Here is a 57,671-nt window from a genome sequence, read left to right as displayed (position 1 = left end):
AGAGCAAGTAGCTCAAATGTTTGATAATATTTCTGAGGATTATGACGGTTTAAATCGTGTTATTTCCTTAGGTATTGATGTTAGTTGGAGAAAAAAAGTTGTTAAATTAATTGGAGAAAACAACCCTAAACAAATACTAGACATTGCTACTGGAACTGGTGACCTTGCTATAATGATGGCAAAATTAAATCCTGAAAGAATTGTTGGACTAGATATTTCTCAAGGAATGTTAAATGTAGGAAAACAAAAAATAGAGAAAGTTAGCTTATCTGATAAAATAAAAATGGTAGTTGGTGATAGTGAAAACATTCCATTTGATGATAATACTTTTGATGCTATAACAGTTTCTTTCGGTGTTCGTAACTTTGAAAACTTAGACAAAGGCTTAAAAGAAATACTTCGTGTTTTAAAACCAGGAGGAAAATTTGTTGTTTTAGAAACTTCAAATCCAACTAAATTCCCGTTTAAACAAGGTTATAAGTTTTACACTAACTTTATATTACCAGTAATTGGTAAACTTTTCTCTAAAGACAAAGTTGCTTACTCTTATTTATCTGAAAGTGCAAATTCTTTTCCTTTTGGAGAAGCTTTCAACAATATTTTACAAAAAAATGGGTTTAAGAATGCAAAGAATTTACCTGTAACTTTTGGGGTTGCATCAATTTATACAGCTTTAAAATAATATGTTTAAAAATATTTTATTATTCGTTTTACTATTAACAACATCATTAACAGCTTTTAGTCAGGCAGAAAAAATACTAAACCTCCCTAGTTTTGACAAACCATTATTTCATTATGGTTTTTATTTAGGTCTAAACAACAACAGTTATAAGGTTTCTTATAAGCCAAGCGCTATAAGTTCTCCAAACATAGAAGTTAGCTCATCTGTTGGTTTTAACGTTGGTTTAATAGCAGATTTAAGATTACATAATAATATCAATCTTCGTTTTGAACCAGGATTAATGTCAAATACAAAAACTTTAGTTTTTAATCACATTGGTGGCACAAACGAAAATATAAAAACAAGAGAAGTTGGAGCAACATTTCTTCATTTACCAGTAATTTTAAAGCTAAGTACAAATAGACTTAATAATATTAGACCATATGTACTAGGTGGTTTATCCTTTGATTATAACTTTTCAAGTAATGAAAGTAGTGATGATGATAATTTTGCAGGAAAGTTTAGAACTACTACAGGAAACTTCATGTATGAAATAGGAATAGGAGTTGACTTATATTTAAATTACTTTAAATTCTCTCCTTCTATACGTGGTGTATTTGCTATAAATAATGAAATTAAATACGACAACACATCTCCTAGTCAATGGACAGATCCAATTGACTTTCTTGGTACTAGAGGTATCTTTTTACATTTATCTTTCGAATAACTCGCATTACAATAAAAAACAAATGGCTTCCAAAACTGGAAGCCATTTTTTTTAAAAGAAAATTCTTCTCTTTTAACCTTATTAGATAGAAGTCCCCCGAAATCTATCAATTATATAATAAGACACCTTTATAATTAAAAAGGTCACATATTTTTTCAAAAAAAAATAAAGACTATCAAATTTGATAGTCTTTATAGCGTAAAGTTTTTACTTTACTATTAGATAGAAGTCCCCCGAAATCTATCATTAATATTATCTATAACAATAGTTTATACTGTACAAATATATGGATATTTTTTAACATCTCATCACTTCACAAAAACTATTTTACTGTTAACCACATCTTTAATTGGTAATACAACATTACCATTTGAAGTATTAATAGTCATACAAATGTTATCAATTGCAGTAACTACTCCTTCTACATCACCAACAATTACTCTTTGACCAATACCTATATTTTTTCTAGAATAATAGCCAAACAACAATCTTGTTACCACATCCTTTGCTCCTAGTCCGAAAGCTATTGTAAACGCTAATAACACAGAGCCAATAACCAATGTTAAATTACTTTTTATTACTGAAGTATCAACACCTGCCTGATCTAGAGCTGTTATAGACAAGAATACTACGATTAAATAAAAAGCAATGTTACCTACTAAATTACCTCCTGAAATTTCAAACGATTTAAACATTGACTGGATGGCCTTTTTTACCATAGTTCCTAAATATGCTCCTGCTACAAAAATTCCAAGTGCTGTTAATAATTTTGGTAAGTAAGCAAAGAAACTTTTAATTCCTTCAGAAACTGCTACAATGCCAAAAATACTTGACCCTGCCATTACAAAAATTAAGATTAAAAACCATTTAAGTACTCCTAAAATTATTTTAGTTAAAACAATATTTATTGTAGAGTTTCCAAAAATTTCAGTTTTATTTAATTTTTTAGACCATTCATCTATTTTAGTTTTTGCTAAAGCTTTTCGTACGATATACAAAAACACTTTTATAAATAGCCAAGCTATTATTATAAAACTAATGAACCCTAAAACGGTAGGTATAGAATCATTTAGGTCATTCAATATTTTTTTAAAAGGATTGAGAATATTCATTTGTAAAAAAATCATAGTAGTATTAGTTTAATTATAACAGTTATTCAGTTTCTTTATTATCAGTTTTTTCTTGAGTTCCACCACCGTTTAATAAGTCAGCTACAACATTAGGGTATTTTACCACAAATAAATCAGCTACATCTATAGAAAGCTTAATCATTGCCACATCATTAAGTACTTTTTCCTTAAGCACCTCTGGCAATTCTTCGTTATGTAATATTTTCTTAAATGGATTATCCATAATAATTACAACTCATTATACGTTTTTACGACTTTCTCTTTAGCTCGCTTCAAACGCATTTTAACAGCGCTTTCGCCTAATTCTAACACTCCTGATATTTCTTTAATACTCATATCATCTTGATATTTCATTAATAAAATCATTTTTTCAGAAGGTGGTATCATTTCGAGTACTTTAGCCAACTTTTCTGACTTTAACTCAAATAATGTGGTATCATCAATCTCATCAAACCCACTATCTTCCTCTTTAATTTGGTCAGTTACTACTGTAACTTTTTCTTTTTTCTTTGCGCTGTTCCTTTGAACATAATTCACGCAAAAATTATATGTAAATGAATATAACCAAGTAGAAAATTTAGATTTCCCTTTAAAAGTACGCAATTTTACAAATAAACGAATAAAAAGATCGTGCGTTAAATCCTGTGCTTCCTCTTTACTTTTAGAGAAACCATAGCATTTATTATACACAACGCCAGCATATCGGTCATATAAAATAGCGAATAAATGAGTATCATTTTTCTCTACTATTTTTTTAACCAGCTCTTCGTCACTTAATTTTGTAACATCAATACTTTTCAAAGGCTAAGTTTGATTATTGTTTGTTTAGACTTGTAGTAAAATAAGACACATTCTTTTTTAACAAGTCACTTTCTTATTTTTAACTCAATCAAAATTAACAATTCTTTAACGGTTATGGAATTAAATTTAAAAAAAATAATAACTTTTGTAACATTTTTTAATAATGCTACGTATAAGTATATGTAGAGTGATTGATAATTATAAAAAAATAGTTTTTTTTACATGAGACAACTTAAGATTACAAAGCAGGTTACCAATAGAGAAACTGCCTCATTAGATAAATATTTACAAGAAATAGGAAAAGTAGATTTAATTACTGCTGATGAAGAAGTAGAATTAGCTCAACGTATAAAAGCTGGAGATCAAAGAGCTTTAGAAAAGCTAACAAAAGCAAACTTACGTTTTGTGGTATCTGTAGCTAAACAATATCAAAATCAAGGTTTAACTCTTCCTGATTTAATTAATGAAGGGAATTTAGGTTTAATTAAAGCGGCAAAGCGTTTTGATGAGACTAGAGGATTTAAATTTATCTCATATGCAGTTTGGTGGATTCGTCAATCTATCTTACAAGCACTAGCTGAGCAATCTCGTATTGTTCGTTTACCTTTAAATAAAATTGGTTCCATTAACAAAATCAATAAAATGTATGCTTTCTTAGAGCAAGAAAATGAGCGCCCTCCAAGTGCTGAAGAAATTGCTAAGAAATTAGACATGACAGTTAATGACGTTAAAGAATCAATGAAAAATTCTGGTCGTCATGTATCAATGGATGCTCCTTTAATTGAAGGTGAAGATTCTAATTTATATGATGTATTAAATTCTGGTGAATCTCCTAACCCAGATAGAACATTATTACATGAATCATTACGTATTGAAATTAACCGTGCTTTAGAAACTTTAACTCCTCGTGAAGCTGATGTTGTTAAATTGTATTTCGGTTTAGGTGAACACCAACCAATGACATTAGAAGAAATTGGTGAGACTTTCGATTTAACTCGTGAGCGTGTTCGTCAAATTAAAGAAAAAGCAATTAGAAGATTAAAGCATACATCTCGTAGTAAAATCTTAATGACTTACTTAGGATAATAACACATACAATAGCAAATAGTTATTATAACTATTCGTTTTGGAATTAATAAAAAAGAAAACTCTTGAATCATCAAGAGTTTTCTTTTTTAGTTATTGCCCTTATTAGTTTTAACTATATTTGCATCACAACACAACAAACAAATACATTTAATGGAAAAACTTATTGCTCCTTCAGTTTTAGCCGCTGACTTTGGAAATTTACAGCGTGATATAGAAATGGTTAACGATAGTAAAGCTGACTGGTTTCACATAGATATTATGGACGGAGTTTTCGTTCCGAATATTTCTTTTGGAATGCCTGTGCTAAAATCAATAGTACAACATGCTAAAAAAACAGTTGATGTACATTTAATGATTGTAGACCCTGATAGATATATTGAAACTTTTGCTGATTTAGGAGCAAATATACTAACAGTACATTATGAAGCGTGTACACATTTACACAGAACTATACAAGCAATAAAAGCTGCTGGTATGAAAGCTGGAGTTGCTTTAAACCCACACACGCCTATAGCAGTTTTAGAAGATATAATTCATGATTTAGATTTAGTTTGTATTATGAGTGTTAATCCTGGGTTTGGTGGGCAGTCATTTATTGAAAACACTTATAAAAAAGTACAGCAACTAAAAAACCTTATTGAATTTAACAACGCTTCAACTTTAATTGAAATTGATGGAGGGGTAACTGATCAAAATGCCAATAAATTAGTTGAAGTTGGTGCAGATGTTCTTGTTGCTGGTAGTTTTGTATTTAAAAGTGAAACTCCTATAGAAACTATTGAAAATTTAAAAACAATTGTTAATTAAATTTTTAATTGATATAAAAAAGGTGGTAAAAAATTAATTTTTTACCGCCTTTTTTATTAGTTATATTGTTCTAATAAATAGTAAATTAAATCTGTAGTAGTAACTATACCTTTTAATTCACCTTCTTCAATTACTGGTAATGCATGAAACTCTTTTTTAGATAAAATTTCTGCCACCTCCTTTATTGTATTTGAAGGACTCACTGTTACTAAATTCTTTGCCATAACCTGTTCTATTGTAAACATATTATATACTACAGTATCTACATCACTTTCATCTTCATCAATAGCATCAGCAAAGCTAATTCTCAATAAATCAGTATAACTTAACATCCCTACTATACTCTTACCACTTACAACAGGGATATGTCGTATATCATTTTCTTTAAATAGTTTTTCAGCCATCATTAAGTCATCTGATAAATTTAGTGTGATAACATTTTTAGTCATTATTGTTTGTACTGGTGTTCTTTTTTTCATCTTAAATATGGTTTTATTATTTCTATTTCTATATCAAATTTCAGAAAATATCTCGATAGAAAAACTGATTTTTATCAGTAAAACAATAATTATATATTCGTAACTTATTAAATGCTTTTTATTTTAAAAAGTAGTATTTTTACAAAAAAGCCAACAAGTTTTGATAGAAGAATTAAAAAACAATTACGGTTATTTATTTGAAGAAGCTTTATTAGAAGAAATAAATGATGTAGCCATTTTAAAGGAATTTAAAGCTGATGTTACCATTATTGAAACTGAAAGTTATATTGTTTCGATCCCTTTATTACTAAGTGGAGCTATTAAAATTTTAAGAGAAGATGAAAATGGCGATGAACTCGTTTTATATTATTTAGAAAGAGGAGACACTTGTGCAACTACATTATCATGTTGCATGGGGCAAACAAAAAGTAAAATAAGAGCTGTCTCTGAAACTGATGTTGCTTTATTAATGATTCCTAAGCAAAAAATGTCAGAATGGTTAAGTAAATATAAAAGTTGGCAAGAATATATTTTACAAAGTTACCATAATAGATTACAAGAATTTATAGAAGCAGTTGACACTATTGCTTTTTTAAACATGGATCAACGTTTACTGAAGTATTTACGAGACAAAGCCTTAGTAAATCATAACGATATAATAAGTGTAACTCATCAACAAATTGCTAATGATCTTCACACATCAAGAGTTGTTATATCAAGACTTTTAAAATCTTTAGAAAAACAATCAAAAATAGAACTACAGCGTAATCAAATAAAAGTTTTAGAACTTTAAACACTTGATTTATATATTATAAATCATTCTTTATTTAAATAACCCTTAGGCTCTAAACGACATACACCCCTGAATATCAATTTAAAACAAAATATTATTCAATAATATTTACAATCACTCCTGCAAAAAAGAATTTTTTTCATTTTTCTAATAAAAAAGAAACTTCATTAAATATTTATTTCTCTTTTTACATAGATTTACCATGTTATCAACCTTAATTTCAACCATTTGAAAAACACAAGATAACAGTTCGATTGATCAACGAAAAAACACAAATAAAATGAATTCTATTATTTGATAGTATTAACAATAAATATTAATCGTAATGAAAAAAAACGTAATTAAATCTTCAATTGCGTTTGCAACAATAATATTGGCAATTTATTCTTGTCAAGATTATGATAACGCAAACCCTTCTAATATTGAAAATCAAAATCTAATTTCAATAGAACACCTAAAAGATGAAAACCTATTAGGAACTGCTGCAGCTACTCCATTTAATACTGGGTATTATGGCGCATACAAAACATATAAAATGGCAAGTGGCCAAAGTTACATAGAATGGGCAGTACCAAATTTAAAATGGTTTTTTGGTGTGAACCCAACAGTATATAATTGGAGAGGAACAAATACTAATAATATGTTAGCTTACTCAAACCCAAATCGTGTTTTTATTGGAGAAACTTGGTGGAATAGCATGCTATTAAACTATGATGCTTATGCAGCAAAATCTATTATTGCTCACGAATTTGGTCATATCTTACAATATAACAATAATTGGTACTGGGCTTCAGGGAAAAATCAAGAAATAGGAGCAGATTTCTTTGCTGGTTACTGGTTAGCTAGTAATGTTGGTCAGAATATTTCTTGGCAAGAAGCCTCAAACTCTTTTAAAAACTTTGCAGCTATTGGTAACGGAGTTTCTCATGGTTCTTCTACCGAAAGGCAAGCAGCTGCTAAATTAGGGTATTACACGGGCTATTATGCTAATACTAAAGGTTTTTTAGGTTGGGATAAAGTATATAAACTACTTGTTCGTTTTTGGGGATACATAGGTCAAGGTACTTATTGGTACGATAGTACTGATTATTATAGAACTAGCAAAAAAGCTAAGAGTAAAAAAATGTATGAGGGGCTTTCAAATAAAGAAGCTGATTTTTTTGAATTTATGATGCTTAATTATAATGAAATCTTAGATATCAAAAAAGGAAACGTTTCAAAAGAAGAATTTAGTAAGTTTAAACTAAAAAAAACTAAATAGACTTAAAGCCATTTCTAATGAAATGGCTTTTTATATCCGTTATGTAACAAATGTTACATTAAAAACCAATAAAAAATACTAAATTTATAATATAATAATCGGAAAATCAGATATTTATAATTTAACCTCGGATTCTATTATTACGTTTAGTCCCTCCCCTGTAAAAGCATCTTTTTTTAATGAAAAAGATGCTTTTATATTAAAACTGTAACATTGGTTACTGATTACCTTTTTTTTCAGAAGTAAATTTGCCTGCAACAAAATGTGTAAATATGAAAATAAAGCTTTTCAACTTTTTAATAGTTAGTTTTTTTCTTTCCAATACTATTAGTGCTCAAAATAATGTACTTATCTCTAAAAAAGAAGTCCTTAATAAAGTTACAGAAAACAATTCTTCTCTTAAAATAAGTAAACAAAATTATTTGCAAGCTCAAGCAAACTATAAACAAACAAGTGCTATTTTTTTACCTAACATAACCGCTTCTCATACTGGTTTTATTACGACTAATCCTTTGATGGCATTCGGAAGCAAATTAAATCAAGGAATTTTAATTCAAGCAGATTTCAATCCTCTTTTGTTAAACAATCCTAAACGCACTCAAAATTTTGCTACAAAAATAGAAATTCAACAACCGATATTAAATATTGATGGACTTTATAAACGTAAAGCTGCAAAAACCAAAATGGTGGCAACTAGTTTACAAATTCAACGTACTAAAGATTTTTTATTGTTTGAAGCTGAAAAATTATACATGCAATTACAATTGTCATATAAAAATGTATATGTTTTAGAAAAATCATTAGAAGCGGCAAAAGCAAACTTACAAGTGGCTGAAAATAGTCTTGAGCAAGGTTATTTACAACGTGCAGATATTTTAGCTATAGAAGTACAAGTTACGGAGGTCAAAAATCAATTATATACTGCTAATAATACCATAGAGAACATTTCTAACCACTTATCCTTTTTAGTCAGTGAAACACAAAACAATATTTATCAACCTGCTGATAGCTTAGAAGTAAAACCTTTTAACACATTATCAAATAAAACGCTATCTGATAACCGCTCAGATTTAAAAGCAATGCAATTAACTTCAGAAACTTATAAAAAAATGCACACTGCAAATAAAATGAGTTTTCTACCTACATTAAACGCTTTTGGTAGTTATGAATTATATGACAATAAAATTTTTAGTGCTAATAGTAATGGCTATTTAATAGGTGCTCAATTAAGTTGGAATATTTTTAAAGGTGCTGAACGCTATGGAAAAATTCAAGGAAGTAAAGCTGCTTATGAAAAATCAAAACTTGAATACCATCAGTATAAAGCTAAAAGTGAGTTAGAACTAAACAAAACTAAACGCATTCTAGCATATACTGAAAAACAATTAAATTTAACAAAACTAGCGTTAAAGCAATCTTCAGAAGCATTACGAATTCGAAAAAACCGTTTTAAAGAAGGGTTAGAAAAAACCTCAGATTTACTAATAGCAGAAACTCAGTATGCTCAAAAACAATTACTGTACTATCAAACAGTATATCAATATAACTATACCAAAGCATATTTAATTTTTTTAACAAAAGAATAATTACACAAATGAAAATCATTTATAAAATCACACTTGTTTCGATATTCTTATTACTTTTTAGTTGTGGTAAAAAGGAGACAAAAACACACATAAATAACAATCCGAAAACTGCTGTAAAAGTAAGTAAAGTTATTACTAACAATAATAGTCTTTTTATAACAACAAGTGGTAAAATACAAGCAGTAAACAATGCTGATTTAAGCACACGCATAATGGGGTTTGTAAACAAAACTCATGTTAATATAGGTGACAAAGTAAAAAAGGGACAATTATTAATCTCAATAAACAATGCTGATTTACAAGCAAAAAATGCTCAAGTAAATGCAGGTGTTACTGAAGCTAAGGTTGCTTTTAACAATGCTAAAAAAGACTATACTCGTTTCAAAAATTTACTCACTAAAAATAGTGCCTCACAAAAAGAAATGGATGATATGACAGCACGTTTTAAAATGGCTAAGGCTCGTTTAGAATCTGCTAATCAAATGAAAAATGAAGTGAGCTCTCAATTTAAATACACAAATTTAACAGCTCCCTTTAATGGTGTGATAACAGCAAAGAATATAAAGCCTGGAGATATGGCAACTCCAGGAAAACCTTTAATATCTATAGAAAATCACGATATCTTTGAAGTTATAACAATGATTCCTGAAAATGAAATTTCAAAAATTCAAAAAAACATTGAGGTCAATGTTCTTATAAAGTCAATCAATAAAACTATTAAAGGAAAAGTAACAGAAATAAGTCATTCTGCAAAAAATACAGGAGGTCAATATATAGTCAAGATAAGACTAAATAAGACTAACACAAATGTTTTATCTGGAATGTACACAGCTGTTCAATTCCCTATAACTAAAAAAACAACAACGTCTGACATTATTTTAATCCCTAAAAAAGCAATTATCACTCGTGGTCAATTGTCGGGTATCTATACAGTAAGTCAAAGTAAAACAGCAATATTACGTTGGTTACGATTAGGAAGAACTTTTGGAGAAAACATTGAGGTATTATCAGGTTTATCAGCTAACGAGTCTTACATAGTTTCTTCAGAAGGCAAACTATATAATGGCGTAAGTGTTTTAATTAAATAATTATAAAAATCGAAAATATGAAAGAAGGTTTAGCAGGAAAAATAGCGAAAGTCTTTATAGACTCTAAGCTAACTGTACTTCTAATGATCGTGTTTATGGTTATTGGAGTTTACAGTTCTTTTTTAATTCCTCGTGAGGAAGAACCTCAAATAGATGTGCCTATAGCAGATATTTTTGTTGGATACCCAGGAGCAAGTCCCAAAGAAATTGAATCAAAAGTAATAAAACCATTAGAAAAACTAATTTCAAATATTAAAGGAGTTGAGTACGTATATTCAACTTCAATGAAAGAACAAGGAATGGTTATTGTTCAGTTTTATGTTGGTGAAGATATTGAACGTTCATTTGTAAAACTCTATAACGAAATTAATAAGCACATGGATCAAATGCCAGAAGGTGTTACTATGCCGCTTGTTAAAACTAGAGCTATTGATGATGTGCCCATGTTAGGATTAACTTTATGGAGTGAAAATTATGATGACTACCAATTAAGTCAAATAGCTCAAGAATTAGATAGTGAAATTAAAAAAGTAAACGATGTTGCAATCACTCATAAAGTTGGAGGAAGAAACAGGCAATTACGAGTAGTTTTAGACAAAGATAAACTTGCTTCTAGTGGATTAGATTTTTTAACTGTTTCTGAAATGATTAAAAAAAACAATTCTCAATTAAGCTCAGGAAGTTTTTCTAAAGGTGATACAGAATTCTTAGTAAATACTGGTAGATTTTTAGAATCAGTATCAGATGTTGAAAATTTAGTCGTTGGAGTACAACAAAATCAACCTATTTATTTAAAACAAATTGCTACAATTATTGATGGTCCAGAAATACCAAAAAATTATGTTTCATTAGGTTTTGGACAAGCTAGCCCTAAGAAAAACAACTATAAATCTGAATACCCAGCAGTTACCATTTCAGTAGCAAAACGAAAAGGTGCTGATGCCATGAAAATTGCTGAAGTTATTATTGATAAAGTTTCTCATTTAAGAAAAACTCTTATCCCTGATGATGTGCATGTAGAAATTAGTAGAAATTATGGAGAAACAGCTTCACACAAAGTCTCTGAACTTCTACTCCATCTTATTGGCTCTATTATAGCTGTAACATTAGTAGTTATGCTTGCAATGGGATGGCGTGGTGGCTTAGTTGTTTTTTTATCAGTTCCAATTACGTTTGCCTTAACGTTGTTAAGTTACTACATGTTAGATTATACTTTAAATAGAATTACACTATTTGCATTAGTATTTGTAACGGGTATTGTAGTTGATGACTCTATTATTATAGCTGAAAACATGCACAGGCATTTTAAAATGAAACGCCTAGCTTTTAAAGAAGCCGCACTATACGCTATTAACGAGGTTGGTAACCCAACTATTTTGGCCACTTTTACAGTAATAGCATCAGTATTGCCAATGGCTTTTGTTTCTGGCTTAATGGGGCCTTATATGGCACCAATGCCAATTGGAGCTTCAATAGCAATGATTTTATCACTCTTTGTTGCTTTAACAATTACACCATATTTAGGTTGTATTTTTTTAAGAGAAAAAGAAAATAAAGGCATTAAATCAAAACCTGAAAAAACAGTAGAAGAAACATTTATTTATAAAATTTATGATAAACTTGAAAGACCTTTATTAGAAAATAAAGTAAAACGTTGGTTCTTTTTAGGAGGTACTTTTTTAGTACTAATAGGAACTATGTTTTTATTTTTCACTAAATCTGTAGCTGTTAAAATGCTACCCTTTGATAATAAAAATGAGTTTCAAGTAGTTATTGATATGCCTGAAGGTACGACCCTAGAAAGAACTGGAGTTGTAGCACAAGAGATTTCACAGTATTTATCTACCCGTCCAGAAGTATTAAATTATCAAAATTATATTGGAACATCAGCTCCAATAACTTTTAATGGTTTAGTTCGTCATTATGATTTACGAGGTGGAAGCAATATGGCTGATATTCAAGTTAATCTAATTGACAAAGGTCAACGTAATATACAAAGTCATGGCATTGCAAAATCAATGCGTTCTGATATTCAAAAAATAGCTTCAAAATATAATGCTAATGTAAAACTGGTTGAAGTTCCACCAGGACCTCCTGTTTTATCAACAATTGTTGCTGAAGTTTATGGCCCAGACTACAAGGAGCAAATTAAAATTGCAAATAGCATTCAAAACATTTTAAAAAACACGGATGATGTTGTAGATATTGACTGGATGGTTGAAAGTGATCAAATAGAATATCAATTTAAAATCAATAAAGAAAAAGCGATGCTTTATGGTGTTACACCTCAACAGATAGCATATATAATGAACATGGCTTTGTCAAATCGTCCTATTACAAATTTATACGATGAAAATGCATCAAATCAAATTGGTATAATACTAGCTTTAGATGAAAGTGAAAAATCTACTATTAGTGATATCTCTCAACTTAAAGTTACATCTCAACAGGGAAATATGATTCCTATTGGTGATTTAGTAGATATCCAACAAACCACAAGTGAAAAAAGTATTTTCCGAAAAAATCAAAAACGTGTTGTTTATGTCATGGCTGACATGGCAGGAAAACTAGAAAGCCCTGCTTATGCAATTTTAGGTATGGAGGAAAAATTAAAACAAATAAAAATTCCTGAAGGTTATAAATTAAATGAAATGTATCTCGGGCAGCCAGATTATGAAGATGATTATACTGTAAAATGGGATGGTGAATGGCAAATTACATTAGAAGTTTTTAGAGATTTAGGAATTGCTTTCCTTGGAGCTATTCTATTAATTTACATTTTAATTGTTGGTTGGTTTCAAAACTTTAAAGCACCAATCGTTATGATGGTAGCAATACCTTTGTCTTTAATAGGAATTATTTTAGGACATTGGATGATGGGAGCTTTTTTTACAGCTACTTCGTTTATAGGAATGATTGCTTTAGCTGGTATTATGGTTCGGAATTCTGTTTTACTGATTGACTTTATCAATTTAAGATTAGCAGATGGCATTCCTTTAAAACAAGCAGCTATTGAAGCAGGAGCCGTTCGTACAACTCCTATTTTATTAACAGCTGGAACCGTTGTAATTGGAGCTTTTGTAATTCTCTTTGATCCTATTTTTCAAGGATTAGCTATATCATTAATGGGAGGTACTATTGTTTCAACAGTACTTACTTTATTAGTTGTACCATTAGTATACTATATGATAGAGAAGAAAAATCATAAATAACAAATTCCGCAACCTTAAAAGTAATAACAATGTTAAATAAATATTTCAGAACAATAGTAGGCACATTTATTTTATTAAGTATTGTACTAACAGTATATATAAATCATAATTGGATTTGGTTTACAGTATTTATTGGTCTAAACCTAATTCAATCAGCATTTACTAAATGGTGCTTACTAGAAACAATTTTAATCAAAGTATTTAAAATAAAACATTAACCCTTTATTCTTTTTAAACACCAAGAGGCTATCATGAATGATAGCCTCTTTTTAATTATGAATAATAAGTATTCATAATCAAACAACTGTAAAACTTATAAAATATTCAAACTTGCAATCATTTTTACTTTATTAGCCATTGTAGCATAATTAGGTGAGAATTTTATAACCTCATCTGCTGCTGCTTTATATTGAATTTCATTCCCATTTCCTTTTACAGTAAATGCATATTCAATAGTATCAAAACCAACAGGAGAAGTTTCATTAACACCCAAAAAACCTTGAAGATCTAGCCCAGATTTTATCTCTAAACTTACTGATTCTAATTCTATTCCTTTAAGTGAACACATTGCTACAAAAGTAACCATCATACATCCTGAAAGCCCACCCAACATATAATCTTGTGGTGTCGGAGCTGAATGTGCTCCTAATAATTGTTCAGGTTCATCAATAGTAAATGAAAAATCGTGAGAAATAGTATCATTTCCTAAAGTAAGATCATTGGTGGTAACACCTACTTTAGTACCTCCCATCCATGTTGCTTTAATACCTCCATTATACATCCCATTTGTAGCATTTTTCTCAACTGTTGCTTTGTAAGTTCCTAACGCTTCTAAATTTAATCCGTTAATCATCATTATATTTATTTGTTTTTCTAGTTTAAATAACCGTTTTCTATTAATTGTTTTTGAACTTCTATATATGTTTCTTCATATAATTTATCTATATCATTTATAGGCATAAACGCATCAGAAAATCCAGGTTTTTCAGGATCAATCATTAATTTAATTGACTGAATAAAGTGTTTAATTAATTCCTTTGGGTTTTCATTTCCTACAGATATTCTCATCGTAGTCTTATAAATTCCTGCTTTCAATAATGCATCTTGATCTAGTTCTGAATGCGAAGTAAATGCTGGACATAATAATGTTGTATTAATTTGACCTAAACTCACTTGAAAACCAAATGCAGGTGCTAAAGTGTCGAAGAATTTTTTAAATGCTGAGTCACTTACTCCAGCTTTTTCAAAATCAATAGTAAACAATGGAGCTGCTAACTTATACTTACTAACTTTTTTCATAATGGCATTATTCTCATTATTTTCAATGGCATTACATATTACTGACATTTCTGGATTTGAGTTGAAGAATTTAGCAAGCACTAATGTATTTACACATTTTTGAGTCATCCTTAAATTCAACGTTTTCATTCCAGATAAAATTTCAAAAGCAGCATCAGCATTTAAAAAAGCACCTTTAATATAATATACATTCCAAAAGAGCGACTCATCCCAATTTATTCCATCTACTTTTTCTCCTTTTGGCACAAACATTAAACTGTTTTTTCCAATTATTCCACCCGCAATTGCATTACCTGAGCCAGTAATATCTTTTGTGTAACTATGAAATAAGAAATCTGGTCGACATTCTTCATCTTCTTCTTGTAAAGGTTTAATTAAAAACGGAGTTGCCACAGTTCCATCTAACATCACCATATAACCATTTTGTTTTGAGTATTTACATATTGCAGGAACATCTAACATATAACCATGTGGATTACATGGTGACTCTATATATATATGTATTTTTTTTCCATTTTTTATTTCATCTTTATATGTTTCTTTTGCATTATCCATTACTGGTTTAAAATCTTCTAATGTATATCCATCAAACCAAACAACCTGAATATCCATTTTGTTCTTTTTTGCAAAAAAATCTTCTATCAATTGATAAGCTCCTCCATAAATATTTCTAGATACAATTAGAATATCTTGATAACTCAATACATTAGATAATAACGCATCTATTGCTGCCATACCACTATTAAAATTCCAAGCAGTATATTCATTTGCATATTTACCTGCTTCTAAATGAACCATATGCGTACCTAAAGCCATTGATGTTGGATTTAGTGATCTTGAATAAATATGATGAATAGATTCTTTACCATTAAAAGCATCATCTATCCACTCTGTACATGAATAATCATAAGTAGATGTTCTAGCAATTACTGGAGTTGCTGAAAACAAAGCTGCAATATTATTAAATAAAGGCATTGGGCCTTTTGCATTTAAAGTAGCATCCGATTGCTCTAATGACTGGTATGTTTGTTTCAATGGTCCTTGCAAAGTTTCCAAAACTTTAGCTATTTGAAAAGACATAAAGCGCTTTGCATTAAAATACGCTACTTTTTCACTTGCATCTAATTTGCCTACAGTGTCATTTGTAATCTCCTGAAGTTTTGATATATCAGATTGTGCGGTGTAAATATCTATAGCTGCTTTTTTTAATGTCTCTCCATAAGCGCTATTAGGATTAATTTGAAAATATGCTAACTGCTCAATTGCTAACTCTTCGATACTAGAGCAAGTTGTAGAATTTCTTTTTGGTGATAAAACCTTTGTGTTGTTTAAAGTACTCATTTTTGTAATTATTTAAGATTGAAGCAAATTATTTTAGTTGAACTCATTTCTCGTATTGCAGATCTAACACCTTCGCGTCCAATCCCACTCTTTTTTACACCTCCAAAAGGCATCATGTCAATACGATAATCTGAAGAATCATTAATCATTACCCCTCCACACTGTAATTCATTACTAGCTTTAAAGGCATGTTCTATATTATTTGTAAAAATTCCTGCATGTAATCCGTAAGGAGAATCATTACTTGCTATAATCCCTTCTTCCAATGAATTCACTCTTGAAATTGTTGCTACTGGACCGAAAATTTCTTCTTTTCCGTTTAACTTATTATCAAAGTCTCCTTCAATAATAGTTGGCTCTATCCCGTTTCCAACTCGTTTCCCTCCACATAACACTTTATATCCTCCTTTTACTAAATTTTCAATTGACCTTTCAATTTCACTAATAGCTTCTTGATTAATTATAGGCCCCATATCAGTACTATCATCTTCGGGGTTTCCTAATTTGACAGCTTTAGAAAGATTTATGATTTTTTCTTTAAAAGAATCGTAAATAGTATCATGCACATACATTCGCTTTACTCCTACACAATTTTGACCAGCTGCCCAAACCATGCCTCCTATACAATTTTTTGCAACGGCTTCTACATCTACATCATTCATTACAATTACTGGAGAACTAGAACCTAACTCCATTCCTATTTTCTTAACTCCAGCTGCTTTTGCTATAACTTCACCTGATTTAGAACCTCCTGTAAAACTTACCATATCTATTCTTGAATCTGTAACAAGAATATCTCCGAAATTATCTATAGGTCCAGTTATAATATTAAGAATATGATAAGGTAAACCAGCCTCTAGAAATAACTCTCCTAATTTTATTCCTGAAATTGGAGTGAAATCCGATGGCTTTAATATAACTGCATTACCAGCAGCTATAGCTGGTCCTAGTTTATGAGCCACTAAATTTAACGGGTCATTAAAAGGCGTAATTGCAGTAATAATACCAATAGGATCATATACATAGTGTCCTTTTTTTGAAGATCCTCCTTCAAAAGCCGCAAAAGGAACAGTTTCTCCTATTACTCTTTTTGCTTCCTCTCCACAAAGTGTAAGTGTATTAATACATCGATCTACTTCTTTACCTGCTTCTCGTTTTGTTTTTACTCCTTCGTTTACAATAACCTTAGTAAACTCCTCTTTTCTTTCTTTTAAAAGATTAACTACTTTGTTAATGATCTCACTTCTGTCAAGAGGAGATAAATTTTTCGAAATTATTTTTCCTTTTTCAGCAGATTCTAATGCTTTATATACATGCTCTTCTTCTGCACAAGAAATAGAATACACATGATTTCCTGAAAAAGGGTTAAAAACTGGTAATTGCATAGGAGTATCAACCCAACTCTCTCCAATAAGCATTCCTTTTGTATTCACTTTTTTATCTAATAAATCTATTATCATAATTTCTCTTTTTTTAAAATTGATAACACATCTGAAAACACTGAGTATCCTGTTTCTAACTTACCTGCACCTGGGCCAGTTATCATTAATTTCCCCAAATATTTAGTGGTAATTTCAATAGCGTTTGTTACTCCATCAATATTAGATAATGCGTCAGTTGTTGATAATGGTTCTGGTGCTACTTTTCCTTCTAAAAAATCTCCTTTTTTTTCTAAACTTCCAACCAAGCGAATATTTTTACCAGCTTTTTTTGCAGCATTTACCTCTTCTATAGAAATAGAGTCAATTCCTTTTGTCAAAATTGAATCTAGTCCTAAATCAACACCAAAAACTTTATGCGACAGAATTGCAATCTTTCCTCTTGCGTCATATCCTTTTACATCATTGGTTGGATCAGCCTCAGCATATCCTTTATCTTGCGCTGTACGTAAGGCACTATCAAAAGAATCTCCTTCTGACATTTTTGAAAGAATATAATTACTCGTGCCATTAAGTATACCCCTAATTTTAAGTATTTCATCACCCGCTAAACATTCTTCTATTAAAGAAAATGTAGGTGTTCCACTTAATACAGTTCCTTCATATTGAAGAAATACATTACTTTCTTTAGCTAGTTTATTTAATTCGTTAAAATGTAGTGCTATTGGACCTTTATTAGTTGTTACTACATGTTTACCCTTTGAAAGAGCTTTTTTTATAAAAGTATAAGCAGGATCTCCAGTAGTATAATCACTATATGTTGCCTCTACAATTAAATCAACTTCTTCTACAGAGCTTACATCAGTATCTTCAGATATACTAGCATCAGTTATAAGTTCTTTGTTATTTAATTTCTCTAATAACTTCTTTAAGTCTATTCCATTAGGGTTGTACATATTCCCTTTCTGAATATCTTTTACAACTACTACTTTAATCTTTTGTTCATACTTTTCTTGTAACCAAATATTCTTTTCTTGTAAAATTTCAATGAATCCTTGTGTTACTGTCCCAAGCCCTATAATACCAATATTCATATTTAAATTATTTAATTATATTTGTACAAAATTCAATAAAATAGAATTATTACTGAATTTAATACAATAAAAAAAACATAAATATGAAATTTATTCTATAAAAATATTTAAAATGAAGTTAGATCAAAAAGATATTCAAATTTTGAGCTTATTACAGAAAAATGCTCGGTTATCAAATAAAGAAATAGCAGCAGAATTAGAAATAGCAGCTTCTACGTGCCATGAACGCTTAAAAAGATTAACTAGAGATGGTTTTTTTAAATCTTTTAACGCTAACCTTAACTTAAATAAGTTAGAGTTTAATATTGAAGTAATGATTTCTATACAACTTAACAAACACGAGCGAGAAGTTATTAATTCATTTATAAAAAATGTTAGAAAAATTAATGGAGTAATTAAATTATACCACATGGCAGGCAAAACTGATTTTATGCTTCATGTTGCAGTATGTAACTCAAATGAGTTACGTTCATTAATTTTAGATGAACTAACTAAATTCAACTATATAGGTCATATAGAAAGTTCAATGATATATTTTCATGATGATATAAACCAACTACTCATAAAACCACAATAAAAAAGTATTTTCTTTAACAAGAAATTAACTATTCTAGCACGTACTTATGTAACAAATGTTACAAACAACTATTTAGTAGTTATATAATTTCGCCGTCTTTAAATCCCTAATATTATATTTCCCCTTAAACAAGAAAAGCAACAGAAATTATTCTGTTGCTTTTTATTTGTGACCCAGGAAGGACTCGAACCCTCATCGTCAGAGCCGAAATCTGATGTTCTATCCAATTGAACTACAAGGTCAAAAAATTATGAAAGTTTTGCTTTTACAATTCCTGATATAATTTTACCATCTGCTTGTCCCGCTAACTTTTGTGATACAATCCCCATTACTTTACCCATATCTTTCATTCCTTCAGCTCCAACTTGACTTATAGTAGTTACTACTACTTTTTCAATTTCATCTTCACTTAAAGCTTCTGGTAAAAATTGTTCTAACACTTTAGCTTCTGCTAATTCAGGTTCTGCCAAATCTAATCTATCTTGATCAGTAAAAACTTTCGCGCTGTCTTTACGTTGTTTAACTTGTTTTTGAATTATTTTCATTTCTTCTTCTGAAGATAATTCATTTGCACCTCCTTCTGTATTTGCAAGCATAAAAGCTGACTTTAATGCTCTTAATGCAGTTAAAGCTACTGTATCTTTCGATTTCATAGCTTCTTTCATTTTATTCATTACCTCTTGCTGTACACCCATTTTTTTAGTTTTTTAAGTAAAAAATTCCTGATTACTCAGGAATTTAAAAATATTTAAAATTGTATTATTAATCTACATTATCATGTAAGAATGAGTTATTAGATTGTAACAAATCATTATTATCGGTATTCAATGCTGTATCAGATTTACTAATATCTTTATTAGTTTCAATATCTACTCCTAACCTTTTGTAAGCTGGTTGACGTTCAATTTCATCTATATTTTTACTAACTTGATCAGCAAACTTATAATTAAATCCTTTCATTTTTTCACGTCTTTCTTGAGCTTTTCTTTGTAGCTCAGAAATCGTTAAACTTAAAGGTGTTACCTCTTCATTTGAAGTATCAGTTGTAACTTTCTCTTCAGTTTTAGTTTTCACTTCAAAACGTAAAGCTTCTTCAACTTCATTTTTAATTGTTGGCGTAGAACTTTTTCCTATAGTTGGTTCAACATTAAAATCATCTAAAACATAACGCTTTTGAGTTTCTTTTACTAAAGGTTTTACTTCTTCAGCTTTCACCTCAATACTTTTAATATCTTCAGTTGTTTCTACAAGTGCTGGGTTTGGTTTTATTTCTTCATAAGAGTTTAATGGTAAATCAAACAATAAATCTTGTTGAATATACTGTTGTTTTTCTTCTTTAATCTCTTCTTTTACTTCTGAAATATTTGTAATGATAAAATCTTCTTCAGAAATATTCTCTATAGCAATCTCATCGTATACAACCTCTATATTTTTAATAACATCAGTAGTAGCTATTAAATCTATCTTTGGTTTTATTACTTCTTTTTCTTCTTCTAAAACATGAACTATTTTTTGTTCAGTCTTAGGAGTTAATGGTTGATTTATTGTTGCAGCTTTTTCTATTTTTTGCTCGTCAAAAGTATACGTTGCTTTTTGTTCATCTTCTAAGGTGTGAACAATTTTTTTAACTTCAGTATTAGTTATATTACCTTGTTGATCAGCAGCAAAACCGGTTGCAACAATAGTTAAAGATAGTCCATCTTCCAATGACTCATCTTCTCCTATTCCCATGATAATGTTAGCATCAAATCCAGCTTCTTCTTGAATATGATCGTTAATTTCTCCTATTTCATCTAAGGTAACCTCATTCGCTCCAGAAACTATTAATAGCAATACATTTTTAGCTCCAGTAATTTTATTATCATTCAATAAAGGAGAATCTAATGCTTTTACAATAGCATTTTTAGCTCTATTAGCACCTGTTTCTTTTGCTGACCCCATAATTGCAGTACCACTGTTAGATAACACAGTTTTTGCATCATGTAAATCAATATTTTGTTTATAGTGATGTGTAATTACCTCTGCTATACCTTTAGCTGCAGTTGCCAATACTTCATCAGCTTTAGAGAATCCAGCCTTAAAACCTAAATTCCCATAAACTTCACGTAATTTATTATTGTTTATAACAATTAAAGAATCTACATTTTTACGTAACTCATCAATACCTGTTTGAGCCTGTTTTGAGCGCATTCTTCCTTCAAATTGAAATGGCATAGTAACGATTCCTACCGTTAATATATCCATATCTTTTGCAATTTTAGCAATAATTGGAGCCGCTCCAGTACCAGTACCACCTCCCATACCAGCAGTGATAAACACCATTTTAGTATGAGTACTCAACATTTGTTGAATTTCTTGAATACTTTCTGCAGCTGCTTGCGCTCCAACCTCAGGGTTGGCTCCAGCTCCTAAACCTGATGTTAAGTGTGCTCCTAACTGAATTTTATTAGGTATTGGGCTGTTTTCTAACGCTTGAGAATCTGTATTACAAATTACGAAATCTACTCCGTGAATTTGTTTGCTATACATGTGATTTACTGCGTTACTTCCTCCCCCACCAACACCAATTACTTTAATGGCATTCGATTGTGTTTTAGGCATGTCGAATGAAATGTTATCAAATTCTGCGCTCATAATAACTTTTCTTTTATTAAATTTTTGTTTACTAAACTCCTCTTTAGGGGAATAAATAGGAGTAATTCTTATATAATTAATTATTCTGCATTATCTAAAAACTCTTTGAATCGTTCTGTAAACTTTTCAAAAAAAGATTTAGATTTATGTGTCTTACTTTTATTCTCTACAACAGGTTTTTCCTGCTCTTCTATTTCGTCTTTTATTATCTCTCTTTCAAAAACTGGTTCTTCAATGATTTCTTCCTCAACATTTTCTTCTTCCTCTTTTCTTTGTTTTTCTAAACCTTCCATTAATAAACCTACAGCAGTTGCATAAGCAGGACTAGATAAAACATCATCAGAATCTCCTGCTAAATGTTCGTTAGGATACCCTATTCGTACATCCATTCCTGTAATGTACTCAACTAATTGACGTAAATGCTTTAACTGTGATCCTCCTCCAGTAAGAACAATACCTGCTATTAGTTTTCCTTTTTGAGTTTCATGACCATAATTTTTTATCTCTAAATATACATGCTCTATAATTTCTTGAACACGAGCATGAATAATCTTTGATAAATTCTTTAATGTAATTTCTTTAGGTTCTCTTCCTCTTAAACCTGGAATAGAAACAATTTCTGTTTCTTTATTTTCTCCTGGCCATGCTGAACCAAATTTAGTTTTTAATAACTCTGCTTGCTTTTCTATAATTGAGCAACCTTCTTTAATATCTTCAGTAATTACATTTCCACCGAAAGGTACTACAGCAGTATGCCTAATTATACCATCTTTAAAAATAGCTAAATCAGTTGTTCCTCCACCTATATCAATTAGAGCAACTCCTGCTTCTTTTTCTTCCTGACTCAAAACAGCTGAGGCTGATGCTAATGGTTCAAGTGTAATGTCTGAAAGACTTAATCCAGCACTTTTCACACATCGCCCTATGTTTCTTATAGAAGATACTTGACCAACCACTACATGAAAGTTGGCTTCTAGCCTTCCTCCATACATTCCTATAGGCTCTTTGATGTCTGACTGACTATCTACTTTATATTCTTGAGGCAATACATGAATAATTTCTTCACCTGGTAACATTACCAACTTATGTACTTGCTCTACTAAATTCTCAATATCTAACTCATCTATTACTTCATCTGACTTTTCTCTTGTTATATAGTCACTATGATGTAAACTTCTTATATGTTGACCAGCTATTCCAACTACAACCTCTTCTATTTGTTGCCCCGAAACACTTTGTGCTTCATCAACAGCTTGTTGAATAGATTGTATTGTTTGTGTTATATTATTTACCACACCTCGTTTAACACCTAAACTTTTCGCTTTACCAATACCTAAAACTTCAAGTTTTCCATATTCGTTTTTACGACCAATCATGGCAACAATTTTGGTAGTACCAATATCTAACCCAACTGCTATTTTATTGTTTTCCATCTTGATTTTGTTTTGTGCACACAACTTGATTGTGATATTTTACATTTATTTTTTTATACTTTTTTATAGTACCATCTATTAACGCTTTATTATAAAATGCTTTAAGTTTTTTAAACTTAACTTTTACGTTTTTAAGCTTTCCAAAAATTATTTTATAGCTTCCTGTACGAACTGTAAAAACATATTCGTTTTGAGCATTTTTTTCAATTGCAATGATCTCTTTTGTAAAAAAGTCATCTTTTGAAATTGTCGTTATTAACTGAATCAATTCTTTTATTTCTTCAGTACTTTTCACACCAGAAGCTAAAGGTACACGAGCCGAAAAATTTGCTGATAAAGGCATCTTAACACCATACTTATCAACATAATAGGACTCACTTTTATCAACAACTCGAACTATTGGTTTTCGTTGTTTTATGATAGTTTTCAACATACCATCTATAGTTAAAAAAACAGTTGCTTTTTCTACATATGGGTTCGCTGAAACATTAGTTTCTAGAAAGTGTAAATCTACTATTCTTTTTGGTTGGTTTTTAACAAATTCTCGACTTTGTATTAACAATTTATCAACCGCTTTGTGCGTCAAGAAGTTATTATCTCCTGCTTCAAATTCAACAATAGTATTTTTTACTTTTTTCGCATTATTTCTAGTAGACGTAAACCCGTACAAAAAGAGTAAAGCCACTACTAAAACCACTAATGATATGTATGGTACTATTTTTTTCACTTTTAAACCTTATACTTTTCTTCTAATTTAACTTTCACGTCATTTACTAACAAACCTATATCTCCTGCACCAATCATTACTATGATTTTAGCTTCAGATTTTAAAACGTCTTGAACTATTTTTTGTTTTGTTGTTAGCTTTTTATTCTCAAGAGACATTTTATCTAATAACCATGATGAAGTAACTCCTTTTATTGGCAACTCTCTAGCAGGGTATATATCTAACATTAAAACTTCATCAAACTTAGAAAGAGCCCTAGAAAAATCATCTGAAAAATCTTGTGTTCTACTAAATAAATGTGGTTGAAAAACCGCTAATACTTTTTCATTAGGATACATTTCTCTCACAGAGTTTTCTATTGCATTTATTTCTGTAGGGTGATGTGCGTAATCATCAATCAACACAACGCTGTTCGTTTTTATCTTATATGAAAACCTTCTCTGAACACCTTTAAATGTTTTTAATTGCTCTTTTATCACCTCTAAAGAAACACCATATACATCCGCCATAGCAAATGCTGCTAAAGCATTCATTAAGTTATGCCTCCCTGGCAAATAAAACTCTATATTTTTTATTAATTTAGTTGGTGTTTTTACACTAAACACATAAGCTCCATCATTTATTTCAATATCGAAAGCCATGTAGTCAGCTTCATCATTTATAGCATATGTTAATCCCTCAATAGGTAATCCTTTTGCTATAATTAGTGTATCTGTAACTTTATTAGCAAACTCTCTAAATGATTGTTCTAAAGCATCAGCCTCTCCATAAATATCTAAATGATCAGCATCCATAGAAGTAATACAAGCTATATTTGGAGATAGCTTTAAAAACGATCTATCAAATTCATCTGCTTCTACAACTGAAACCTCTTCTCCACCTAAAATCAAATTCGAATTATAGTTCTCAGCTATTCCTCCTAAGAAAGATGTAGCCTTTACTGGTGCCATTATATGACCCAAAATCGAAGAAGTTGTTGTTTTTCCATGGGTTCCTGCAACACCTAAGCAAAAAGAATTTTTTGTAATCTCTCCTAATATTTCAGCCCGCTTTAAAACAGTATAATTATTAGCTTTGAAATACGTGAGTTCCTGATGTTCATCAGACACGGCAGGTGTATAAACCACCACTGTTGATTCCTTATCTAAAAACGACAACGGAATATTTTTAACAGCATCATCAAAATGAATTTCTATACCTACACTTTTTAATGAATTAGTAATTGGTGTCTCTACCTTATCATAACCTGCTACTATTTTTCCATTCACAGAAAAATAACGAGCAATAGCACTCATTCCAATACCTCCAACTCCTATAAAATAAACATTATGTATCTTATTTAAATTCATCTATTCCTTAAAATGGATTATTTTTTCTATTTCGTTTACAATATCATTTGTTGCATTAGGTAATGCTAAAGTTTTAATATTTTCACTTAAACTTTCTTGCTTTCCTTTATCTTTCAACAACGTTTCCAGTACAATTGGAAATGTATCTAATTCACTTTCTTTCACCAAAATTGCTCCATGTTTATCCACAATAGCTTTAGCATTTTTAGTTTGATGATCTTCTGCCACATTGGGAGACGGGATAAAAACCGTAGGCTTCCCTACAATACATAATTCAGAAACCGAACTTGCACCTGCTCGAGAAACAATAAAATCAGAAGCAGCATATGCCAAGTCCATTCTATTCAAAAACTGATGTACTTGAACATTTTCATTTAGATTATACTTTTTATACTCATCATAATACAACTTACCACATTGCCATATAACCTGCATATTATTCTCTTTGAAAAAACCTAACTGAGACTCTATCAATTGATTTACTCTTCTTGCACCCAAACTACCTCCTAAAACCAATACTGTTTTCTTATTTGCTATTATTTTAAAAAACTTCTTACCCTCTTCAGTTTTAGAATGAATAAACAACAAATCTTGCCTAACAGGATTCCCTGTTTTTATAATTTTATCAGAAGGAAAAAAGCGTTCTAAATTATCATATGCTACACAAATTTTTTCTGCTTTTTTACTTAACAATTTATTTGTTATTCCAGGGTATGAATTTTGTTCTTGGATTAACGTAGGAATTCCTTTATTAGCAGCAACTATTAAAGTAGGTCCACTTGCAAATCCTCCCGTACCTATTGCCACATCAGGTTTAAATTTCCTTATAATACTATTTGCCCTCCATAAACTACTTAATAACTTAAAAGGAAACATTAAATTTTTTAATGTTAACTTACGTTGGATTCCAGAAATCCACAACCCTTTTATATCATAACCGGCTTGAGGTACTTTTTCCATCTCCATTTTATCTTTAGCTCCCACAAATAAAATACTAGCATTAGGGTACCTTAGCTTAATTTCATTTGCAATAGCAATAGCAGGATAAATATGGCCTCCTGTTCCTCCTCCACTTATTATAACCTTAATCGATTGTTTCATGTAAAATATCTAAAGGGTTATCATCTAAAATCGTTTCCTCAGTTTCATTCTTTGAAGCACTTACACTCAATATCATTCCTAAAGCAAAGCAAGTCATCCATATTGAGGTACCTCCACTACTTATTAAAGGTAATGTTTGACCTGTAACTGGTAAAATATTTACAGCTACAGCCATATTAATCATAGCTTGAAAAACAATGGGAATACCTACTCCTACCACCATTAATGTTGCAAAAATTGTTGTCGCCTTTTTTGCTGTTATCAATATTCTAAACAACAATAAGAAATAAATAAAAACTACTAAAAGCGCACCCAACAATCCATATTCTTCAACAATTATTGCATAAATAAAATCTGATGATGATTGCGGTAGAAAATTTTTCTGCACACTCTTCCCAGGACCTTTTCCTATTGGCCCTCCAGTTGCTATTGCTATTTTAGCTTTCTCAACTTGATAACTCTCAGCTCCTTCTGACTTAGAAAAACTCTCTAACCTACTTTGCCAAGTATTAACACGGTTAGGCATAGCGTCTGGAAACGCTTTTGCTACTAGTATAAAAAACAACAATGAAAACAAACCAATACCTAATATATAACCTATATACCTTAAAGGGTATCCACCTATGAATACCAACAATAAAATCATAGTGAAAAAGATGGCTGTAGTTGAAAAATTTGCTGGTAATACTAATATCAATACCAGTCCAACTGGCAACCATAATTGCAACAAACTATCTTTAAACTGTATTTGTTTTTCTTTATTTCTTGCTAAATATCTTGCCACATATACCATTAACACTAAGCCTGCCAATGTAGATGTTTGAAACCCTATCCCAACAAAAGGTATATGAATCCACCTACTAGCATTTGCCCCTTCAATTACAGTACCTTGTGCCATTGTAAAAATTAACAACAACACTACTATTGGAAGCATCAATACAGATCCTCCACTAAAATACCTATAAGGAACTTTATGCACTCCATAAATCACAGCAAAACCAGTAATTAATAAAACAACATGCTTTATTAAATGTCCTATAGTTGAACCATTACCAACAACATACACTAAATTTGTACTAGCACTATACACTGGCATAAATGAAAATATTGCCAACACAGTAACAATAGCCCAAATTGCTCTATCTCCTTTAATATGTTGAAAAATGGATTTCATTTACTATTTAACTCTTTTTTTAATCTATAAATTCTTTACCGCTTCTTTAAATTTCAATCCCCTATCTTCATAGCTATCAAATAAATCAAAACTAGCACAAGCTGGCGATAATAAAACAGTATCACCTTTCTGAGCAATCTTATGCGCTACCTTAACAGCTTCTTCAGCTCCAGCCGTCTGTACCAAAACATCAACCACATTTCCAAAAGTTTCAATTATCTTTTGGTTATCTAAACCTAAACAAACAATACCTTTTACTTTTTCTCTTACCAATGGCAATAAATCTGCATAATCATTTCCCTTATCTACACCACCTACAATCCAAACAGTAGCACTATCCATACACTCCAAGGCATAATATGTTGCATTCACATTGGTTGCTTTACTATCATTTATATATTGAACACCATTGATTTTTTGCACATTCTCTAAACGATGCTCAACACCTTCAAAGTCTGATAAACTTTCTGCAATAGTTTCTTTTCTCACTTTCAACAATCTTGCCGCCATAGCAGAAGCCATTGCATTTTTTGTATTATGCTTACCTTGTAATTTCAAATCTGAAACATTCATTAGAACCTCTTCTGTATTTAATTTCATTATTATTTTATCTTTTCTTACAAAAACACCATAAACCAATTCTTTCTCTAATGAAAAAGGAACTAATATTGCTTTTGTTATATTATTTTCCAACCAGTCAGTGATTACCTTATCATCAGCATCATATATTAAAAAATCTTTTTCTGTTTGATTTTTTGTTATTCTAAATTTTGACGCTATATACTTATCAAAATTGTTATCATATCTATCTAGGTGATCAGGAGTTATATTTGTTATTATAGCTATGTGAGGACTAAAATTATTAATTCCATCTAACTGAAAACTACTCAATTCCAACACATACTCATCATAACTCTGTTCTACTAATTGCTTTGCAAAACTATCACCAATATTACCCGCTACACCAACATTCAATCCAGCATTTTTTAATAAATAATGCGTAATCAAAGTGGTAGTTGTTTTACCATTTGCTCCTGTTATCCCTACTAACGTTGCCTGAGTAAACTCATTTGCAAATTCTATTTCAGAAATAACTAAAATTCCTTTTTGTTTTAATTCTTGAACCAATGGAACACTATCAGGAATCCCTGGACTTTTCATTACCACATCAGCAGAAAACACTTCAGACTCTGTATGCCTACCTTCTTCAAATTCAATAACATTATTTAAAAGAACTTTTTTATATTTTTCTGCTATCATTCCTTTATCGGTAACAAAAACCTCAAAACCTTTTTGTTTCCCTAAAAGAGCTGTACCTACTCCGCTTTCTCCACCTCCTAAAACAACCAATCGCTTCATTTATCTCAACTTTAGGGTTACCATAGCAAATACTGCCAATAAAATACCTACAATCCAAAATCTGGTAACAATCTTACTTTCGTGAAACCCGCTTTTTTGATAATGATGATGGATAGGTGACATTTTAAAAATTCGTCTACCTTCACCAAATTTCTTCTTTGTGTATTTAAAATAAGACACTTGTAAAATCACTGATAAATTCTCAATTACAAAAACCCCAGCCAAAATAGGCAACAATAATTCTTTTCGAATAGCAATAGCAATTACAGCTATGATACCTCCAATAGTTAAACTACCTGTATCTCCCATAAAAACCTGAGCTGGAAAGGTATTATACCATAAAAAACCTATCAAAGCTCCTGCAAAAGCAAATATAAAAACAGTCATTTCTCCTGACTTTGGTATGTACATTACATCTAAATAATCTGCAAAAATTATATTTCCAGATACCCATGCAAAAATTGCCAACGCAATAACCATTATTGCCGACGTACCTGCCGCTAACCCATCTATGCCGTCTGTTAAATTAGCTCCATTAGATATTCCTGTTACAATAAAAACTACAACAAAAATGAACACTACCCAACCATATTTCCTATAACCGTCTCCTAAAAAACTTAATGCTTTTGCATAATCCAATTCATTATCTTTCAAAAAAGGAACTGTTGTTTTTGTAGATTTATGCGCATCTCCAAAAACTTTCTTTTTTCCATTTTCCTGAATAGTTTGTTCTGCTAAAGGCAATTGTTCTTTTATTGTTACATCTGGATGAAAATAAAGCATAGCTCCTACAATTACACCCAAACCTACTTGACCTAAAACTTTAAACTTACCTTTTAATCCTCCTTTATCTTTTTTGAATACTTTTATATAATCATCAGTAAAACCAATAACCCCCATCCATAATGTGGTTATCAATAATATTATGATATAAATATTTTCAAGCTTTGCTAACAACAATACTGGTATTAAAGTTGCCAAAATAATGATGATTCCTCCCATAGTTGGAGTACCAGATTTTTGAGCTTGCCCATCTAACCCTAAATCACGAACAGTTTCTCCTACTTGTTGTCTCCTTAAAAAGTTTATGATTTTTTTTCCAAAAATCATAGATATCAATAACGACAAAATAAATGCAGATGCTGCACGAAATGTTATAAACTGAAACACACTTGCTCCAGTTAAATTAAATTCATTTTCTAAATATTGAAAAATATAATACAGCATTCGTTATGATTTTTTTAATTGATTAAAAGAATTTATCACTTCTTCTAAATCATCAAAATGACTTCTTTCACCATTTATCTCTTGATAATTTTCATGCCCTTTTCCTGCTATTAAAATTATATCACCAGGCTTAGACAACTTACATGCCGTTTTTATAGCCTGCCTTCGATCTAAAACCGACAATGTTTTTTTGTAATTTTCAGCAGCCACTCCTACTTCCATCTCATCAATTATTACTTGCGGATCTTCAGTTCTTGGATTATCTGAAGTAAATACTACCTGAGTACTTAATTGAGATGCTATATGAGCCATTTTTGGTCTTTTAGTTTTATCTCTATCTCCACCACAACCAACAACAGTTATTACTTGTTCATTCCCTGTTCTTATATCATTTACCGTCTGTAAAACATTTCTTAAAGCATCTGGCGTGTGTGCATAATCAACAATCCCAGTTACTCTATCATCTGATACAGTGTACTGAAAACGACCACTAACACTCTCCAAATCACTCAACAATCTTAATATTTCAATTTTCTCCAAGCCTAATAAATTTGCCACACCATATATTGCCAACAAATTATACGCATTGAAAACACCTATTAACTTTGTCCAAACTTCTACTCCATTTACAGTTAACAAACTTCCTGAAAAACTTTTCTCTAAAACCTTAGCTTTAAAATCAGCTAATGTTTTTAAAGCATATGTTTGCTTATTAGCTTTACAGTTTTGTAGCATTATCTGTCCGTTTTTATCATCAATATTTACCAAAGCAAATGACGTCTTAGGTAATGAATCAAAAAACTCTTTTTTAACATCCCTATACTCAGCAAACGTTTCATGATAGTCTAAATGATCGTGAGATAGATTTGTAAACACCCCACCAACAAACTCTAACCCTTCTGTTCTTTTTTGATGAATTCCATGCGAACTCACTTCCATAAAACAATACTCAACACCTTCCTCCACCATTTCAGCTAAATACCTATTAATCATAACCGAATCTGGAGTGGTATGTGTTGCTTTATACTCTTTAGCATTAACTACAACTTTTACGGTAGATAATAAACCTACTTTAAATTCAGTCTTCTTAAATAACTGACACAAAAGTGTAGCAATAGTTGTTTTACCATTTGTACCAGTTACCCCTATTAATTTTAATTTCTTCGAAGGATTTTCATAAAAATTAGCTGAAATAATAGCCAAAGCACTACTTGAATTATCTACCTCAACATAAGTCACTCTCTCATCTTTAGCTTCTGGAGTTTTCTCACAAACAATAACAGAAGCCCCAGATAAAATAGCTTTATCTATAAACAAATGCCCATCAACAGACACTCCTCTTTGAGCAACAAAAAGATCTTTATCACCAACCTTTCTACTATCAAAAATAACTTCATTAATCCCCACATCTGTACTTCCGAAAATAGAATTTACAGATACCTTATACAATATGTCTTTTAACCTTTTCAACTATAATAATCTTAAATAAACAGTTGCTCCTTTTGATACTTTCACTCCTTTTTTTATTGATTGCTCCATCACCTTCCCCATTCCAGAGAATTTGACTTTCAACCCCATATTCTCCAACAACGAAATAGCATCCATACCACTCATATTAACAACCTTTGGCATAATTGTTTTGTACTTCCCTAATTTCTCATAATAATCCTGATATTGCTTATCTATTTTCGCAAAAGAAATAGTATCAGAAACTGACTGATTATCAATAGGTGTAGTTGTGTATATTTTTTGTGCTATTTCTTTAAATATAGGAGCAGCAACATCCGCCCCGTAATATCCTTTTTCTTTCTTAGGCTCGTGCACTACAACTATACATGAATATTTAGGCTCTTTAGCTGGAAAAAAACCAGCAAATGATGCCACATATTTTTTATTTGAATAATGACCAGCTACCACTTTTCCATTTCCATCTTTATGCCTTGGAATGTATTTTTTTGCAGTACCTGTTTTACCTGCCATTGAAAAATTAGAAGAGTATATTTTTTTAGCAGTTCCTTTCTCAACTACATTCTCCATCACTTTTCTAATTTTATCTAATGTTTTTTGAGAAGCTATTTTCTCTTTCAAAACTTCTGTTCCGAAACTTTTATCAACTCTATTCCCCATCCTTAACTCTTTCACAAAATAAGGCTTAACTAACTTCCCATTATTAGCTACTGCATTATAAAAAGCTAGCGTTTGCAAAGGCGTCAACGAAACTCCATAACCCCAAGCCATCCACTCTAATGAAATAGGACTCCAGCTTTTTTCCTTCGGATTGGGTATATAAGGCTTTCCTTCTCCTTTTATTTTTACTCCAGTTTGTTTATCTAAACCAAAGGATTTAATTTTATCAATAAATTTTTTAGGGTTTTTATCATAATGCTTTCTTATTGTCTTTACAATCCCAACATTTGATGAAACCTCAAAAACTCTAGCTAACGATATCTTTCCGTACCCCCCATACTTACTATCCTCAACTTTTCTATTATTAATAAAAATTTTCCCTTTACCACAGTCAACTACCGTAGAAGTATCTGCAACCTTATCATCTAAAGCCGCCATTAAACTCGCTAACTTAAATGTTGATCCTGGTTCATGACTTTCCCATACAGCATAATTTCTTTTTTCATAATACTTCCCTTTTGAAGTTCTACCAAGATTAGAAATCGCTTTAATTTTACCAGTTGCCACTTCCATAACAACAGCACATCCATGCTCTGCATCAAAATCTTCTAACCTTTTTAATAAAGCATGATGAGTTATATCTTGAATATTAACATCGATTGTTGTTATTATATCATGACCATCAATGGGTTCTTTCTCATTTACATCATTAATCGGTTTCCACTGCCCTTTTGCAATTTTCTGCTTCAATCTCATTCCATTTTTCCCCTCCATGTAACCTGCAAAAGCTCCTTCTATACCTGCCCCTCCTCTGTAATCATCATAACCTATCGTTCTTTCCGCAATCTTACCTATTGGATGCACCCTTACAGTTTCTTGCTCAGCAATAAAACCTCCTCTATAAATACCTAGCCTTAAAATTGGAAAAGTTTTTATTTTAGCATAATCATTATACCCTATATTTCTTGCAATTAACAAATAACGGTTTTTACGTTTTTTTGCGTTTCTTAATTTTTTTTGATAATAATCTGCTGATTTCCCCAACAATCTAGACAAAGACTCTGACAACCCTCTAATATTTTTTTCAAAAACACCAGATTTCACCGTCATCACATCCATTCTTATAGTAAATTTAGACATTGAAGTTGCTAATAAATTACCATCCGAAGCATACACATTCCCCCTATTTGCGAATATTGTGTCGTTTCTAACTGTTTTTTCTTGAGATAATTTCCTATACTTATCTCCATCTATATACTGAAGTTTAAAAACCCTAAAAACAATAACCACAAAAAAAAGCGTCATTAAAATTACAACTACATAGAGTTTATTTAATATGCCTTTTTTTACCACCATTATTATTTATTCTTTTTTTAAGGTTACTTTAATTTTTTTCGGGGGAGTTTTTGCCGGCTTAAGTTTTTTTCCTTTCACCTTTTTACGAATACTACTTTCTAACTTCATCCGCATTAAAATAGTACTCGTATCAACATTTTCCGCCCTTAACCGTCTTTTTTCTCTATTCAACTCCGCTATCTTTACCACCTTTGCATCTGCACTATGCGCACTTGAAATCATGATAAGTAACAATCCTACTATAAAAATAAGTATTCGCCAGTTTTTAAAAGCACTTTCATCAGTAAGAAAACTACCCCTCAAAACATCATAAACACTTCTTCTAACTTTAGACATAAAAACTATTTTAGCGTTGCTATCCTTAACTTAGCACTCCTAGCCCTATTATTCTCTTTTATCTCTTCTCTAGTAGGCACAATTAACTTCCCCACCTTTTTTAAAGGAACACTTATGTTTCCAAAAAAATCTTTCTCAGGCTCACCACTAAACAATCCAGTTCTAATAAAGCGCTTAACCAACCTATCCTCTAAAGAATGATATGCTATTACACTTAATCGTCCTTCCTCATTTAACAACTGCGGCATTTGCTGCAAAAACTCCTTTAACACCTCTAGTTCTTGATTTACTTCTATACGAATAGCTTGAAATATTTGAGCCAATATCTTATGCTCTTTCGCCTTAGGAAGAAACCTTTGTAAAACCTCTTTTAATTGAAAACTTGTTTTCACTTCTTCTACCTCTCTAGCCTCAACTATTGTTTTAGCCAATACCTTAGCATTTCTAAGCTCTCCATACAAAAACAAAACATCAGACAACTCTTGCTCTCCGTAAGTATTTATAATTTTCCTAGCTGAAAGCTTTGACTTCTGATCCATCCTCATATCCAAATCAGCATCGAACCTTGTTGAAAAACCTCTTTCAGCAGCATCGAACTGATGAGAAGAAACCCCCAAATCAGCCAAAACACCATCAACCTTCTTCACTCCATAAAACCTCAAAAACCTAGATATAAATCTAAAATTCTCGCCTATCAATACAAATCGGTCATCTTCAATTTTATTAGCATGCGCATCTGGATCTTGATCAAAAGCAAACAACCTCCCATTCTCTCCCAAGCGACTCAAAATCTCTCGTGAATGACCACCTCCACCAAATGTAACATCCACATAAACACCATCTTCTTTTATATCAAGCGCATCCACACTTTCCTTCAATAATACTGGACTATGATAATTCATCTACCTCTGTATTTCCCATCACCTCTTCTGCCAAATCTGCAAAATCAACAACAGCTTCATCTATTACTTTTTCGTACTCTACTTTATCCCAAATCTCAATAATATTAACAGCAGAAGACAAGACAAGCTCTTTACTCAAACCTGCAAACTGACATAAATCTTTCGGGATTAAAATCCTCCCAGAAGCGTCAACCTCCACTATCTTTACCCCCGCAGTAAATCTCCTTATGAAATCATTATTCTTTTTAACAAAACGATTCAACTTATTCACTTTACCCATCATCAAACTCCACTCTTTCATCGGATACAACTCCAAACATGACTGAAAAACAGAACGTTTAACAACAAAACCATCTTGTAACACTGATGATAATTGCTTCTTAAAAGCCGATGACATCATCAACCTTCCTTTAGCATCCATCTTACACTCATATGTCCCAATTAGGTTTACCACTTAATAAATTGATAGTTTGCATCAAAAATATAAAAAAATTACCACTTTTTACCACTTTACCCCACTTTGTTAATAAGTTTTACTACAACACTTAAAACACTGATAACAAACACCTTTACACTATCTCTTCTAATGAAAATAATAAAAATGAAAATGTGCTAAAAAAAAACTACATTTGTCGATAAGTCAAATCAAACTTTTTTATGACTGAATTTTTAAAAAAAGAAGGCAAATTTACATACGTAGAAGCTGGAGAAGGAACACCGATCATCGTTTTACACGGGCTCATGGGAGCATTGAGTAATTTTGACGCAACTTTTAGCTATTTATCAAAAAAAGGATATAAGGTTATAATTCCTGAACTCCCTTTATATTCACTTCCTCTACTAAAAACAAACGTTAAAAATTTAGCTAAGTTTATATATGAATTTATTGAATTCAAAAACTTAAAAGATGTTGTTTTATTAGGTAATTCATTAGGAGGCCATATTGCTTTATACTATATTAAACACTATCCGAAAGACATTGCTGCCCTAGTTTTAACTGGTAGTTCTGGTTTATATGAAAATTCAATGGGGAATAATTACCCTAGACGTGGAGATAAAGAATTTGTTAGAAACAAAACTCGTGATGTTTTTTACAATCCTGAGATAGCAACTGATGAACTTGTTGATCAAGTTTATGAAGTTATTAATGATAGAAATACATTAATTAGAACATTAGCTATTGCAAAAAGCGCTGTAAGGCATAATATGGCGAATGATTTGCCAAATATGGAACAACCAACATGTTTAATTTGGGGAAAACAAGATACAGTAACCCCTCCTGAAGTTGCTGAAGATTTCCATAGATTATTACCTAATTCTGATTTATATTGGATAGACAAATGTGGTCATGCAGCAATGATGGAGACACCTGAAGAGTTTAATCGTCTTTTAGAAGAGTGGTTAACAAAACGTAATATATAACAAGCTATTTATTTACATGAAAATCAAATCAGCTGATTTTATAATGAGTAACTCTAATGTTACTAAAGCCCCAAAAGATCGACTTCCTGAGTATGCATTCATTGGCCGATCTAATGTAGGTAAATCTTCATTAATCAACATGTTAATGGAGCGTAAAGATTTAGCTAAAATATCTGGAAAACCTGGAAAAACTCAACTTATTAATCATTTTAAAATTAATGACGAGTGGTTTTTAGTGGATTTACCTGGATACGGTTATGCCAAAGTTTCTAAAAAGAAAAGAACAATCTTTCAATATTTTATTGAAAATTATTTTAAAGAAAGAGAACAACTAGTATGCACCTTTGTTTTAATTGATAGCCGCCATGATCCTCAAAAGATCGATTTAGAATTTATGCAATTCCTTGGCCAAAATCAAATTCCTTTTTGTATCGTTTTTACTAAAGCAGATAAATTAGGAAGCTCAAAACTAAACAAGCAAATTACTTCTTATAAAAAGAAGCTTTTAAACACATGGGAAACACTTCCTAATTCATTTATAACTTCATCTTCAACTGGACTTGGACGTGATGAGTTTTTAAATTTTATTGAACAGGTAAACCATGATGTAGCTAAGGATTTTAAATAATTGGTAGCTACCTCAAAGTAACAAAATGCATTCAACCAAAGAAACCCTTGAAGTTTTACACGAAGACAATCATTTAATAATTGTTAATAAACGTTCTGGAGACATTACTCAAGGTGATAAAACTGGAGACAAACCTCTAAGCGATGTTGTTAAAGAATACATTAAAAAGAAATATAACAAACCTGGAAATGTATTTTTAGGAACGGTTCATCGGTTAGATAGACCTACTTCTGGTGTAATTATTTATGCTCGCACTTCGAAAGCTTTAGAGCGATTAAATAAAATGTTACGTGATAAAACCATAAAAAAAACATATTGGGCAGTTGTAAAACAACAACCAAAAAAAGAAAGTAACACTTTAATTAATTACCTTAAAAAAAATCCAAAGAACAATAAATCTTCAGCATACGATAAAGAAATTAAGGAAAGCAAAAAAGCTATACTTCATTATAAGACCATTAAGCGTTTAGACAATTACTCTTTATTAGAAATTGATTTAGAAACTGGTCGACACCATCAAATTAGGGTGCAACTTTCAAACATTGGAAGCCCTATAAAAGGAGATTTAAAATACGGATTTAACAGAAGTAATAAAGATGGAAGTATTCATTTACATGCACGAAAAATTGAGTTCATTCATCCTGTAAATAACGATTTTATTAAAGTTGTAGCACCTACACCTAAAGATTCAATTTGGGATGCTTGTATGTAATTTGTATATTTAGACAAATTTCAACAATGAAAGCCTTCAAGTATTTATCTATTTTAGTTTTACCACTAACAGTATATATTTCTTTTACACAAAATGGCTTATTTACTTTTTTACCACTAATTACATTTTTTGGGCTTGTACCTTTTTTGGAACTTTTTTTTTCTCCAGATAAAAAAAACCTCACACAAGATCAAGAAGATATAGAAAAAGAAAATAAGATATATACTGGCATCTTATACTTCACCGTTCCTTTGCAGTTATTCTTTTTAGGATGGTTCTTTATTATAATGCAAGATCCTAACCTTACATTTACAGATACTATTGGTAGAGTTTTTGCTATGGGATTAATGTGTGGTGTTATAGGTATCAATGTTGGCCATGAACTTGGTCATCGAAATAATAGGTTTGATGAATTTTTAGGAGAAGTTTTATTACTAACCTCTTTAAATACTCACTTTCTACCTTATCATAATGCTGGTCATCATTTTAATGTGGCAACCCCTAAAGACGCAGCTACTGCAAGAAAAAATGAAATAATTTACCTCTTTTGGTTTCGCTCTCATTTTCAAAGTTATTATCAGGCTTGGAAAACAGAAAGCATACGATTAAAAAACTCAGAAAAAAGCTGGTTTCACTATCAAAACAGAATGTTAATCTATACTTTTTGTAATATTATTTTACTAGGTAGCTTATTCTTTTTCTTAGGATTAAAAATGCTTCTTATATTTTTAATCACAGCAATAATAGGAATTTTATTACTTGAAACTGTAAACTATATTGAACATTACGGACTATTACGTAAGAAAAACGAAAGAGGAAGATATGAGCGTGTTAAAAGAACACATTCCTGGAACTCTGATCATGTAATCGGGAAAACAATGTTGTTTAATTTATCTCGACATTCAGATCATCATTATAATGGAAGTAAACATTACCAATTATTAAAATCATTACCTGAAAGCCCACAAATGCCTACGGGTTATCCTGGAATGATGCTACTAGCTCTATTTCCTCCATTATGGTTCAAATTAATGAATAAAAAACTAGAAGAACTCTAAGCAAAATGAACATCCCTCAACTTATTCAGCATCAAAGAAAATTCTTTACAAGCCAACAAACTAAAGATATAGCATTTAGAAAAAATATCTTAAAGCGCTTATTAAAAGAATTAATAAAAAGAGAACGTGAAATTATTAAAGCTTTGTACGATGATTTTAAAAAACCGGAATACGAAGCAGTAATGACAGAAATCTCTATTGTGATTTCTGAATTAAGGATGACTATTAAAAATATTCATTCTTGGAGTAAACCTAAACGGGTTTTACCTTCTATTTTAAACTTTCCCTCTTCTGCTAAGATATACAAAGAACCTTATGGAACGGTTTTAATTATTGCTCCTTGGAATTACCCATATCAATTGGCTTTTTCTCCTTTAATTGGAGCTATAGCTGCTGGAAATACAATTATTGTAAAACCTTCAGAATTAACACCTAATACAAGTAAAATAACTAAAGAAATTATTGAAAATGTTTTTGACATCAACCATGTTACTGTTGTTGAAGGTGGTGTACCAGTTGCTCAGGAATTATTAGTACAACGTTGGGACTATATCTTTTTTACTGGTAGTGTTCCTGTTGGAAAAATTGTTGCTAAAGCAGCTGCTGAGCACTTAACTCCCGTAACATTAGAACTGGGAGGTAAAAGCCCATGTATTGTTGATGACACAGCTAATATTAAATTAGCCGCTAAACGAATTGTATGGGGTAAATTTATTAACGGAGGACAAACGTGTATTGCTCCAGATTATTTATTAATTCATAAAACTGTTAAAGATAGTTTTGTTCGTTATTTTAAAGAAGAAATATCAAAAGCTTATGGTGATAATCCTAGTGAATCTCTAGATTACCCTCGTATTGTAAATGCTCGAAATTTTGATCGTTTAGCTAAAATGTTAACCAATGAAAAGGTATTAATTGGTGGTGAAACCAATAAAGATAGCAACTATATTTCACCTACCTTGTTAGATGAACCTAGCTTAGATAGTGAGTGTATGAAAGGTGAAATTTTTGGACCTATTTTTCCAGTTATTTCTTATGAAAATGAAAATGATATTGAAAAAATTACTTCTAATTATGACAAACCTTTAGCATTATATGTATTTACTAATCGTAATTCTTTTGCTAAAAAAATCATAAAACGTTATTCATTTGGAGGAGGTACTGTAAATGATACTACTGTACATTTTGCAAATAACAGATTACCTTTTGGTGGAGTTGGTGAAAGTGGAATTGGAGGCTACCACGGAAAACAAACATTTGACACTTTCTCTCATAAAAAAGGAATAGTAACAAGAGGCACATGGTTAGATATTCCTACTCGATATGCTCCATATAAAGGAAAATTAAAACAACTTAAAGCTTTAATGAAACTTGGATAACCCTATTATGACACAACAAAAAACAGTATCAGAAGCTATTAATTATCGCCGTTCTGTAAGAATATATGATGAAAACAAAACAATTGATTCTTCTATTGTAAAAAAATGTATAGAACAAGCTAGCTTAGCTCCTACTAGCAGTAACATGCAACTATGGGAGTTTTATCATATAACCTCTAAAGAGGTTATTACAAAAATAGCTCCATTGTGTTTTAATCAAAACGCCGCAAAAACAGCACAAGAATTAGTTGTTTTTGTAGTTAGAAAAGATTTATGGAGGAAACGCGCAAAAGCTAATTTAGATTTTATGGATGAAGCCTTTGGGAAAAACACTCCAAAATCCAAACAAAGTAGTAGAGAAAAAGTAGCAAGAAACTATTATGGAAAACTCATTCCATTTGTATATTTTGATTTCTTCGGAATTTTAGGCATATTTAAATACCTGTTAACTTTAATTACAGGACTATTTAAACCAATATATCGTGAAGTTAAAAACAGCGACATGCGAATTGTTGCTCATAAAACTTGTGGTTTAGCTGCTCAAACTTTTATGTTATCAATGGCTTCAGAAGGGTATGATACTTGCCCTATGGAAGGTTCAGATACTTGGCGTATAAAACGTGTTTTAGGTCTACCAGTTAGTGCAGAAATCAACATGATTGTTTCTTGTGGTATTAGAAAACCTGAAGGAGTTTATGGAAAACGCTTTAGAATACCTTTTGACGAAGTTTATAAAAAAATTTAAGTTTTTAACACCAAAAATCAGTTCGGATAAAATTTTAAAACCACAATTAAGCAACAAAGTTGCGTTAGAAGAAAAAATGTATATCTTTGCCATGTGAAAAAACACAAAAAAATAGTAGGCAAACTTTTTTTAGGACTCATGATAATGATGCACCTATCTGTTTTTTTTCACTCTTTTTTTCATCACAATTCAACAAAAGTTACATCTTCTAAAGATATTGTTAAAGTTAGCGATTCTGAAAACGAGTGCTCTTTCTGTTATTTAAATCTAAACAATTTATATACGAATATTGATAAACAACAATATTTTATAAATACTTTTTATCAAAGATTAAATGTATACTATATAAATTCACATTTTACAACTTCCTTTATAGGAGCTGAAAATTCGAGAGCACCACCATTTTACTTATAATATACCATTCCTTTTATAAAGCAATTAATATGTAATCAAACTTTTACTTATTAAGTATATATAGAATATTTTTTATTCGCTTTTTAATCTAGGAAATTCTTTTCACAAAACAAATTATTACACAAACCTACTCAATGCTACAAGCCATAAACCTATCTATGTGCTATGGGGATAAACATGCACTAAAAGATTTAAATTTTTCAGTAGCTCCAGGAGAAATATTTTGCCTACTAGGGCAAAATGGTGCTGGTAAAACAACCACCATTAATATTTTTTTAGGACTATTAAAACCAACGTCAGGAACCGCTACTATAAACAACAGCTCTTCTCTTAATAATAGTAACGTAAGAAAAAACATAGCTTATATACCTGAAATAGTTCAGTTATATAGAAATTTAACTGGGCTGGAGAATTTAAACTTCTTTAGTCAATTAGCTGGTTTTAAATATTCAGAAAAGGAGTTAATTACTTTTTTAAACACCGTTGGACTTCAAGAAGAGGCTCATCGAAAAAAGTTAGCTACTTATTCAAAAGGGATGCGTCAAAAAGTGGGTATTGCTATTGCATTATCTAAAAATGCTAAATATATTTTAATGGATGAGCCTACTTCTGGTTTAGATCCTAAAGCTTCTTTTGATTTTACAGAAATCTGCAAAAAACTTGCTAAAAATGGAGTAGGGATCCTTATGGCTACTCATGATATTTTTAATGCGGTAAATGTAGGATCTAGAATAGGTATCATGAAACAAGGCACAATAGTTCATACAGCTGAAACTTCAACTATTAACGCACAACAATTACAAGAATTATACATCAAAACAATATAAAATAATTCCTTTTAAATATAGCAACATGAAAATTAATAAATTAATTCTATTCGCAATAACATTTTGCGTGTATCAAATAGCCTACTCACAATCTAAAATTAGTGGAGTTCTAATAGATGCCAATAAGCAACCTATTTATGGAGCTACAGTTATAGTAAGCAAAAACAATAACAAAACTCATACTGCATCTGACCTTAACGGAAAATTTTATCTTGAAACAAAAAAAGGTGGATTGCATACTATTCAAATATCTTATGTAGGTTACAAAACTTACCAACAGGAAATAACAATTACATCAAAACAAAATTATGACCTAGGAAAAATAATACTAGCTTTATCTAATGAGTATTTACAATCGGTTGAAATAATTGGTAGAACAAGAAAAGATTATAACAGTGATTATTCTTTTTCAGCAACTAAAATAGCTATCAAAAATAAAGAACTACCACAAGCTGTAGCTAGTGTAACTAAAGAACTTATTTCTGATCGTTTAGCTTTTCAATTACCAGATGCTGTAAAAACAGTAAGTAATGTATCTGCTACTGGCTTATACAATCACTACAATATTAGAGGTATTACTCAGGCTGATGATGGTCAAATAGTTAACGGTATGCGTACTCGTCAGTATTACTTTTTACAACCAATAACATCACATTTAGAACGTGTAGAAGTTATCAAAGGACCTTCTTCTGTAACTTTCTCTAGTTCTGATCCAGGAGGAACTGTGAATATGGTTACAAAAAAACCATTATTAGAAAAACGTAGTGAAGTTTCTTTAGCTACTGGAAGTTTTGGTACAATTAGAGCTACCGCAGATTTTACTGGGCCACTAAACGAGTCAAAAACATTATTATATCGTGTTAACGCAGCTTTTCAAGAAGCAGATTCATTTAGAGATGTTGTAAACAACAATGCCATTTTATTTTCTCCTTCTTTAAGTTACATACCTAATGAAAGCACTTCATTTAATGTAGAATTGATTTACAACAATGCCGAAGGTAATTTAGATAGAGGTCAGCCAATTTTTGGAGCAATAAATGGTGAGTATGATATCAATAGTACACCTATTACAATGAATGTTGGCGCATCAAACGACCATTACAAAACAAAAGAGCTAACATTTATGGCTAGCTTCAATAAAAAGTTTTCTGAAAACTTTGGTTTTAATGCTCAATATATGAAGCAAACTTGGGATGAAGATTTAGCTGAACACAGAATAGACGGTTCAGCTGTTGACATTAATGGTACTATAATTCCTACACTTGCAAGAATGAGATATGATAAAAGACAACAGTTTTGGGAAACAGATAACTTTAGTGCATATTTTAATTACGATATTAAAGCAGGAAACATTACTAATAAAATATTGATTGGTTATGATGCTTCACGTTGGGAAAGAAAAATTGGAGCAGGATTCAATAGAGCAAGACGCTATTTAACAGTTAGTGGTGGTCAAGCAAATTTTAACCCAAGTAACGCAGCTAACTTTCAACAAATGGTTGTAAATGGTGTAACAATGCCAGTCCCTGCTGTTCCTCATTTTGATTTAGAAAACCCTTTTAACGGTGCAAGAAACACAAGTGCTTACAATCTTTCTGAATTAACAATTCCTGCAAATTTAAATTCATCAGATGGAATATACATTCAAAATCAATTTAAGATTGGAAAATTCTCCGCATTAATAAACTTAAGATATGAATGGTTTTCTGATATTTTTAATTATAAAGCGGATGAAAAAGAATTTAAAACAAATGCATTTGTACCAAGAATTGGTTTAACTTATGAAATCACTAACAATATTAGTGCATATGGAACTTATTTAGAAGGTTTCCAACCTCACACAAATACAGTTTCATTATCGCCAACAGCAGAAGGTTTCTTTTGGGCGGCTTCACCAAGCAGGTTCGATCCACTAGAAAGTAGTTTAAAAGAAATTGGTGCAAAAGGAGAATTTTTAAATGGTAGAATATTTGCAAACATTGCTTTGTTTGATATTACTCAAAAAAATATCTTATTAGGTAATACTTATGATTTAGATAATTTAACAACAAGAGGTAAGCAACGTAGTAAAGGATTTGAATTTGATGTTTCTGGTTATATAACATCAAATTTTCAACTTACAGTTTCTTACGGTTATACAGATGCTAAAATTGTAGAAGATGCAATACCTGAATTTATTGGAGCACGAATAGGAGGAGCTCCAAAGCATAATGCAAACTTCTGGGGACGTTACAATTTTAAGAATGAAACTTTAAAAGGTATTGGAATCGGTTTTGGTGCCCAATATGTAGATGAAAGATATACTTGGTACAACCCTACATATGCTATTAATAGAGTATTATTACCAGATTACACTGTTTTTGATGCCGCTGTATATTACAAACCCAATAATACAAGTATGCAATTAACTCTTAAAGTAAACAATTTATTTAACAATACTTATTGGTTAGGAGGTTTGAATCCTTCAAGATTAGGTCCAGGAGCTCCAAGAAACTTCATGCTAAATGCTACCTATAAATTTTAATTACCATGAAAAGTAAACTTGTTATTTTAATAGCAAAGCAATTTTTTAAAAAGACCTTTATTACTAAAGGTCTTTTAGTGCTTTTATTTATTTATTTAGCAGTTTTAGGGTATGTTACTGCTAATAGTTGGGCCGCTTTTGAAAAAAAGCATCATTCAGTAGAACATCATCAAGAATCTTCAAGAAAAAGTTGGGATGAAAATCCAGACAAACATCCACATAGAATGGCACATTTTGGGTCATTCGTTTTTAGGGCACAACATCCATTAAGTATTTTTGATTCTGGACTAGAAAGTTTTACAGGTAATTCTATTTTTTTAGAATCTCATAGGCAGAATACAGCAAATTTTTCTGAAGCAAGTTTATCTACAGGCTTAGTTCGTTTTGGTGATTTAAATATCACCATGTTATTACAGCTAATTCTACCTTTAATAATATTCTTTTTGGGATACGCTGCAATTACTTCAGAAAAAGAAAACGGAACGATTAAAATAATTTATATTCAGGGGGCTGGTATTAAAGAAATACTTTTAGGGAAATCTTTAGGATTATTTTTAGTTTCTTCACTTTTCTTTTTACCATCTTTATTTTCTTTATGGGGAATTTCTTTTATAGAAAATGATACAATCAATAGTGCAATAACTACAAGATCATTGTTAATAACCGTTAGTTATATTCTGTTTTACATGATTTTATGTTGTGTAACTGTAGTATTCTCAGGAAAGAGTCAAAACTCAAACAAAGCACTCTTAAGTTTATTAAGTGTTTGGTTATTGTTTTTCATTATCGTTCCTAAAATGGCACAAGTTGTAGGAAATTCAATATATCCAAACCTTTCAAAAATTGAATTTAAAGCTGCTATTGAAGAAGAAGTTTCTAAAATTGGTGATAGTCATGATCCTGATGATCCATATTTCAATTCACTCCGTGATTCAGTTTTAAAGGTACATAAAGTTACAAACATAAAAGATTTACCTTTTAATTATAGTGGGTTTGTAATGAGTAAAGGAGAAGAACAATCGTCTACAATTTATAACAATCAACATAAAAAATTGATAAATACTTATAAAAAACAAAATAGCATCTCTAATGGATTGGTATTATTGAATCCATACTTAGCGATTAAAAATTTGTCAATGAGCTTTTCTGGGACTGATTTTGACACCTATGTAAATTTCTTATCTCAAACAGAAAAATATAGATACAAGCAATCGCAATACATGAATAAACTTCAAATGAAATTTATTAGTAATAAAGCAACAAGCAGTGAAGGGAAAATTAATGTTATTGATAGGTCCTATTGGAAATCTGCTCCTAAATTTAGTTATAGGTATATTCCGATTCAGAAAATCATAAAAAATCAATTATTAGCTATTTCTACATTGTTTTTTTGGTTACTACTTGTACTAATTTTAATCACTAAGTATTCTAAACGTTTTAAAATTATTTAACCATGTATTCTTTATTAATTAAGCATTTTTTTAAGTCAAAAATAGTAGTATTAGCTTTTGGAATCTTAATGGTTTTAGGTTTTTTGAGTATAGGAACAGGAAAACAATTTTTAACACAAAAACAAGAAGTAATTGCCAAAGCCAAAATTGAACAAAAAAAACATATTAAAATACAGACGAATCTTCATAAAAACGATTTAGGATTACTTTTATATTATTTAAAGTTTTCTTACATCAATCCTGTAAGTTCTTTAGCTGGAATATCTATTGGCCAAAGTGATTTGAATTCTCATATACAAAATGTTACTATTTTAAACTTAGAAGGCCAAAAGTACAATACTGACTTAGTAAATCCAATGCGTTTACTTGTTGGGAATTTAGACATTAGTTTTCTCATTATTTTTCTTTTCCCACTAATTATTATCGCGTTAAATTTCAATATTTTATCGGAAGAAATAGAAAAAGGAACTTGGAAAATGATTACTATTCAAGGAAAATCATCATTCAACTTTTTGTTAAAGAAATTCTCTATAAGAATTGGTTTCGTTTTTATTATTTTAGGGTTACTTTTTTTATTCGCTAAGATTATTTTAGAAATTTCTTTTAGTGTAAATTTTCTAAAGATTATTATAATTAGCTACTTGTATATTTCATTTTGGTTTGCCATTTGTTTTTTTGTAATCATGTTTAGAAAATCTTCAAATACAAATGCAATTGTATTACTATGTAGCTGGTTACTTTTAGTAGTTTTTTTACCAGTTTTGGCAAACAATTATATAACAAACAAATATCCAGTAGATGAAGCATTTACAATGACTATTAAGCAAAGAGACGGATATCACAAAAAATGGGATACCGATAAAAAAGAAACTTTAGATAAGTTTTATGCACATTATCCTCAATTTTCAGATTATAAGTTACAGGAAAAAGGTTTTTCTTGGTTGTGGTATTATGCAATGCAGCAAATGGGTGATGATGAGTCAAAAAAAGAAAGCAACTCCTTACGCGAAAAAATACTTAAAAGAGAAAAACTAAGTAAACAAATAGCACAGTTTTTCCCTCCTATGCAAACTCAGTTAGTTATGAATGATATTGCTGGAACAAGCCTTACTAATCATATAAGTTTTTTAAATGCAACCACTGAATTTCATGAAAAACTACGTTTAGAATTTTATCCAAAAATATTTGATGAAAATTCAGCAAATAGCGTTAATTGGAATAATTTTACACCTGAAATTTACAAAAAGAATAGCTCTACTTCTTGGGTAAAAAACATACTTCCAATCACTATAATTACTTTCCTTTTATTACTATTTGGAATTATAAAGTTAAGAAAGATTTAATTTTATAGCCTAATCATATTTTTATTATGATTGGGCTATAATTTATTTCTTTGGTATAAAAATTAACACATTTTCACTCTTCTGTATCTCCTGTTGATTCAATTTCATTTTTACAAACTTCCCATCTAAATATTTCTGTGCTTGATTTTTATAGTACGAACTAAATACATTTCCTGATTGCCCTGTTGGTAAAATAGCCATACTGTTTTCTACATCTGAAAAATCAATAATTCTTCTAGTTGATGGCCCAGCACTTACTTTATAATATCCAGTACTATCAATTTTATAAATCTGATTGTTAATTACTTGGTCGCCCCCTATAGTTTTAAAAGGACCTACATTAAACAGCTTACGTAAAAGCCCTCCTGCTTTACCTATAGCATGCTCATATTCTACAGATGCTACTCTTTCCCATCTCCAATCATCAACATTTTCTCCTAATTGATTTTGTAAAAACAGTATTGCTTTCTTAAATGATTTCGTAACTATCTCTTCCTTTGTTTCTATTTTATCTTTCGTTGTAATATCATCCCACCAAACTGATACTTTCTTTTTTACTTGACTTGCTACTACTTTTTCTTCAAGAGGAGTACTTACAAATTGCTCTAAAGCATCTCCCATTTCATCTTTAAAAGTATTTTGTACAAACTCATACCATAAGCGATTATAAACAACTGGAGCTACTTGTTCTTTTTCAAATACCCCATTCCATGCTTTTAATATTTGTAGTGCTTTTTTTTCACTAGGAGATAATTTAAATTTATCAATGCTTTTTATCAAATGACCAATAACTTCAGGAGCTGTTACTGAAGTTACATCATATATCATTTTAGCTACATCTTCTTTTGTGAAATCATTTTTAGCATCTAGTAAATTCTCTATTCTTCTTGCTCTATTTTCAGGTAAATAATAACCAGGATATAGCATTCCAGCAATAGAATCTGGTTGATTATTTGCTGAATACACATAGTTGTTTTTTGGATTTATTGCTTGAGGGTTTTCCTCAAAATCCAAATAACTCAATATCTCATCTTCTCCAGAAGCACCATCTAAAATTAATTTAGTATTTAAACTGTCTCTGTATTTATATAACTTCCCTGATGCAAACCAGGCTATATTATTTTTAGCATCACCATACATAATATTCAATCCAGGTGCGTGTAATTTACTAGCTCCTTTTTTAAAATCAGATAAAGAGTTAGCATGAGACATTTCATAAGAAACATCTAATAACTCATTATTTAACTTCGTATAAACCCACTGCATAGCTATAGGACGAGTATCATCTAGAAATTCAATCAATCCATTCATTATTGGACCGTGCTTACTAACCTTTACTTGATATGTAGTGTCTTTTTCTCCTTTAACTTTTATGGTTTTATTTATCAATTTATACTTTTCATAACCTAAAGGTGTTTTATATTCTAAAGCATTATCTGGGTTATTTTGTTCATAATAAAAATCTACATCATCATTTTCAAACATTGTTAATCCGTAAGCATAATCTTTATTATGACCTAATAAAGGAAATGGAGTTAATGCTAAATTAAAACCATACATTTCATAACTAGGCGTTTTAATATGGGATTGGTACCATACAGAAGGTTGAGAAAACCCTATATGTGGATCATTAGCAAAAATCACTTTTCCATTTTTAGTTTTTTCCGGTCCAATGACCCATGAATTACTTCCAATAAATGGAGATACTGGTAGCTTTTCTAATAAAGTATTAATTGCTTTAGCAAAACTAGCTTTTAATTCAGGATTTTTTTCGTTTTTAATAACTGTTAAATTATCAAACGTAGCTCCATTAAGTTCATCGAAATAAGCATCTCCTAATTTTTCCTTCACTTCAGTTAATAAAGGATCTGTTTTATGAGCAACAGCAAAACTAAACGCCATATAACCATACACATTATAAATATCACTTAAAGTGTACTTTTCCTTATCTACACCTACCATATAAAACTCTAAAGGTGTTGCTCCTTCTTGCATAAATTGATTTATTCCATCTAAATATGATTGTGTTAATTGATATGATTGTGAGTTTTTATCTAATCTTTCTATTGTTTTTTTTGTTGCTTCCTCAATTCCTAATCCAGAAAAAAACGTGTCAACTCGTAATAATTCTTTTCCAAAAATTTCAGATAATCTACCCGCAGCTATTCTTCTTATTAGTTCCATTTGCCACAATCTATCTTGTGCATGAACATACCCTAAAGCTTTATAGGCATCTTTTTCATTTTCAGCATTAATATGTGGAACTCCAACTTCATCATAATATACTGTTACTTTTTCAGATATGTTGGCTAAAGCTACTTCACCATTATACACAGGCTTTAAACTATTGGTAAACAACCAAATCCCTATAAATAGTAAAATCAATAAAACTAAAATTACCTTTAATAATTTTTTAAACACAGTCATAAATCTGTTTTTCATCAAATATAAAAGAAATTTAGTTTGTTTATTATACGTCTTAACTTTTTAGCTTGGGTTTTAACAGTGTATTTTTTACACACTCATAATTTTATAATACACACTTTGTACACAAAGTATAAATAGCAAAAAAACACCTAATAAAAAACAAAGCGCTGAAATACAATACATTAAAAACTCTGGAAGTAATCTTAAAATACGATGGCATGTTTATTTCAATATCTAATGCAAATAATAATTATAAACTATTTAAGTCATGAAAAAATTAATTTTAGCTACAGCTATTTTTGCAGGAACAGTTTCGTCATATGCTATTACTAATAATGAAACACCACTTACAAACACCACATATTGTTTTAAAAACGATTCTTTTAAAGAAATCTCATTAGATAAATTGCCTTCTGCTTTAAATAAAGCTCTAAAAAAGGATTTTACTACAGCAAAAGTAAATAAAGCATATATTAATCAACACAATCAATACAAACTAGAACTTAGTATTAATAAAGAAATAAAAATTATTTATGCTGATAAAGATGGTAATTGGTTAGATGAAAAAGAGATAAGTAATCTTAAAAAATAATTTTCTGTTTTCCTTTCAATTTTCTCTTAAAAAGAGCGTTTTAAATAAAACGCTCTTTTTTTTATTCTATAAAGAGTAAACCTCACTAACTTAATAAGAGTACAACCATTTTATGAACAAGATTTTATTAATTGAAGACGATATTACTTTTTCAAAAATGTTAAAACATTTTCTTGAACGTAACCAATACATCGTTGACATTAGTTATACTATTAAGAATGCCTTTACTTTATTAAAAAAAAACTCCTACAATTTAATTTTTACAGATCTTCGTCTTCCCGATGGTGATGGTATTAACTTTTTAAAACAAGTAAAAAAAAACAATAACATTCCTGTTGTACTAATGACAAGTTATGCTGAAGTTTCAACAGCTGTTCAAGCAATGAAACAAGGTGCTTTTGATTATGTTTCTAAACCATTTAACCCTGATGAAGTTATTGAAGTAATAAAAAATGCTTTAGAAGAAAAATCAAAAAAAAATATAATAACCAAAACACTAATACAAGAAAAAGGAGAAAACAACACTCAATTTATCAAAGGTATTAGTTCAGCTTCAAGAGCTTTATATGAGTATATTGATTTAGTAGCACCAACTAACATGTCTGTACTTATTAACGGTCAAAGTGGTACTGGTAAAGAAGTTGTTGCTAAAACTATTCATAAACAAAGTACAAGAAAAAATCACCCATTTATAGCTGTAGATTGTGGAGCTATTCCTAAAGAAATTGCTTCCAGTGAGTTTTTTGGACACAAAAAAGGTGCTTTTACTGGCGCTACTAACCATAAAACTGGTCACTTTGAAGCAGCTAACAATGGAACTCTTTTTTTAGATGAAATTGGAAACTTAAGCTATGAAAATCAAATACAATTATTACGCGCTTTACAAGAGCGTAAAATAAAACCTGTAGGAAGCAGTGAAGAAATAACTGTAAATATTCGATTAATCACAGCAACTAATGAAAACTTATTAAAAGCTGTAGAAGAGGGTGATTTTCGTGAAGATTTATATCATCGTATTAATGAGTTTTCTATTAAAACACCTAGTTTAAAAGATAGAAACGATGACTTAATTTTATATGCTGACTTTTTTCTTAACAAAGCCAATCAACAACTTAACAAATCTGTTATTGGTTTTTCACAACAGGTTTTAACTATATTTCAATCTTATCATTGGCCAGGTAACCTAAGAGAATTATCAAATATAATTAAAAGAGCTACACTTCTAACTCAAACTAAAATCATAGAAAAACATACACTCCCTGATGAATTAATATATGTGGAGGAAGAAAAATCAACTTCAATTAAATTCTCTACAAAAGAAAATGAAAAGAAACTTATTTTAAAAGTTTTGAATAAAGTAGGAAATAATAAAACTAAGGCCGCTAAACTTTTAAACATTACAAGAAAAACTCTCTATAATAAAATAAACGAATACAACCTTAATTGAGGTAATTTTCAAGTTCTAAAACAAAGCATTCCAAATTTGCTTTAAAATTTTCATATATAGAATCATTTATTCTTGTGGTTGTTTCAAAAGCTTCTAAGAATTCTACAATATCAGTTGCTTCAATTTGTTTAAACATACTTAACATTTTATGACTGACATTGTTAAAACTAACTATGTCTTCTTCACTAATAGCCTTTTCTAAATTTGCACTATTTTTTTTTGTCTCCTTCAAAAAAAGAGCTAACATATTTTTTACTTCTGTTTCATCATTATTAAGAAATTCTTTCAAGGACAGAAAGCTGTAAGTTTTCAGTTTTAATTTGCTTGGTGGTTCTAGATCTTTTTCACTAAAAAAACTCTGAATCAAGCACTCTAATTTAACCATTGAAAATGGTTTTAATAATATATCCGAAAAACCAATTTCTATATATTCTTTTTTAGAAAAACTCGCTCTACCAGTCATAGCTATTATTGGTTGCTGCTTGTACGAACTCATTTTTTTTAGCGTTTCCATAAATTGTATTCCATTCATTTTTGGAAGTTGTATATCTGTTAAAACAAAGTCATATACTAATTCATTAATACTTTTAAGAGCATTTTGTCCGTTAGTAAATAGAACAACTTGTATCCCTAATTGCTCAAAAATATTCTTTAAAAGCTCTCTTATAGTTACATCATCTTCTACAACTATAGCCTTTAATTTATTTTTAAATTTTATAGGTTGCTTCTTTTCTTTCGGTAAGGTATTTTCTGAAAATCGTATTGGGATTTTTAAAATAAAAACACTTCCTTCACCCAAATTACTTTTTAAAGTTAAAGTTCCTCCTAATAATTCTGTAAGTTTTTTAGAAATAGTTAAGCCTAAACCAAATCCTTTTTTCCCTTTTTCATTTAATTGTAATTGTGAAAAAGGCTTAAATATTTTTTCTTGCTCACTTTCATCTATTCCTAATCCAGTATCACTAACTGTAACTTCTAAATATTTTTTATGACTTATAGTTTGAAGTTTAGCTTCAATTTTTATAACGCCATTGTTTGTGAATTTACAAGAGTTAGTTACTAAATTATAAAGGATTTGTTTTATTCTAAAAGGATCACTCAATATATTCTTATTAAAAGCTTTATCGGATTTTAAAATAATTTTAACGGGTTTTTCTTTTATTAAGTTATTAGCATTTTCAAACACTTCATTCAAATGCTTTTCTATGTTAAAAGGAATACACTCAATACCTATTTCTCCATTTTCAAGCTTTGAAAACTCTAATAAATCTTCCACTAACTTTCTCATATACACTGAGGCAGTTTGTATATGAGTTACTTGATTCTTTTCTTTAGTATTGTTTATTGACTTTTGTAATAATTCACTGTAACCAATTACTGTACTTAAAGGAGTCCTTAAATCATGGCTTACCATTGAAATTAATTGTTCTCTACTTTTTAAAAGTGAAGACGTTTTAATATTTGCATTTTCTAACTCTATTCTATAATGTTGACTCTTCCAAAAATCATTTAGTATAATAAATGAAAAGAAAACGATTATAATAAAGCTAACTCCACCAGCTAATAGAATAATATTCTTGCTTCTACTTAACATTTTTTGATGTTGATTATGAATATTACTTGAATAAGAAATGATGCTTTTTTCTAAACTATTAAGCACCTCTATAAGCTTTCTCGAGATTATTAAATCGTTCTCTACTAGCTCTTTTTCTTTTACTCGTAAAAATTTCTTTTTATTATTACTCTGCTTTTGAGCTTTTTGTAGTATTATTTTAGAAATAGATACTAATGAATCTATTTCTTTCTGATTTATATTTTTATCTTTATTATCATCATCAAAACTATTAATATATTTAAAATACTCTTCTAAACTTTGTTTTGTGCTTTTATCAAAAAACTTTGAGTTTTCAACAAACTCTTTAGTCGTAATTTTTCCCAAAAGAGTATCTATAGATCTAAGTTTATTGATAGCTTCATTTATAGATTTATCAGAATTATTTCTTCTAGAAATTCTATATAAACTAGTTATATTTTTATACTTTTTATTGATGCCTAATTTTATACTATCTAAAATACTCTTTTGCATAGCATTTTCTATTATAAAATTAAGTGAATCAATTTTTAACAACAATAATTTATTTTCTGTAGTATACTCATTAATTTTTTTTGCAGAATTTAATTGGATAGCTGCTCTCCCTAGATTTTCGTTTTCATAAATACTAGCAATTAAACTACTTGTTTTTAGTATTCTTTTTTTATCAGCAATACCCTCTTCTTGAATATAAATAAAGGTTTTAATTTCAGAAAACAATAATGCTCCAGAAATAATTGCTAGAAACCCCAGAATTATATATCCCATTAAAACCTTAAACGTTATTTTATGCTTTAATAATTTCATAAAAACAGTATAAAAATATTCGAATTATTCTTTTGTAACAACAACGATGCATTCTAATCTTTGTTGCTTAAAAACACCATATCTGCTAACATTACTTGTATTAATATATAATTAGTAAAAACAATAAAAGATTGTTTGTATTTTTGTAATTATAAAAATTCATTCTACCAATGAAAAAAATACAAATGGTTGATCTACAAGGTCAATATCAAAAAATAAAAGACGTTGTTGATACGTCAATTCAGGAAGTTTTAAATTCATCAGCTTATATTAATGGGCCTTATGTTAAAGAATTTCAGGCCGACTTAGAAAAGTATTTAAACGTTAAACACGTTATTCCTTGTGCTAACGGAACTGATGCTTTGCAAATTGCAATGATGGGATTAGGATTACAACCTGGTGATGAAGTTATTACTGTTGATTTTACTTTTGCTGCAACTGTAGAAGTTATTGGTTTACTTAAATTAACACCTGTATTAGTTGACGTTGAACTTGATACTTACAACATAGACATTGAAGCTCTAAAAAAAGCTATAACTCCAAAAACAAAGGCTATTGTTCCTGTACATCTGTTTGGTCAATGTGCTAATATGGAAGCTATTTTAACTATTGCTAAAGAGCATAATTTGTTTGTAATTGAAGACAATGCTCAAGCTATTGGTGCAGATTACACTTTTACTGATGGAACAAAAAAGAAAGCTGGTACTATGGGGCATGTGGGTACTACTTCATTTTTCCCATCAAAAAACCTAGGATGCTATGGTGATGGTGGTGCTATTTTCACTAATGATGATGAATTAGCACATACATTAAGAGGAATGGTAAATCATGGAATGTATAAACGTTATTATCATGATGTTGTGGGAGTTAATTCACGTTTAGATAGTGTACAAGCTGCAGTTTTAAAAACAAAATTACCTTTACTAGATAATTATTGTGAAGCTAGAAGAAAAGCTGCTTCGTATTATTCAAATTCATTTGCTAACAATTCAAGTATTGTAACTCCAGTTATTAGTGACTTTACCACACATGTTTTTCATCAATACACTTTTAGAGTTACAAACGGTAAGCGTAATGAGCTACATAAGCACCTACTAGATAATGGAATTCCTAATGCTATTTATTACCCTGTTCCTTTACATGCTCAAAAAGCATATCAGGATGATCGATATAATGAAGAAGACTTTAAAATAACTAACCAGTTAATTGATGAAGTAATTTCATTACCAATGCATACAGAATTAGATGAGGAACAATTAGTATTTATTACTAATACTGTTTCTGAGTTTTTAAAATAACCATTTAATTTGTCAATCGAGGAAGAACTTAACTTCAAAAAAATCATTAGAAAAGATATAGTTTACATTTTTAATAGGATTTATTTGAAGCTAAGTTCTTTTTATTTTTTTCAAAAAATAAAAAGAACTTGCTATAACTTTGTAAATAGAATATTCAGATAAGCTATTAGTTATAATTTTTTTACATAGTAATTATAAATAATAGCAAACAAATTCACACAAAAAATAAAGTCATGAAAAAAATTTTAGTTACTGGAGGATTAGGGTTCATTGGTTCTCATACTGTAGTAGAATTACAAAACTCTGGTTTTAAAGTAATTATTATTGATGATTTATCAAACTCAAAAATTGAAGTTTTAGATAATATTACAGAAATAACAGGAGTAAAACCAGAATTTTATAAGCTTGATCTAAAAATAAAATCTAATGTTCTAGATTTCTTTAAAAATAAAAAAATTGATGGTGTTATTCACTTTGCTGCGTTTAAAGCTGTAGGTGAAAGTGTTCAAAATCCATTAGATTATTATGAAAATAATATTGGAAGTTTAGTGTACTTATTACAGGGAATGCGTGATAATAATATTGACAACTTGATTTTTAGTTCTTCTTGTACTGTATATGGACAATCAGATGAGTTACCCATAACTGAAAATGCTCCAATTAAAACTGCAGAATCTCCATATGGAAACACTAAACAAATTGGAGAAGAAATAATTAAAGAAAGTTGTAAAGCTTATGCTATGAATGCAATTGCTTTAAGGTATTTTAATCCTATTGGAGCGCATCCAAGTATTAAAATAGGTGAATTACCTTTAGGTATCCCTCAAAATTTAATTCCTTATGTAACACAAACTGCTGCTGGGATAAGAAAGGAATTATCTATATTTGGTAATGATTATGAAACTCCTGATGGAACTGCTATTCGAGATTACATACATGTAGTTGACCTTGCAAAAGCACACATAGCTGCATTAAATCGTCTATTAGAAAAAAAGAATACAAAGTCTTTTAACTTTTTTAATATAGGTACTGGAATTGGCACTTCGGTTTTAGAAATTATTAAAACTTTTGAAAAGTGCACTGGTGTAAATCTAAATTATAAGTTTGTTGCTAAACGTGAAGGAGACGTTACTAGTGCATTTGCAAGTACAAAAAACGCAAACGAACAACTTAACTGGAAAGCTGAAAAAAGTTTAGAGGAAGCTCTACTATCAGCTTGGAAGTGGCAACAAAAAAGCAATAATGTATAGAATAAATACTATCTATATAGTATCGTGAAAACTATTATCGTCTATACTTATACTAAAAAAATCAATAAACTATCTAATGAATTATTCAAAACATTGTGATTTATGTAAAAATAAACAAATGGAATTGAAAAATGGATTGATATGTAGTTTAACAAATAAAAAACCTGATTTTAAAATATATTGTACTAAAATTGATTTTAGCAAAGATTTACAACAAATATTAGAATCAGTTAATATAGAACTAGAAGTTATAAAGAAAGATAAAATATCAATTCATTTAAGTTTTTATCTTTTTTCAACAATTGGAACTTTTATTATATTTGATGGAATATCTCTTTTAAAGTCTACTGAAAACAGCCGATATGCCATTGAAATTGTATTTCTGATAATTAGTCTTGGTATTAGCATATTTACAATAACATATCATAACATTAAAAAATACAGAAGAAAACTACATAATGCAAAATTTGATAAATATGAAATAGATTCTTTTCTTAAAAAATATAGGATTGAATATACATCAAAAACAAGTTTTAATGATAAAGTTCACGGTACTCAACAAATAGATATTGAAATAAATTTCTTTAATAAGACAAAAAAATCAACTAGATCTTCTTATAACATAGATTGCTAATCTTATATTCAAAAGTATTACCAACTAATAGAGTCTTTCCAAGCTAATATTCCCCACAGTATTGAACTACTGA

At 30.1% G+C, this 57,671-nt stretch carries 50 protein-coding genes and 1 tRNA gene (1 of these 51 running past the window's edge); 26 read left to right on the top strand and 25 right to left on the bottom strand.

The features are described from left to right. Together ubiE and DS884_RS12350 are read left to right on the top strand one after the other, a co-directional pair. A protein-coding gene (ubiE, locus tag DS884_RS12355; protein ID WP_093868665.1) for a bifunctional demethylmenaquinone methyltransferase/2-methoxy-6-polyprenyl-1,4-benzoquinol methylase UbiE crosses the window boundary here: on the top strand, positions 1 to 682 show its 3' portion. It extends 47 nt beyond the left edge of the window; the window shows 682 of its 729 coding nt (coding positions 48-729); the start codon falls outside the window, past its left edge; its stop codon occupies positions 680 to 682. 1 nt (position 683) lies between these two features. Further along, positions 684 to 1,388 (top strand): porin family protein, encoded by a 705-nt coding sequence (locus tag DS884_RS12350; RefSeq protein WP_093868664.1) that lies wholly within the window; start codon positions 684 to 686, stop codon positions 1,386 to 1,388. A 308-nt stretch (positions 1,389 to 1,696) separates the two neighbouring features. Here DS884_RS12350 and DS884_RS12345 read toward each other — a convergent pair whose 3' ends face one another. From DS884_RS12345 to DS884_RS12335, 3 genes are read right to left on the bottom strand one after another with little or no spacing between them, the layout of a single operon-like run. After that, on the bottom strand, positions 1,697 to 2,515 hold the full coding sequence (locus DS884_RS12345) for a mechanosensitive ion channel family protein (RefSeq protein ID WP_113786959.1): 819 nt from the start codon (positions 2,513 to 2,515) through the stop codon (positions 1,697 to 1,699). Positions 2,516 to 2,540: 25 nt separating this feature from the next. After that, positions 2,541 to 2,741, bottom strand: coding sequence for a hypothetical protein (locus DS884_RS12340; protein ID WP_093868662.1), 201 nt, complete (start codon positions 2,739 to 2,741; stop codon positions 2,541 to 2,543). A 5-nt stretch (positions 2,742 to 2,746) separates the two neighbouring features. Further along, positions 2,747 to 3,319, bottom strand: coding sequence for an RNA polymerase sigma factor (locus tag DS884_RS12335; protein WP_093868661.1), 573 nt, complete (start codon positions 3,317 to 3,319; stop codon positions 2,747 to 2,749). A gap of 222 nt (positions 3,320 to 3,541) precedes the next feature. Here DS884_RS12335 and DS884_RS12330 point away from each other — a divergent pair, with 222 nt between their 5' ends. Then, the gene (locus DS884_RS12330; protein ID WP_093868660.1) at positions 3,542 to 4,405 is read left to right on the top strand and encodes an RNA polymerase sigma factor RpoD/SigA; all 864 of its coding nucleotides are present in this window, start codon (positions 3,542 to 3,544) and stop codon (positions 4,403 to 4,405) included. Positions 4,406 to 4,558: 153 nt separating this feature from the next. Next, positions 4,559 to 5,215: a ribulose-phosphate 3-epimerase gene (gene rpe, locus DS884_RS12325; RefSeq protein WP_093868659.1), complete on the top strand. Its 657-nt coding sequence runs from the start codon at positions 4,559 to 4,561 to the stop codon at positions 5,213 to 5,215. A gap of 56 nt (positions 5,216 to 5,271) precedes the next feature. Here rpe and DS884_RS12320 read toward each other — a convergent pair whose 3' ends face one another. Beyond that, positions 5,272 to 5,694: a CBS domain-containing protein gene (locus DS884_RS12320; RefSeq protein WP_093868658.1), complete on the bottom strand. Its 423-nt coding sequence runs from the start codon at positions 5,692 to 5,694 to the stop codon at positions 5,272 to 5,274. Between the two features lie 160 nt (positions 5,695 to 5,854). Here DS884_RS12320 and DS884_RS12315 point away from each other — a divergent pair, with 160 nt between their 5' ends. The 6 genes from DS884_RS12315 to DS884_RS12290 all read left to right on the top strand — a co-directional run bounded on the left by DS884_RS12315 (position 5,855) and on the right by DS884_RS12290 (position 13,852). Beyond that, the gene (locus DS884_RS12315; protein WP_093868657.1) at positions 5,855 to 6,487 is read left to right on the top strand and encodes a Crp/Fnr family transcriptional regulator; all 633 of its coding nucleotides are present in this window, start codon (positions 5,855 to 5,857) and stop codon (positions 6,485 to 6,487) included. 325 nt (positions 6,488 to 6,812) lie between these two features. Beyond that, positions 6,813 to 7,748, top strand: a complete 936-nt coding sequence (locus DS884_RS12310) for an ImmA/IrrE family metallo-endopeptidase (RefSeq protein WP_113786958.1) — start codon at positions 6,813 to 6,815, stop codon at positions 7,746 to 7,748. 272 nt (positions 7,749 to 8,020) lie between these two features. Beyond that, positions 8,021 to 9,334: a TolC family protein gene (locus tag DS884_RS12305; RefSeq protein WP_093868655.1), complete on the top strand. Its 1,314-nt coding sequence runs from the start codon at positions 8,021 to 8,023 to the stop codon at positions 9,332 to 9,334. A gap of 8 nt (positions 9,335 to 9,342) precedes the next feature. Continuing rightward, positions 9,343 to 10,422 carry an efflux RND transporter periplasmic adaptor subunit gene (locus tag DS884_RS12300; protein WP_113786957.1) on the top strand — a complete coding sequence of 360 codons (1,080 nt, stop codon included), beginning with the start codon at positions 9,343 to 9,345 and terminating at the stop codon, positions 10,420 to 10,422. 17 nt (positions 10,423 to 10,439) lie between these two features. Then, on the top strand, positions 10,440 to 13,634 hold the full coding sequence (locus DS884_RS12295) for an efflux RND transporter permease subunit (RefSeq protein ID WP_113786956.1): 3,195 nt from the start codon (positions 10,440 to 10,442) through the stop codon (positions 13,632 to 13,634). Between the two features lie 29 nt (positions 13,635 to 13,663). Beyond that, positions 13,664 to 13,852 carry a DUF2892 domain-containing protein gene (locus tag DS884_RS12290; RefSeq protein ID WP_113786955.1) on the top strand — a complete coding sequence of 63 codons (189 nt, stop codon included), beginning with the start codon at positions 13,664 to 13,666 and terminating at the stop codon, positions 13,850 to 13,852. Between the two features lie 95 nt (positions 13,853 to 13,947). Here the strand turns inward: DS884_RS12290 and DS884_RS12285 are convergent, their stop codons facing one another. The 4 genes from DS884_RS12285 to DS884_RS12270 are packed head-to-tail and all read right to left on the bottom strand — an operon-like array spanning position 13,948 to position 18,747. Continuing rightward, the gene (locus DS884_RS12285; RefSeq protein ID WP_113786954.1) at positions 13,948 to 14,490 is read right to left on the bottom strand and encodes an OsmC family protein; all 543 of its coding nucleotides are present in this window, start codon (positions 14,488 to 14,490) and stop codon (positions 13,948 to 13,950) included. A 17-nt stretch (positions 14,491 to 14,507) separates the two neighbouring features. Further along, positions 14,508 to 16,274: a PLP-dependent transferase gene (locus DS884_RS12280; RefSeq protein WP_113786953.1), complete on the bottom strand. Its 1,767-nt coding sequence runs from the start codon at positions 16,272 to 16,274 to the stop codon at positions 14,508 to 14,510. Positions 16,275 to 16,282: 8 nt separating this feature from the next. Beyond that, complete coding sequence (locus tag DS884_RS12275; protein WP_199488209.1) at positions 16,283 to 17,734, bottom strand: aldehyde dehydrogenase family protein; 1,452 nt, start codon at positions 17,732 to 17,734, stop codon at positions 16,283 to 16,285. Further along, a complete protein-coding gene (locus tag DS884_RS12270) occupies positions 17,731 to 18,747 on the bottom strand; it encodes a homoserine dehydrogenase (protein WP_113786952.1) in 1,017 nt (338 codons plus the stop codon). The genes DS884_RS12275 and DS884_RS12270 overlap by 4 nt, the downstream gene beginning before the upstream one ends. Positions 18,748 to 18,859: 112 nt before the next feature. Here DS884_RS12270 and DS884_RS12265 point away from each other — a divergent pair, with 112 nt between their 5' ends. Further along, positions 18,860 to 19,324, top strand: coding sequence for an Lrp/AsnC family transcriptional regulator (locus DS884_RS12265; RefSeq protein WP_113786951.1), 465 nt, complete (start codon positions 18,860 to 18,862; stop codon positions 19,322 to 19,324). 169 nt (positions 19,325 to 19,493) lie between these two features. On the opposite strand, the gene DS884_RS12260 is transcribed toward DS884_RS12265, so the two are convergent. The 15 genes from DS884_RS12260 to mraZ form a co-directional block, all read right to left on the bottom strand. Further along, positions 19,494 to 19,566, bottom strand: a tRNA-Arg gene (locus DS884_RS12260). A gap of 6 nt (positions 19,567 to 19,572) precedes the next feature. Continuing rightward, complete coding sequence (locus DS884_RS12255) at positions 19,573 to 20,019, bottom strand: GatB/YqeY domain-containing protein (protein ID WP_113786950.1); 447 nt, start codon at positions 20,017 to 20,019, stop codon at positions 19,573 to 19,575. A gap of 67 nt (positions 20,020 to 20,086) precedes the next feature. Further along, positions 20,087 to 21,958 carry a cell division protein FtsZ gene (gene ftsZ, locus DS884_RS12250; RefSeq protein WP_093868646.1) on the bottom strand — a complete coding sequence of 624 codons (1,872 nt, stop codon included), beginning with the start codon at positions 21,956 to 21,958 and terminating at the stop codon, positions 20,087 to 20,089. Between the two features lie 80 nt (positions 21,959 to 22,038). Continuing rightward, positions 22,039 to 23,391, bottom strand: a complete 1,353-nt coding sequence (gene ftsA / locus DS884_RS12245; RefSeq protein ID WP_093868645.1) for a cell division protein FtsA — start codon at positions 23,389 to 23,391, stop codon at positions 22,039 to 22,041. Further along, entirely contained in the window at positions 23,378 to 24,118 is a 741-nt protein-coding gene (locus DS884_RS12240) for a cell division protein FtsQ/DivIB (protein WP_093868644.1), read from the bottom strand. Before DS884_RS12240 ends, ftsA begins: the two co-directional genes overlap by 14 nt. A 2-nt stretch (positions 24,119 to 24,120) precedes the next feature. Continuing rightward, the gene (gene murC, locus DS884_RS12235) at positions 24,121 to 25,467 is read right to left on the bottom strand and encodes a UDP-N-acetylmuramate--L-alanine ligase (protein WP_093868643.1); all 1,347 of its coding nucleotides are present in this window, start codon (positions 25,465 to 25,467) and stop codon (positions 24,121 to 24,123) included. Beyond that, complete coding sequence (murG, locus tag DS884_RS12230; protein WP_093868642.1) at positions 25,468 to 26,568, bottom strand: undecaprenyldiphospho-muramoylpentapeptide beta-N-acetylglucosaminyltransferase; 1,101 nt, start codon at positions 26,566 to 26,568, stop codon at positions 25,468 to 25,470. Then, entirely contained in the window at positions 26,552 to 27,742 is a 1,191-nt protein-coding gene (locus DS884_RS12225; RefSeq protein WP_093868641.1) for an FtsW/RodA/SpoVE family cell cycle protein, read from the bottom strand. Before DS884_RS12225 ends, murG begins: the two co-directional genes overlap by 17 nt. A gap of 24 nt (positions 27,743 to 27,766) precedes the next feature. Next, a complete protein-coding gene (gene murD / locus DS884_RS12220; RefSeq protein ID WP_113786949.1) occupies positions 27,767 to 29,101 on the bottom strand; it encodes a UDP-N-acetylmuramoyl-L-alanine--D-glutamate ligase in 1,335 nt (444 codons plus the stop codon). Beyond that, positions 29,102 to 30,328, bottom strand: a complete 1,227-nt coding sequence (mraY, locus tag DS884_RS12215; protein WP_093868639.1) for a phospho-N-acetylmuramoyl-pentapeptide-transferase — start codon at positions 30,326 to 30,328, stop codon at positions 29,102 to 29,104. It abuts the gene before it with no gap. A 3-nt stretch (positions 30,329 to 30,331) separates the two neighbouring features. Further along, positions 30,332 to 31,798 (bottom strand): UDP-N-acetylmuramoyl-L-alanyl-D-glutamate--2,6-diaminopimelate ligase, encoded by a 1,467-nt coding sequence (locus DS884_RS12210; protein ID WP_113786948.1) that lies wholly within the window; start codon positions 31,796 to 31,798, stop codon positions 30,332 to 30,334. Beyond that, positions 31,799 to 33,811, bottom strand: coding sequence for a penicillin-binding protein (locus tag DS884_RS12205; protein WP_233487154.1), 2,013 nt, complete (start codon positions 33,809 to 33,811; stop codon positions 31,799 to 31,801). Positions 33,812 to 33,817: 6 nt separating this feature from the next. Then, positions 33,818 to 34,147 (bottom strand): FtsL-like putative cell division protein, encoded by a 330-nt coding sequence (locus DS884_RS12200; RefSeq protein WP_093868637.1) that lies wholly within the window; start codon positions 34,145 to 34,147, stop codon positions 33,818 to 33,820. A gap of 5 nt (positions 34,148 to 34,152) precedes the next feature. After that, positions 34,153 to 35,049 carry a 16S rRNA (cytosine(1402)-N(4))-methyltransferase RsmH gene (rsmH, locus tag DS884_RS12195; protein ID WP_093868636.1) on the bottom strand — a complete coding sequence of 299 codons (897 nt, stop codon included), beginning with the start codon at positions 35,047 to 35,049 and terminating at the stop codon, positions 34,153 to 34,155. Next, positions 35,036 to 35,503: a division/cell wall cluster transcriptional repressor MraZ gene (mraZ, locus tag DS884_RS12190; RefSeq protein WP_093868635.1), complete on the bottom strand. Its 468-nt coding sequence runs from the start codon at positions 35,501 to 35,503 to the stop codon at positions 35,036 to 35,038. Before mraZ ends, rsmH begins: the two co-directional genes overlap by 14 nt. 203 nt (positions 35,504 to 35,706) lie before the next feature. Between mraZ and DS884_RS12185 the strand changes: the two genes are divergently transcribed. The 10 genes from DS884_RS12185 (at position 35,707) to DS884_RS12135 (ending at position 47,552) form a co-directional block, all read left to right on the top strand. Further along, a complete protein-coding gene (locus tag DS884_RS12185; RefSeq protein ID WP_113786947.1) occupies positions 35,707 to 36,471 on the top strand; it encodes an alpha/beta fold hydrolase in 765 nt (254 codons plus the stop codon). A 16-nt stretch (positions 36,472 to 36,487) separates the two neighbouring features. After that, on the top strand, positions 36,488 to 37,099 hold the full coding sequence (yihA, locus tag DS884_RS12180; RefSeq protein ID WP_113786946.1) for a ribosome biogenesis GTP-binding protein YihA/YsxC: 612 nt from the start codon (positions 36,488 to 36,490) through the stop codon (positions 37,097 to 37,099). Between the two features lie 25 nt (positions 37,100 to 37,124). Next, entirely contained in the window at positions 37,125 to 37,811 is a 687-nt protein-coding gene (locus tag DS884_RS12175; RefSeq protein ID WP_093868632.1) for an RluA family pseudouridine synthase, read from the top strand. Between the two features lie 26 nt (positions 37,812 to 37,837). Then, entirely contained in the window at positions 37,838 to 38,869 is a 1,032-nt protein-coding gene (locus tag DS884_RS12170; RefSeq protein WP_093868631.1) for an alkane 1-monooxygenase, read from the top strand. Between the two features lie 5 nt (positions 38,870 to 38,874). Then, positions 38,875 to 40,248 (top strand): aldehyde dehydrogenase, encoded by a 1,374-nt coding sequence (locus DS884_RS12165; RefSeq protein ID WP_113786945.1) that lies wholly within the window; start codon positions 38,875 to 38,877, stop codon positions 40,246 to 40,248. Positions 40,249 to 40,255: 7 nt separating this feature from the next. After that, positions 40,256 to 40,993, top strand: a complete 738-nt coding sequence (locus DS884_RS12160; protein WP_093868712.1) for a nitroreductase family protein — start codon at positions 40,256 to 40,258, stop codon at positions 40,991 to 40,993. A 548-nt stretch (positions 40,994 to 41,541) separates the two neighbouring features. Beyond that, positions 41,542 to 42,234 carry an ABC transporter ATP-binding protein gene (locus DS884_RS12150; RefSeq protein ID WP_093868628.1) on the top strand — a complete coding sequence of 231 codons (693 nt, stop codon included), beginning with the start codon at positions 41,542 to 41,544 and terminating at the stop codon, positions 42,232 to 42,234. A gap of 25 nt (positions 42,235 to 42,259) precedes the next feature. Next, positions 42,260 to 44,758 carry a TonB-dependent receptor gene (locus DS884_RS12145; RefSeq protein ID WP_113786943.1) on the top strand — a complete coding sequence of 833 codons (2,499 nt, stop codon included), beginning with the start codon at positions 42,260 to 42,262 and terminating at the stop codon, positions 44,756 to 44,758. A 5-nt stretch (positions 44,759 to 44,763) separates the two neighbouring features. Next, positions 44,764 to 46,209 carry an ABC transporter permease gene (locus tag DS884_RS12140; protein WP_113786942.1) on the top strand — a complete coding sequence of 482 codons (1,446 nt, stop codon included), beginning with the start codon at positions 44,764 to 44,766 and terminating at the stop codon, positions 46,207 to 46,209. Positions 46,210 to 46,211: 2 nt separating this feature from the next. Continuing rightward, on the top strand, positions 46,212 to 47,552 hold the full coding sequence (locus DS884_RS12135) for a DUF3526 domain-containing protein (RefSeq protein ID WP_113786941.1): 1,341 nt from the start codon (positions 46,212 to 46,214) through the stop codon (positions 47,550 to 47,552). Between the two features lie 42 nt (positions 47,553 to 47,594). Here DS884_RS12135 and DS884_RS12130 read toward each other — a convergent pair whose 3' ends face one another. Beyond that, positions 47,595 to 49,979, bottom strand: a complete 2,385-nt coding sequence (locus tag DS884_RS12130; RefSeq protein ID WP_113786940.1) for a penicillin acylase family protein — start codon at positions 49,977 to 49,979, stop codon at positions 47,595 to 47,597. A gap of 268 nt (positions 49,980 to 50,247) precedes the next feature. Between DS884_RS12130 and DS884_RS12125 the strand changes: the two genes are divergently transcribed. Both DS884_RS12125 and DS884_RS12120 read left to right on the top strand, forming a co-directional pair. Beyond that, positions 50,248 to 50,571, top strand: coding sequence for a hypothetical protein (locus DS884_RS12125; protein ID WP_093868623.1), 324 nt, complete (start codon positions 50,248 to 50,250; stop codon positions 50,569 to 50,571). A gap of 112 nt (positions 50,572 to 50,683) precedes the next feature. Continuing rightward, positions 50,684 to 52,018, top strand: a complete 1,335-nt coding sequence (locus tag DS884_RS12120) for a sigma-54-dependent transcriptional regulator (RefSeq protein WP_113786939.1) — start codon at positions 50,684 to 50,686, stop codon at positions 52,016 to 52,018. On the opposite strand, the gene DS884_RS12115 is transcribed toward DS884_RS12120, so the two are convergent. Next, positions 52,011 to 54,416, bottom strand: a complete 2,406-nt coding sequence (locus DS884_RS12115; RefSeq protein WP_113786938.1) for an ATP-binding protein — start codon at positions 54,414 to 54,416, stop codon at positions 52,011 to 52,013. The two genes, DS884_RS12120 and DS884_RS12115, sit on opposite strands and share 8 nt — an antisense overlap. Before the next feature lie 170 nt (positions 54,417 to 54,586). Here DS884_RS12115 and DS884_RS12110 point away from each other — a divergent pair, with 170 nt between their 5' ends. From DS884_RS12110 to DS884_RS12100, 3 genes are all read left to right on the top strand, one after another. Then, positions 54,587 to 55,714 carry a DegT/DnrJ/EryC1/StrS family aminotransferase gene (locus DS884_RS12110; RefSeq protein WP_113786937.1) on the top strand — a complete coding sequence of 376 codons (1,128 nt, stop codon included), beginning with the start codon at positions 54,587 to 54,589 and terminating at the stop codon, positions 55,712 to 55,714. A gap of 233 nt (positions 55,715 to 55,947) precedes the next feature. After that, a complete protein-coding gene (gene galE, locus DS884_RS12105) occupies positions 55,948 to 56,964 on the top strand; it encodes a UDP-glucose 4-epimerase GalE (RefSeq protein ID WP_113786936.1) in 1,017 nt (338 codons plus the stop codon). A gap of 76 nt (positions 56,965 to 57,040) precedes the next feature. After that, positions 57,041 to 57,598 (top strand): hypothetical protein, encoded by a 558-nt coding sequence (locus tag DS884_RS12100; protein WP_147239407.1) that lies wholly within the window; start codon positions 57,041 to 57,043, stop codon positions 57,596 to 57,598. The last annotated feature ends 73 nt before the right edge of the window (positions 57,599 to 57,671 follow it).

The organism is Tenacibaculum sp. E3R01 (genome assembly GCF_003318185.1).
Classification (GTDB): domain Bacteria; phylum Bacteroidota; class Bacteroidia; order Flavobacteriales; family Flavobacteriaceae; genus Polaribacter; species Polaribacter halocynthiae.
This window is presented reverse-complemented; position numbering and strand designations above follow the sequence as displayed.

What these genes read in the sequence shown, in the direction of transcription:
- DS884_RS12350 (WP_093868664.1), top strand. Translation starts at nt 684, where the DNA reads ATGTTTAAAAATATTTTATTATTCGTTTTACTATTAACAACATCATTA.
- DS884_RS12345 (WP_113786959.1), bottom strand. Translation starts at nt 2,515, where the DNA reads ATGATTTTTTTACAAATGAATATTCTCAATCCTTTTAAAAAAATATTG.
- DS884_RS12340 (WP_093868662.1), bottom strand. Translation starts at nt 2,741, where the DNA reads ATGGATAATCCATTTAAGAAAATATTACATAACGAAGAATTGCCAGAG.
- DS884_RS12330 (WP_093868660.1), top strand. Translation starts at nt 3,542, where the DNA reads ATGAGACAACTTAAGATTACAAAGCAGGTTACCAATAGAGAAACTGCC.
- rpe (WP_093868659.1), top strand. Translation starts at nt 4,559, where the DNA reads ATGGAAAAACTTATTGCTCCTTCAGTTTTAGCCGCTGACTTTGGAAAT.
- DS884_RS12320 (WP_093868658.1), bottom strand. Translation starts at nt 5,694, where the DNA reads ATGAAAAAAAGAACACCAGTACAAACAATAATGACTAAAAATGTTATC.
- DS884_RS12310 (WP_113786958.1), top strand. Translation starts at nt 6,813, where the DNA reads ATGAAAAAAAACGTAATTAAATCTTCAATTGCGTTTGCAACAATAATA.
- DS884_RS12305 (WP_093868655.1), top strand. Translation starts at nt 8,021, where the DNA reads ATGAAAATAAAGCTTTTCAACTTTTTAATAGTTAGTTTTTTTCTTTCC.
- DS884_RS12300 (WP_113786957.1), top strand. Translation starts at nt 9,343, where the DNA reads ATGAAAATCATTTATAAAATCACACTTGTTTCGATATTCTTATTACTT.
- DS884_RS12295 (WP_113786956.1), top strand. Translation starts at nt 10,440, where the DNA reads ATGAAAGAAGGTTTAGCAGGAAAAATAGCGAAAGTCTTTATAGACTCT.
- DS884_RS12290 (WP_113786955.1), top strand. Translation starts at nt 13,664, where the DNA reads ATGTTAAATAAATATTTCAGAACAATAGTAGGCACATTTATTTTATTA.
- DS884_RS12285 (WP_113786954.1), bottom strand. Translation starts at nt 14,490, where the DNA reads ATGATGATTAACGGATTAAATTTAGAAGCGTTAGGAACTTACAAAGCA.
- DS884_RS12280 (WP_113786953.1), bottom strand. Translation starts at nt 16,274, where the DNA reads ATGAGTACTTTAAACAACACAAAGGTTTTATCACCAAAAAGAAATTCT.
- DS884_RS12275 (WP_199488209.1), bottom strand. Translation starts at nt 17,734, where the DNA reads ATGATAATAGATTTATTAGATAAAAAAGTGAATACAAAAGGAATGCTT.
- DS884_RS12270 (WP_113786952.1), bottom strand. Translation starts at nt 18,747, where the DNA reads ATGAATATTGGTATTATAGGGCTTGGGACAGTAACACAAGGATTCATT.
- DS884_RS12265 (WP_113786951.1), top strand. Translation starts at nt 18,860, where the DNA reads ATGAAGTTAGATCAAAAAGATATTCAAATTTTGAGCTTATTACAGAAA.
- DS884_RS12255 (WP_113786950.1), bottom strand. Translation starts at nt 20,019, where the DNA reads ATGGGTGTACAGCAAGAGGTAATGAATAAAATGAAAGAAGCTATGAAA.
- ftsZ (WP_093868646.1), bottom strand. Translation starts at nt 21,958, where the DNA reads ATGAGCGCAGAATTTGATAACATTTCATTCGACATGCCTAAAACACAA.
- ftsA (WP_093868645.1), bottom strand. Translation starts at nt 23,391, where the DNA reads ATGGAAAACAATAAAATAGCAGTTGGGTTAGATATTGGTACTACCAAA.
- murC (WP_093868643.1), bottom strand. Translation starts at nt 25,467, where the DNA reads ATGAATTTAAATAAGATACATAATGTTTATTTTATAGGAGTTGGAGGT.
- murG (WP_093868642.1), bottom strand. Translation starts at nt 26,568, where the DNA reads ATGAAACAATCGATTAAGGTTATAATAAGTGGAGGAGGAACAGGAGGC.
- DS884_RS12225 (WP_093868641.1), bottom strand. Translation starts at nt 27,742, where the DNA reads ATGAAATCCATTTTTCAACATATTAAAGGAGATAGAGCAATTTGGGCT.
- murD (WP_113786949.1), bottom strand. Translation starts at nt 29,101, where the DNA reads ATGAAGCGATTGGTTGTTTTAGGAGGTGGAGAAAGCGGAGTAGGTACA.
- mraY (WP_093868639.1), bottom strand. Translation starts at nt 30,328, where the DNA reads ATGCTGTATTATATTTTTCAATATTTAGAAAATGAATTTAATTTAACT.
- DS884_RS12205 (WP_233487154.1), bottom strand. Translation starts at nt 33,811, where the DNA reads ATGGTGGTAAAAAAAGGCATATTAAATAAACTCTATGTAGTTGTAATT.
- DS884_RS12200 (WP_093868637.1), bottom strand. Translation starts at nt 34,147, where the DNA reads ATGTCTAAAGTTAGAAGAAGTGTTTATGATGTTTTGAGGGGTAGTTTT.
- rsmH (WP_093868636.1), bottom strand. Translation starts at nt 35,049, where the DNA reads ATGAATTATCATAGTCCAGTATTATTGAAGGAAAGTGTGGATGCGCTT.
- DS884_RS12185 (WP_113786947.1), top strand. Translation starts at nt 35,707, where the DNA reads ATGACTGAATTTTTAAAAAAAGAAGGCAAATTTACATACGTAGAAGCT.
- yihA (WP_113786946.1), top strand. Translation starts at nt 36,488, where the DNA reads ATGAAAATCAAATCAGCTGATTTTATAATGAGTAACTCTAATGTTACT.
- DS884_RS12175 (WP_093868632.1), top strand. Translation starts at nt 37,125, where the DNA reads ATGCATTCAACCAAAGAAACCCTTGAAGTTTTACACGAAGACAATCAT.
- DS884_RS12170 (WP_093868631.1), top strand. Translation starts at nt 37,838, where the DNA reads ATGAAAGCCTTCAAGTATTTATCTATTTTAGTTTTACCACTAACAGTA.
- DS884_RS12165 (WP_113786945.1), top strand. Translation starts at nt 38,875, where the DNA reads ATGAACATCCCTCAACTTATTCAGCATCAAAGAAAATTCTTTACAAGC.
- DS884_RS12160 (WP_093868712.1), top strand. Translation starts at nt 40,256, where the DNA reads ATGACACAACAAAAAACAGTATCAGAAGCTATTAATTATCGCCGTTCT.
- DS884_RS12150 (WP_093868628.1), top strand. Translation starts at nt 41,542, where the DNA reads ATGCTACAAGCCATAAACCTATCTATGTGCTATGGGGATAAACATGCA.
- DS884_RS12145 (WP_113786943.1), top strand. Translation starts at nt 42,260, where the DNA reads ATGAAAATTAATAAATTAATTCTATTCGCAATAACATTTTGCGTGTAT.
- DS884_RS12140 (WP_113786942.1), top strand. Translation starts at nt 44,764, where the DNA reads ATGAAAAGTAAACTTGTTATTTTAATAGCAAAGCAATTTTTTAAAAAG.
- DS884_RS12135 (WP_113786941.1), top strand. Translation starts at nt 46,212, where the DNA reads ATGTATTCTTTATTAATTAAGCATTTTTTTAAGTCAAAAATAGTAGTA.
- DS884_RS12130 (WP_113786940.1), bottom strand. Translation starts at nt 49,979, where the DNA reads ATGACTGTGTTTAAAAAATTATTAAAGGTAATTTTAGTTTTATTGATT.
- DS884_RS12125 (WP_093868623.1), top strand. Translation starts at nt 50,248, where the DNA reads ATGAAAAAATTAATTTTAGCTACAGCTATTTTTGCAGGAACAGTTTCG.
- DS884_RS12120 (WP_113786939.1), top strand. Translation starts at nt 50,684, where the DNA reads ATGAACAAGATTTTATTAATTGAAGACGATATTACTTTTTCAAAAATG.
- DS884_RS12115 (WP_113786938.1), bottom strand. Translation starts at nt 54,416, where the DNA reads ATGAAATTATTAAAGCATAAAATAACGTTTAAGGTTTTAATGGGATAT.
- DS884_RS12110 (WP_113786937.1), top strand. Translation starts at nt 54,587, where the DNA reads ATGAAAAAAATACAAATGGTTGATCTACAAGGTCAATATCAAAAAATA.
- galE (WP_113786936.1), top strand. Translation starts at nt 55,948, where the DNA reads ATGAAAAAAATTTTAGTTACTGGAGGATTAGGGTTCATTGGTTCTCAT.
- DS884_RS12100 (WP_147239407.1), top strand. Translation starts at nt 57,041, where the DNA reads ATGAATTATTCAAAACATTGTGATTTATGTAAAAATAAACAAATGGAA.